Raw genomic sequence first — 57,671 nt, 5'->3', positions numbered from 1 at the left:
TCATTGCATAGTAAGCTGCCATTGTTGGCCCTTTATCATCAATTGCACCGCGTGCAAAAATTTTACCATCGCGAATATCCGCACTATATGCAGGAGTTGTCCAGCCGTCTCCTTCTGGTACAACATCAACATGACATAAAATACCAAGAAGTTCTTCTCCTTGTCCCATCTCTAAATGACCTGCGTATCCTTCTAAATTTTTAGAAAGAAATCCGTCAGCTTCTCCCTTATCTAGCATGAAAGATAATGCCTTTGCTACACCCTCTCCAAATGGTGCGCCTTCTTTTGCCGTCTCTTCTTCCCATACACTTTTAATTTGTAAAAATTGCTGTACATCGTGAATAAGAGTATCTTTTCGTTTCTCTACTTCTTGCATCCAATTTATGTTTGTCATACCTTCACCTTCTTCTCTATTCTCTCTTTCATCATAGCAAACGATTTCTTATTATGCTAGCAAGGAAAGGATTAATACCGAACAATTTAAATATTTCAGATAATTAAAATTGGTTTTTTCTTATTTTTCTCAAAATTTTTTGCAGGAATTTGACGTTTTCCGTAGAAATTTAGTAAGATAGTTGATAAAGAGAAACAAAATGTCAACAACTTTCTTTCTACAAACTCTATTACATGTTAAAATTTTGTAAAATTTGAGCAAGTTAGAGCATGATTTTTTTCATATGGAGTACAATGGAAGTAAAGACCTTCTTTCCTGAATGGGTCAAAAAACTTGTAGAGGAGTGGTTTTTTGATAAAACCTACAACTACTCGTATGCTAACACGCATTAAATCTATCTATATGTACATTAATGAGAAAGGCACCGTAACGACGCAAGACCTTGTAGATGAGTTCGGGATCACACCGCGAACGATACAGCGCGATCTGAATGTGTTGCAATTTAATGAACTCGTGTATAGCCCTTGCCGCGGCAAGTGGACAACAACAGGAAAGAAAGTGAGAATGACCTCGTGACAAATTTAACTTGATTTACAATATATCCCCTTTCTATACAGAGAAAGGGGATTCTTTTTCGTTTTCGGAATCGGTCTCAGGGTAATATATTAATTATCTAAACCCTCTGTTTGAGAATGATATGACTTCAGCATTTCTACTTCTTCATCTGTTAACTCACGATATTGCCCAAGTTCTAATTCCTCATCTAATACTAAAGGCCCCATCTCTGTACGTTTTAAATACACAACCTTTTTTCCAACTGCTTCAAACATGCGCTTTACTTGATGAAACTTACCTTCTGTAATGACAAGTTCAATTTCAGACACATCATCGCTTTGTAAAATCGTAAGCTCTCCTGGCTTCGTTTCATATCCGTCATCTAAAATAACACCTTTTTTGAACGCAGCAATATCCTCTTCTGTAACTTTCCCAGCTACTCTCGCAAAATATTTTTTCGGCACGTGCTTTTTCGGAGAAAGTAATTGATGCGCTAGCTTTCCGTCATTCGTTAATAAAAGAAAACCTTCTGTATCAATATCAAGTCTTCCTACTGGAAATGGATCAAAAATAGCATCTTCTAGTTCTAATAAGTCAACAACCGTTTCATGATTATCATCTTCTGTTGCAGAAATGACGCCTTGAGGTTTATGCATCATTAAATACACAAATTCTTTATACTCCACTACTTCTCCGTGAATCATAACCTCTTGTTCTTCCACATTCACATGATATTTTGCATCTTTCACCGGTACGCCATCTATTTTTACGATGCCGTCTTTTAATAGCTTCTTCACTTCTTTGCGGCTACCATAGCCCATATTTGCTAATAATTTATCTAATCTCATCGTTTCACACCTTCTTTTTATACTCAGAAAAAGAGAGGCGTACGATTACGCCCCTTTAGTTTTCACTTTAATTTTCAATCTACTACCAAGTTTACGCTGAATCTTCTCTAAAAATTCACCGCCAAGTACTCGTTCGATTACGCCTGTACGAAGTGCCAAATAGCCGTATACAGCCGCTCCTCCCATTGCGCAAATGCCTACTGTAACCAATGCTGCAAAACGGCTTGTCTCATATGGAAGCATAAAGGAAAGGATCCATAATAATAGCTTTACAACAATCACCATCGCTGCTGTTAACATTGCAATTTGGAACGTTCGTTTATATACAAGTTCAAATGAGAAATGGGCATGTTTTCGAATTTGTTTATTTGTATACCAAATGGATGCGAAGAACCCTACACCTGTTGCTACGACCGCACCAATTGTTCCAAAATAACGAATGAATAGCACGTTACATAAGAATTTTAAAATAATCCCCATTCCAAGTGCAATGATTGCATACTTTTGTTGATTTATCCCTTGTAAAATGGCTGCTGTTACTGTAAATAGTGCAAATAATAATGCGACTGGTGCATACCACATTAATACTTTTCCGCCAAGTGGATCAGCTTCGTAAAATGCTGTATAAATTGGATAAGCTAAAGCTGAAATTCCAATTACAGCTGGCAATGTTAAAAACATATTCACTTGAAACGTTTGTGTAATTTGCTGGTTTAAATAACGGAACTGCCCTTCTGTAAACGACTTTGTAATCGCTGGTACAAGCGTTAAACTGAACGCCGTTGCAAGCGATACTGGAATCATAATTAACTTATGTGTCCACATCGTAAAAATACCAAGAGCACGCTCTGCAATATCGCCTTGTCCAATTGCTTGCATAATCGAGTTAAATGTTAGCGCGTCAATTTGCTGATAAAGCGGAATCGTTAATCCAACTACAACATAAGGAATCGCATAAGCAAACAGCTCTTTAAATAGGTCAAATGTACGAACTGTTGATTCTGGTACGGTTTGATTGATGATGTATTGATTTAAATGATGCTTTCTCTTCATCCAATACCAAATGAGCACAGCTAGCGCTCCAACTGCGGAAACAAACGCTGCAAATGTCGCCACACCAACTGCTGTTGCGACAGAGCCCTTCAATACTTTTATTACGATAAAACTACCTGCAAGTAAAAATACGATACGAATAATTTGTTCAATAATTTGCGAAACTGTTGTAGGTCCCATTGATTGGTGACCTTGGAAGTAGCCGCGAATTAAACTCGCTGCTGGTACAACAATAAGCGCAAAGCTGACCAGGCGAATAATCATTGTTACATCTTCTAAGCTGCTATGTAAACTCTGTTTCCCTAGCATTGCCTCAGCAAATAATGGTGCTGACATATACAATACTAAAAAGGAAAGAATTCCACTCACGATCATCATGATCATACCTGAGCGAAACATTCTTCGGCTCGTTTTATAATCTCCAAGCGCATTATACTTCGAAACAAACTTTGAAACTGCAAGCGGCACTCCTGCCGTTGCGATACTTAAAAAGATTGTATATGGAATATATCCATATGTATACAGCGTCCCGCCTTCTGTGCCAACTAACGCATGAAACGGAAAGACATAAATCATACCGAGGAACTTTACTAAAAATGTCCCAAGCGTCACAATAAGCGTTCCGCGTAAAAATTTTGAATCGGACATAAAAATCCTCCTCCATTATTCAAAACGCTGAACTCAACTTTTGTATTGTACCACAATTTCTCATGTAAACAGTACCTTCCCTCATTTTTCTTTTCTACAAAAACGTGATATTCTTGAATGCAGCAAAATAAGAAAATGAGGTCGATTTATATGCATTATGATGTAATTGTCATCGGAGGAGGCCCTTCTGGATTAATGGCAGCAATCGGAGCTGCGGAAGAAGGTGCACGTGTCTTACTTCTTGATAAAGGCGATAAATTAGGAAGAAAGCTTGCGATTTCTGGCGGCGGACGCTGCAACGTGACAAACCGTCTCCCGCTTGATGAAATTGTAAAACATATTCCTGGAAATGGTCGTTTCTTATATAGCGCCTTTTCTATTTTTAATAATGAAGATATTATTCAGTTTTTCGAAAATCTTGGTGTGAAATTAAAAGAGGAAGATCACGGCCGCATGTTCCCAGTATCCAATAAAGCACAGTCAGTAGTCGATGCTTTGTTAACACGCTTAAAGGAACTGCGCGTTACGATTCGTACCAATCTTCCTGTTAAAACAGTAGAGTATGAAAATGGACAAACAAAAGCGGTTATTCTGCAAAACGGAGAAGTTCTTGAAACAAATCATGTTGTAATCGCTGTTGGCGGTAAATCTGTACCGCATACCGGCTCAACTGGTGATGGCTATGCTTGGGCTGAAAAAGCAGGACATACAATTACAGAACTATTCCCAACTGAAGTACCGATCCTTTCTAACGAACCATTTATTCGTGACCGTACATTACAAGGCTTAGCACTTCGCGATGTAGAACTAAGCGTATTAAATCCAAAAGGAAAAGCTGTTATCTCTCATAAAATGGACATGCTCTTTACTCACTTCGGTGTGTCTGGGCCAGCTGCCCTACGCTGCAGTCAGTTTGTTGTGAAAACGATGAAAAAGTTCAAAACAAACATAGTAACAATGAGCATTGATGCATTGCCAGATGAACATAGTGAACAACTCTTCCAGCGCATGATGAAGCAAATAAAAGAAGAGCCGAAAAAGGGATTAAAAAATGTACTGAAAGGTTATGTACCTGAACGTTATTTCTTATTCCTATTAGAAAAAAATGAAATTGACGGCAGTCAGCAATGTGGACAAATTTCTCATGAAAAAATCCGGGCTCTTGCTGCAGACTTCAAAGGATTTTCCTTTACCGTAAATGGAACGCAGTCTCTTGAAAAAGCATTTGTAACAGGCGGCGGTGTGTCTGTCAAAGAAATTAATCCGAAAGAAATGTCATCAAAACTCATGAACGGCTTATATTTCTGCGGCGAAGTTCTTGATATTCACGGCTATACAGGCGGATATAATATTACTTCTGCACTTGTTACAGGCCGAATTGCTGGAATGACTGCGGGGCAAAATGCTACCATGTAATAGTAAAAAATGTCGGATAGTATAAAATCACCGATATATCAGTATAAAGAAACAAAGGGGAAAACAGATGAGAAAAAAAGTAATGATATCTTTAATGTTAATGACGTTTCTCTCCGCTGTTGAAGGAACGATTGTTAGCACAGCAGTGCCTCGCATTACAAGCGAACTGTCAGGCGTAGAACTTGTAAGCTGGGTATATGCGATTTATATGTTAGCAACCGCTGTATCAACTCCGATCTACGGAAAGCTAGCAGACTTATTTGGGCGTAAAAAAGTACTATTAATTGGTGCAACCATCTTTTTAATCGGCTCTACATTATGTGGCCTTGCAACGACAATGGAACAATTAATTCTTTTCCGTGCTCTGCAAGGGTTAGGTGCAGGAGCTGTCATGCCAATTACAATGACAATTATTGGCGACTTATACAGCGAGGCAAAAGATAGAGCAAAAGCACAAGGATGGATGAGTGCTGTTTGGGGTGTATCCGGTGTTATTGGACCGTTAGTTGGCGGTTTTTTAGTAGATTCACTATCTTGGCGTTATATCTTTTTCATAAACATTCCATTTGGAATCATTGCTTGTACGATGATCGCCATTTCTTATAAAGAATCCATCACGCCAGCAAAACATCATATCGATTATCCAGGTGCTGTTATTTTCTCACTTAGTACAATTGCTTTACTTTATGCACTATTAACAGGAAGTCAGCATCAAAATTGGGGAGATATCACAATTATTGGCCTGCTGCTATTTGCGATTGTCGCATTTATCATTTTCTTACTCGTAGAAAAAAAATCACCAGAACCACTAATTCCATTAGATCTTTTCTCAAATCGGGCTGTATCTATTGTTAACGCATTAACGTTAATTGCTGGTGGTATGATTATTAGTATTACGATGTACCTCCCAATTTGGACCCAAGGCGTATTAGGAAAAAATGCAACAGAAGCTGGTTTGATTCTTATGCCAATTCCAGTCCTTTGGACAGTTGGGGCCATGCTATCTGGTAACTTAGTTGGCCGGTTACAAACAAAACAAATTATTTTACTTGGCGGCAGCATTTTATCCGTTTCTACATTCCTGTTGTTCACATTGTCTACTCACTCGCATCCAGCTCTCATTTACATCGCAATGGGTATGTTCGGTTTAGGAATGGGACTTGTGACACCAATCTATATGGTCACAATTCAAGCTTCTGTCCCTGCAACTAAACGCGGAACAGCGGTCGGTTTAAATACATTTATTAATACATTCAGCCAAACGCTAGGATCAGCTGTATTTGGAACGATCTTCAATACAATGATTCATAGTGCAGGTGAGGGAAATGTAAACTTAGTAACTTCGGAACACGGAAGTACTGCTACAGGATCGCAAGAAGTCTTGGCTTCTAGTGTTCATATTATCTTTAGCGGCACGTTTATATTAGCTGTGATCAGTTTACTTATTGCATGGTTCTTCTTAAAACAAAACCAAGAGGGTGCAGCAGCCCCCCAGCAAAAGGCTGCAAATAAGTAAAAATTTATATTAGAAAGGCTAGCGAAACGCTAGCCTTTTTTGTTTATCCCCCATTAACGGGCAGTAAGACCCCCACTGATGGAAGTTTCACTTTATTTTCAGAACCTATTCCTGTCGTGTGTTGTCGAACGGTCTTTATATCGTGTCCAGTGGTCAATATATTGGAAAAAGCGCCGATAAATTTAAAAAACAACGAAAAAGGACGACTTCTCGTCATCCTTTTTCGTTGTTTTTATTTAAGACCGATATACAACCATCGCTGAAAAACAATAAATTTGACTCTCTTCATCATTATTTGAAACCGACACTTGGTATTTAATATCTACAATTTGCTCTTCATCCATCTTCTTTAAAAAGACATTGATAGCCTCTTCTAAATCCTTTTCATGACTTTCATCAAATATCTTCACTCGAATCACATTAACACCATCCTAAGTCACAACCTTCTACGGCTGAACTATTATCTCGGCGCGTATCAATGATGCGATAAAACTTACCATCTTCATACAAATAACCATCTTCTAATACATACTGCTTCTCTTCAGTATAGACATAAAATTTACCAATCATAAATTTATTAGAGTATAATTCCAAATAATCTGTCTTGAATTTCGCCACTACCTTGTCTGTTATATCAATTTTAATTGTGCGGCTCATCTCCCACCCCTCCTTTCGAAAAAGAACGGATTTGGTTTATTGTATTAAGGATTTTTTATTTTATGAATGAAATTTAAGGGGATATGCTAAGTAGAAAAGAAGAAGCTCGAGGTAAACCTAAAAACTATGAACAAAATAATCGTTCTCCGTTTTACTAACAATAAAATTTATAAATTTTATTGTTAGTAAAATCTCTGCTCCGTTAATGAGCTTGCATCTTTAATCGCGAGAGCGCAATCCCTCTGTATTCATGAGTACAATTCTCCATCCATCAGGATCTTCTATTGTAATTCCTTTTTCTTTCCAATAAGGATTTTCTGGCTCAACTTCATAATATCCCATTGTATTTAGTCTATGATGTATTTTTTCGATTTCACTTTTATCAGGAAAATAAAATACAAGTAAGTTATCTTTTGTTGGAGCAGGACATGGACTTCCATTTATATGCCTTGTAAATTCTAAATGATATTCTACACCAGGTAATCCAAACATTACCCCATCATAGTCTTCATGATTGTGAAACTCGCCTATGCGTTTTAACCCCAATCCTTCTTCGTAAAACTTAATTACTTCTTCAAGTTTGTCTGTTGGTCTTGCTATTCTAAACTGAACCCATTTTTTCATATGAATTCCTCCCTCTATGAATTCAAGAGCACTTACATCTCCTACTATAAAATAGCGATATGCTTCTTAAAATCCCCCATTAGAGTTAGAACGAGGTACGAAAATAGGAGTATAAAACAATCTTTAAGAAATCAGCCTTCTTTTCAAAACGATATACACACTTAACAGCAACATATATCCAAAACTAGTAATCATAATGATAACTGGTATAGGGTAAAATTTAGCTGCATATATAAAAAAATCGATTTGCAAAATGTCATTGGAATCTGAAACAGGCCCTTTGAAATAATTCGTAAACTTAGCGGAGTACTTCCAGTCAAATGAATCCTCGATTAAATTACTTCCTTCGTACCAACTGATAATAGCTGAAACGATGAAGAATATAAGAGCTGCCCCGAATTGAACCATGTATCTTATTTTCACAGAACTCTCCTCTTTCTATGTATCCCGCATTAACGGGCAGTAAGTCCCCCAGAAGCGAAGAAGATAGGTGGGGGTAAACTGCCCGTAAAAGCCCGATTGGTTCAACTAACCATCAGTGGGGATGAAGCCCTCCCACTGATGGAAGTTTCACTTTATTGAAACGATAAGTGTTGTGACAATGTAAATAACAGTACCTGTAGTTTTGTAAAAAAGTTAGATCAATCTTTACTTGTAATTCTACTAATTTCTTTAGCAATTGAAGCCTTTTTTCCCCTTCCTTTTTTGTAATTTGTTAATTGAATATGAAAGTAGTTAATATACTCAATTATAGCAAATGCATAAATGAATAATGTTAGGAAAAATACAGAAAATGACATCCGTTCCATCATAGTTATATCAATAAGAAATATGATAGGTGCTATACATATGAGTATAAGATTTATTTTTTTTAGTATGCTAAGTAACTTGTGGAAATTAGGAAGAAGAGGTCTTTTTGTTTTTAATCGTTTCCACTTTACAAACCAGTAAAAACTCCCTTGTAGTAAGACGAAATTTAATATAAAGAATACATATATTAGAGCATAACTACCGTTAGGGTTTAAAGAATAAAAAAAGTACAGAAAAATAAAGGTAATCACTGCGAAGAGTTCCCCTGTAAATAAATACACAAGTCTCTTTTTAAAACTCTTATTCATTCCGTAAATTCCCCCTATCCCATCGAACCTTGTTATAAATTCCCAACCCTTATTTTAACGTATTTTCAAAAGAAGTCCCCATAAAGAACCTGCTCATTGAATAAGGAATATAATACCATCACAAGGAAAAGAAGCTAACAATTTATTGTTAGCTTCTCAGCTTATGGAAAAAATAGTACCTTTCCCTATCTTCTACTATTTAGATTGTGATTTAACGCTTGTAAGATGAGCATCAAACATATCAATTATTTCAAGGAATCTATCAGCTTCACGGAAAACATGGTCTGCTAATAGCGGGTGAATGATACTCTTTATTTTACATTGCTCAATTAAATCACGTGCCGTTTTCTTAAAATCCCGAAGAGCTGTGACTGACACACGATTTTGATCCAGGAATTGATCTAAAAGAGGAACTGTTTGAGATTGTGGTTTCATAGATTCTAAGTCAATTGCTTGATACATCAATTGATCAAAATCATTGCTGAAATTCCGAGCCATATCTACAAGCTTTCTTTCCGATGGATCAAGAAGATGACCAATAAATTTAGCATGGTCTGCCATAATCCTTAAAAAGAAAACATTTTCTTTAATAATAGCATCAGGAAGAGCATCCAATTTACCTTCATTTAATTCAATTAAACGATTTCTAAAATAATTAGCTTCCCTACTTGTATGATCAACTAACAGTGGAAAATTATTTTGCCCTGGCAATTTACATGTGAGAATTAATCCTAGAATTTTTCGTTTAAATGCGAAAATATTAGTTGCAGCTTGTTGTACTTCTGAATTAAATCTTTTTATTTGCTCAGGATCTGTTTGATTTGTATAGGAATGTGCAATTTGTTCGATATGTTCAAACAATCGGTAAAATTGATTAGCCTCTTGGATTAGTTGAGCATCCTCACATCTAAACCCCAATCGCAGAAATAAAGAATGCTCTTTCATAATTCTAGACCAAAAACGAATTTCATTTAATGATCGTTCAACAAACATTACAGATGTAACACCCGTATCAGGATGTATCCTATTCATTTTCAATCCCTCCAGTAAATACTATGCTAGTTCTATTCTTATGAATGGATATATATATACCATCAATAAAAGGTCAGTCTGGCTATAAAAATAATCTTATTTTTTTCTATTCATCACAACATAAATAATAATTCTAATTTATTTACCAAACAGACGACTCCAAAGTGATTTCTTCTGTTCTGAAGCTGCTATTAGGCGCTTGCGTTTTAATTATTAAAAACAAACATAAGACAAAAAAACTACTATTTAACAGCAAGAGGGGTTTTCGTATTAACTTTATTTATCACCCGGGGCGGGCTGATCTACGCCCTTAACACGATGTTTATGCCCATCATCTTCCGTCGTATAAAAATCGTAATAATGAACATGCATCCCATTTCCAACTGGAATTGCTGGTCCTGAGTACGCCTTGTAATAGTGTGTATGTCCATCTTCGAACAAAACATATCCTTCTGTATAATGTATATGCCCACCCTCTTGTGTCTTAATGGGCGGGGATGTTACATCTAGACATTGATGTACATGCCCATCATTAACAGATGTATAATCCACTGACCCATGGTTATGATGTGGTACAAATCCAGAAACAAAATCATTTTTTCCTACCTTGTTCATTCTATTCATTATCCCCATTCCCCTTATGCATAAAGATGAATTCTATAAACTAATATGCTTATACTATCAAGATAATTCCTCTCTCCTTTATTTACGTAACCTTATGAGGTGAAACCTCAATCAGTGCAGTTTTTTCATCCCCTACTGATTGAAATTTCTCATCAAGCAATCTCTGAACAGCCATCCTTAAAAAGTAAAAAGGTGTCTCCAAAATCACCACTTAGGAGACACCCTCTTTTCCTATCGATGCTGTAACATCACCAGTAACTTTTCTTGACTATACATCCACACTGTAATAATTAAACAAGCAAGTGCTACTTCTGATAATGCCATAAATCCAATTGCATAGTGGCCTGTAAATTGGAATAATATCGTTAAGATTAATGGCGGGAAGAAACCGCCAAGTCCCCCAAGTGCCGATACAAGACCGTTTACGATACCAGCTTGTTTCGAGAAATACATTGGTACAAGTTTAAAGATCGTTCCATTTCCAATACCAGCGCAAAATGCAACTAATAAACAGCCAAATGTATATACGTGCATGCTTGGCATAAAGGATAAAATAATGCCTGATAATGTTAATCCAATAAACACAAAGATTAAAATTTTAAATGGATTAAATTTGTCACCAAGCCAACCCCCAATTGGACGCATGATTGTTGCTAGCACGATAAAACCAGCTGTGCGTAATCCAGCATCTACTTTAGCTAAGCCAAAGTGAGATACAAGAAAGTTCGGTAAATATACTGTAAATGCAACGAATGAACCAAACGTTAAGAAATAGAAAATACATAAGAACCAAAGTTTTTCATTTTTATATACACCTTTAATTTGTTCCATTAATGGTGTGTTCACCTTTTTCTCGTTACGATCCCCTAACAGGAAATTGAGCAGTGCAAATGCAGCAAGTAAAATTAAGTACATTTGTACAGTCGTTCTCCAGCCAAATGAAGTTGCAAGTACTGGTGCAAGAAACGATGTAACCGCTGTTCCTGCATTTCCTACTCCATAAATTCCGTTTACAAAACCATGCTTTTCTTTCGGATAATATTTTGGAAGAGCTGTTACCCCAACAGAGAATACCGCACCGCCAACTCCGGCAAATAAACCGCCAATAATTAAATCTAGCATCGATGTTGCTTTACTAATATAGAAAACAGGGAATAATAGAATAATAAAACTAATAAAGAATAATTTTCTTGCTCCGAAACGATTTGTCCAGTAACCAATTGGAATGCGAAGAATAGATCCTAAAATAACTGGTACTGCTGTGACAAGAGAAATCTGTCCTGCTGTTAACGCAATGTCTGCTTTAATAAATGGCATTAAAGAAGATAAAATAACCCATACCATAAAGCCCATTACAAGATTTGAAGTTTGTAATCCTAACTGAAAATTCGGATTTTTCATCAGTCTCTCCTCCAATTTTGTTCAATATTTCACAATTTCTATTGCTTCCCTCCTGCCTAATCACGATAGAGCGTGATTAGGCAGGAAAGAATCAGCCTCCACTTACCGGTGGAATCAATGCGACAACATCACCATCTTGAATGATATCATCTTCATTCGCATATTCTTCATTAATTGCTACCATTGTGTGCTGTGAAAGGGATACATTGTAGTCTTTCGTCACAAGTTCCTTTAATTCTGATACGGCAAGATTTTGTACATCAATTTGTAATTGATGTGTTCCAGCTTCTTCTTGTAAATGAGAAAATAATAATACTGTAATCATTCCGCATTCTCCTTTCCTGGTTCCCCTTTTGGATACGATGTTTTCTCTAATTGATCGCCAATCCATTTCTCACCGTCTTCCCAAAACTCTTTCTTCCAAATTGGAACAATTTGTTTAATACGCTCCATAATGTACTCATTTGCCTCGTATGCCGCTTTTCGGTGCGGCGTCGATACAGCAACAACTACGGCAATATCAGAAATTTGCAGTGTGCCGATGCGGTGCGTAATTGCCACATGTGTTCCTGGCCATTTTTCTTTCGTTTCCTCACCAATTTTGGCAAGCATCTTTTCAGCCATCGAATGATATGCAGCATATTCTAAGTAAAGTGTACGGCGTCCTTTCGTAAACTCGCGCACTGTACCAGTGAATGTCGTCACAGCACCGCATTCACGGCGAATCACTTTCTTTGTCACTTCTTCAATGGAAATTGATGTATCCACTACTTCAAAATACGTATTTGTCATTTTGCATCCCTCATTCTTTGTACGAGCCACTTTATATACTCTGCCTCTTCTGTTATACGAAAAACTTTATAGTTCTCGTGCCATGTTTCCGGAGCCTCATTCCATGTAATGACAGCGATCACATTTTCTACACTTTCTAATAAAGAGGCATCTTCATCTGACCTAAGTAAAACTACTTTCGGGTATTGTTCTTTTTTATATCCTTCAACAATAACAACTTCTGCTTCAAAACACGTATACAAACGAATGATTTTTTCTAAAGACCAGTGGCTCGTAGCAGATAAAGACAATAATCCATCACCTTCCACTGCACTGACAATTGCTCCCGCTTCGCGATGGCGTTCACTATCTTTTTGCAGCGGCAACTCTGGATATCCTCCGTGCCCATGATGCTTAATCGTCCCTACTCGCACGCCCTCATTCGTTAAAGCTCTAATCAGCTTCTCTGCCAATGTCGTTTTTCCGCTATTTTGATACCCTACGACTTGTAAGACTGGAACGGCTCTTTCCATGGCCAATCACTTCCTTGCTCTGCTTCTAATAAAAGGACAGTAACAGTCATACCTGCTTCAAAACCGCGCGTACCACCTGGTAAGACGATAAAAGCATTCGCATCGGCAAGTGAAGACACAGCACTTGATTTATCAAGCCCAACTGGCACTGCTTGCAGTTGTCCGTTTACTATTTCTACTTTCCCTCTAACAAAACGTGTAAATGGATTCGCTTTCGGAAACCCCTTCGTTAAAATGGCATCACCGCGGTACATATGAGGCTGCTTCCGATGTAGAAATGTCTGAACAATAGGACGTACAAACAATTCAAATCCAACATAGCAAGCAGACGGATTACCTGATAATCCAAATAATAATTTTCCGTTTACTTCTGCTACCGTCGTTACACTTCCTGGCCGCATCGCTACTTTATTGAACAGTACATGCGCTCCAAGCTTTTCGTAAATAGCCGGTAAGTAATCATAATCTCCAACTGACACACCGCCTGTTGTAATGAGAATATCGACTTCTTCCATTGTCTTTTTTACCATTTCATAGCAAGTATCGAAGTCATCTGCAAATTGTCCATAATACCGAACCGTGCCGCCCGCTCGCATAATTTGCGCAGCAATCATATAAGAGTTACTGTTACGAATTTTTCCTGGTTCAAGCGGTTCATGCACCTCTAGCAATTCACTTCCCGTAGTTACAATTCCAATAACAGGACGCTTTGCGACAGCTACTTCACTATAACCAAACGTTGCAAGAAGCGCTGCCACTCCTGGATTAATCACTGTTCCCTTTTCCACAAGTACATCATGTTGCTTTACATCTTCACCTTTAAATGAAATATTATCGCCTGATTGAAACGGACGCTTCAGTTTCATATATGTCTTCCCGTTTTTTTGGAAGCCTTCTGTAAGCTCTAGCATGACAACCGCGTCACAACCTGTTGGAATCGCTGCACCTGTCATAATCCGCACCGCTTGAAATGCCTTCACTTCTTCTGTAAAAACAAAACCAGCACCAATTTCTCCAACGACTTCAAATTCAACTGGCTGCTCCTGACTTGCTTTTTTTGTATCTTCTGCACGTATCGCAAAACCATCGTACGGAGAGCGATCGAAATGAGGAACATCATGATCCGCTACTACGTCTTCCCCAAGAATTCGTCCATAACTTTCTGTAAGCGGTACTCGCTCTGCGTCGCCATGTTTTGCATATTTCATCACATGTGCCACTGCATCGCTAACTGCAATTGGTATTCGTTTTTCTAGCATCATTTTCACCCCACATTTGCAAAATATCACATCTTCATTACAATTTTTGTTGTACAATGCTAATCATAATAGCAATTACTTCAAGGAGGAATTCCATGTCTTCATTTACTCATTTTAACGAACAAGGCCGTGCCAAAATGGTCGATATTAGCGATAAGAAGATTACCGTGCGAACAGCTATCGCTCGTTCTAGCATCATCGTGACGAAAGAAATTTATGATAAAATTACCCATAATGAAATCGGAAAAGGCGATGTCCTAGCGGTTGCACAAATCGCTGGTATTATGGCAGCAAAGCGTACTTCTGATATCATTCCGATGTGTCATCCACTCCTTCTAAAAGGTGTTGATATTTCCTTTGACTGGAATATTGCAGATGAACAATATCGTTTACTTATTGAAGTAAAAGTGAAAACAGAGGGCAGCACCGGCGTTGAAATGGAAGCTTTAACTGCAGCTTCCGCTACCGCTCTTACCGTATATGACATGTGCAAAGCTGTCGATAAAGGCATGATCATCGGTGAAACATACTTACTTGAAAAAACAGGTGGCAAAAGCGGCGATTATACAAGAAATCAATCTTAAACTCCTTCATCGAATCCAAGGGGGGCGTCCCCCTGGATTCACCCTATATAACGAGCGTATAATCGCTTTGCCACTTGTATATCATTTGTACCATGAACAAAGGCTCGCCCATCTTGGAATAAAACAAAGCGATATTCATCTACATGAAATGATAATAAGTACGGTGTCCTCTGCATCGTTACGCTCTTTTGTAAGCGCTTTTCTATTTCTTCTAAGTTAAGAAGCTGATTTTTGCCTGGGCGAATCTGAACTGTATTTCGACCGCACAGCACTTCTGTTTTCATTTGTGCCTCAAATGCTAGGCTTGGATATGTACGCAATTTACCGCAAGACAGGCAATTCTCTTTTTTCTGCCTGTTTACTTTAAATGCCATATACTGATTGTTCCAAAGATCGAATGTTACCATCGTTTCTCGTAATGCTTCAAAATCTCCAACTAGTATTTTTAAAGCTTCTGCAACTTGATAAGCAACGACCATTTGCACAGCTGGTTGAATAATCCCCGCTGTATCACACGTTGCTCCGCTCGTTGGATGCTCCATTAAACATCGAAAACATGGTGTTTTCCCTGGAATAATCGTATACGTTACACCATAACTGCCTACACAACCACCGTATATCCACGGAACGTTATACTTCTGTGAAATATCGTTAATAAGAAGACGCGTATCGAAATTATCTGTTGCATCTATTATTACATCCACGTTCTTAACAAGCTGTTCCATTTCTTGCACCGTTACATCTGTTACAACTGGCTCGATATCTACTTCAGAGTTAATTCGCCTTAAATGCTGCGCCGCTGCAACTGCTTTCGGTACATAACGATTCGCATCTTCTTCTGTATATAATTGCTGCCTTTGTAAGTTGCTCCACTCGACGTAATCACGATCCGCAATCGTCAGCTTGCCAATCCCTGCCCGGACAAGCGCCTCAGCATTTGCCGCACCAAGTGCACCAGCGCCAATGATTAATACGTGTTTTTCACCTAAATCTCGCTGGCCAGTTTCACCAATCTCTGAGAATAGTATTTGCCGTGAGTACCGCTCTTGCATCTTGACCCCTTCTCTCTTATCCGCCAATATATGACATTTCAATTTTCGGGCGGTTATTTGCACTTTCTTCCGTTCGTTCATCTGAATAACGATCGCTACGCCTAGTCCACACATCTTGTACGACTCGGAATAATTCCTCATCATCTATCCCCTCGCGAAGCAGCGTTCGTAAATCCGTTCCTGCTGTTGCAAATAAACATGTATACAACTTACCTTCTGCTGAAATGCGTGCTCTCGTACAAGAAGAACAAAACGATTCAGAAACAGATGTGATAAAGCCGACTTCTGCCTCAGTTTCAACATATCGATACCGCTTTGCCACTTCACCAAAATAATGCGGATCTACCGGCTCAATTGGATACACACGTCCAATCATATCGATTAATTCTTTCTTCGTAATCACTTGTTCAAAATTCCAGCCGTTCGTACTCCCAACATCCATAAATTCAATAAAGCGAAGAGGGATGCACTGCTCTTTACAATAAGCGGCCATCTTCAAGATTTGGTTATCGTTCATTCCTTTTTTTACGACCATGTTGATTTTCACTTCTAATCCGGCTGCCCTTGCTGCTTCAATTCCTCGTAATATAGGCTTCGTGCTTACATTGCGGCCGTTAATGCTTCGAAATACATCATCATCTAGTGCATCTAAACTGACGTTTACTCGTTGTAAACCAGCTTCTTTTAAAGCTTTCGCTTGCTTCGTTAAATGAATACCGTTCGTCGTTAGCCCAATATCTGTTAGACCTTCTAATTTCACAAGACGTTCTATGAGCTTTGGTAAATCTTTACGCAGTAACGGTTCGCCGCCAGTTAATCGAATTTTCTTGACGCCCATGCGAACAAAAAGTTTAGCTAATCTCTCAATCTCATCAAATGTAAGCAAAAACTCATCTTTTAAAAACGCATAATCTGGACCAAACACTTCAGCCGGCATACAATATGTGCATCGAAAATTACAACGATCAATAACAGAAATGCGTAAATCTTGAAGCGGACGCTGCCATGCATCTAAAATCTTCTCAGTCATCTTCACCCCTCCTTCTTGCTGTCTCTATATACCTTCATTCTATTATAATATATTTTTAAACTAGGGTGTTTTTGCTCTTGCGCTTTATCTTTTTTTTGGCTGTCTTTCATTTGTCTTCATCATAAAAAAGAACAACAATCTATGTTGTGATATTTCTCACATCGATTTTCTCATTCAAAAATTCTTCACAATTCTGTTCAAAAACTGTTCACAATTAGCCACGGGAAAAAAACTGCTTGCATTTGCACTATATTTACATTCAAAATAAGAAATAGACTGTTCTGAAAAGAAAGGTGATTGCTGTGGCAAACAGTACGGCATTATCAAATGATTTAAAAGAATTGCTCGCATCTGTGGAATATAAAATGAAAGTGGGCAAAGCTAATTATATTTTCCAAGAAGGTATGGTGGCAAAAGAACTATACATTATTCACTCTGGAAAAGTTCAAATTAGTAAAATTAGTGCCGATGGTCAAGAATTGACACTGCGCATTTGTTCGCAGCATGATATTATCGGAGAACTCACATTATTTACAGAGGATGCCAAATATTTGTTAAATGCAAAAGTGCTTGAACATGCAGAAATCGGCGTCATTAAACGAGATGCATTAGAAAAAGCATTGCTGGAAAAACCAGCTCTTGCGTTTGAATTTATGAAGTGGGTTAGTGAGCATTTACGAAGAATGCAAACGAAGTTTCGTGATTTAGTATTGCATGGCAAAAAGGGAGCTCTCTATTCGACTCTCATTCGCATGACGAATAGTTACGGGATTTTAAAAGAAGAGGGTATTCTCATTGATCTTCCATTAACGAATCAAGATCTTGCAAACTTCTGTGCAACCTCTCGGGAAAGTGTCAATCGCATGTTAAATGATTTAAAAAAACAAGGCATTATTTCCATTCATAAAGGAAAGATTACCATTCATAATTTACACTTTTTAAAATGTGCAATCGCTTGTGAAGATTGCCCTACCTCTATTTGTAGTATTGAGTAGCATCTCATTTAGATGCTGCTTTTTTTTATTCTACATCCTAAACATGTTTTGTAATGTGCAAAATGTCACACCTTCTCTATTTTTTCCTTACACACTCATGAATTTTTGACAATCTGTTGAACTGTGATAGATATCACATCTCTATTTTGCACGCCCTCTTATAGTGAAAGTAAGCAAGAGAGACGCAATAAAGGAGTGAACAGTATGAAAAAGAAACTATCACCATTCATGCAACGTTTAAAATATTTTTCTCCAATAGATCGTTATAACGATAATCATACACAAGAAACATACGAAGACCGCGAATGGGAAAACGCTTATAGAAAGCGATGGCAGCATGATAAAGTAATCCGCTCCACGCATGGCGTAAACTGCACCGGTTCTTGCAGCTGGAACATTTACGTAAAAGATGGAATTGTAACTTGGGAAGGACAAGAGCTAAATTATCCGACTACTGGTCCGGATATGCCAGACTTTGAGCCACGCGGATGCCCGCGCGGAGCAAGCTTTTCTTGGTACATTTATAGTCCGCTTCGTGTGAAATACCCATATGTACGCGGCGTTCTTTGGAATATGTGGCAAGAGGAACTACAAAAACATGAATCACCGTTAGACGCTTGGAAAAGCATTGTTGAAAATCCAGAAAAAGCACGTACATATAAGCAAGCACGCGGAAAAGGCGGCTTTATTCGTGCAAATTGGGATGAGGTATTACAGCTTGTTGCTGCTTCCTTATTATATACAGTAATCAAATACGGTCCAGATCGAAATGTTGGCTTCTCGCCAATTCCTGCGATGTCAATGTTAAGCCACGCAGCTGGAAGCCGCTTTATGCAGCTTATGGGCGGGCCGATGCTCAGCTTCTACGATTGGTACGCTGACTTACCGCCAGCTTCACCGCAAATTTGGGGTGATCAAACAGATGTGCCAGAAAGTAGTGATTGGTACAACGCTGGCTACATTATGACATGGGGCTCCAACGTACCGCTAACACGGACACCAGATGCCCACTTCTTAGCGGAAGTGCGCTATAAAGGAACAAAAGTCGTTTCTGTTAGCCCTGATTTTGCCGAATCAACAAAATTTGCTGATGACTGGATCAGTGTAAAACAAGGAACAGACGGTGCACTTGCAATGGCAATGGGGCACGTCATTTTACAAGAATTTTACGTGGACAAACAAGTGGACTACTTCATAAATTATGCAAAACAATATACAGATTTCCCATTCCTTGTCACGTTAAAGCAGCAAGGAGATCAATTTGTTGCAGACCGCTTCTTAAATGCGGCTGATATTGGTCGTGAAACGAAGCTTGGCGAATGGAAGCCCGTTCTTTGGAACGATAACTGTCATGATTTCGCAACGCCGCACGGTACAATGGGATCACGCTGGGATAACGAGAAGAAGTGGAACTTACGTTTAGAAGATGAACAAACAGGTGAAAAAATTGAGCCGCGTCTTTCTTTACTTGGTATGGAGGATGCAATTGGAACTGTACAAATTCCGTACTTTTCTGATGACGGAAATGAAGTATTAGAACGTACCATTCCAGTGAAAAAGATTACAACACCAAACGGAGATCTTTTCGTAACAACTGTCTATGATTTAACATTAGCAAACTACGGCGTAGACCGCGGTCTTGGCGGCCAAGAACCGAAGAGCTTTGATGAAGATGTTCCGTTTACGCCAGCATGGCAAGAAAAAATGACAGGTGTAAAACGAGAACTTATTATTCAAATCGCTCGTGAATTTGCTCAAAATGCAGTTGATACAAATGGACGCTCGATGATTATTGTCGGCGCTGGTATTAACCATTGGTTTAACTCTGATACGATTTACCGCGCTGTGTTAAACCTTGTTCTTCTTGTTGGTGCACAAGGTGTAAACGGCGGCGGCTGGGCTCATTATGTCGGTCAAGAAAAGTTACGCCCAGCAGAAGGTTGGCAAACCATCGCAACAGCAAAAGATTGGCAAGGTCCGCCGAAACTGCAAAACGGTACATCCTTCTTCTATTTCGTTACAGATCAGTGGCGCTATGAAGATACACCTGTTGGACATTTAGCATCGCCAGTTGTCGGCAACTCACGTTATCAGCATCATGGTGATTACAATGTGTTGGCCGCTCGCCTTGGCTGGCTACCTTCTTATCCAACTTTCGAAAAGAATGGCATTGAACTATATAAAGAAGCGGTCGCTAGTGGCGCAACAACCCAAGAGGAAATCGGGAAATATGTTGCGCAGAAACTAAAAGACAAAGAGCTCAAATTTGCGATTGAAGACCCGGATAACAAAAATAACTTCCCGCGCAACTTATTCGTATGGCGCGCGAATTTAATCTCAAGTTCTGGTAAAGGACACGAGTATTTCTTAAAACATTTATTAGGTACAACAAACGGATTAATGAACGATGATCATGATTCATTACGACCAGAAGAAATTACGTGGCATGAAGAGGCACCGGAAGGAAAACTTGATCTACTAATCAATTTAGATTTCCGTATGGCTGGAACAGCACTATACTCTGACATCGTTCTTCCTGCTTCCACGTGGTATGAAAAGCATGATTTAAGCAGTACAGATATGCATCCGTTCGTGCATCCATTTAACCCAGCAATCGGTTCACCGTGGGAAGCACGCTCTGACTGGGATATTTTCTGCTCCCTTTCAAAAGCAGTCTCTGATCTAGCACAAAAGTTAGACCTTGAGCCAATGAAAGAAGTTGTTGCAACGCCGCTTCTTCACGATACACCGCAAGAATTAGCGCAGCCGCTCGGACAAATTAAAGATTGGAGCAAAGGGGAATGTGAGCCAATCCCAGGCAAAACAATGCCGCAAATTCATGTCGTAGAACGTGACTATAAAACGCTGTATGACAAAATGACTGCACTCGGACCAAACGTTGGAAAACAGCCAATTGGTACAAAAGGCATCTCTTGGTCTGCGGAAAAAGAATACGAACAATTAAAGAGTAAATTAGGTGTAATTCGCGCTGATTCGATCGCGAAAGGGTGCCCTGACATAACAGAAGCAATTAATGCTGCTGAGACAGTGTTAACCCTTTCTTCTACAACAAACGGTCATATGGCAGTAAAAGCATGGGAAGCGCTTGAAAAACAAACAGATTTACAACTGCGTGATTTAGCAGAAGAACGTGAAGAAGAATGCTTCACATTCGAACAAATTACGGCACAACCAAAAACAGTTATTACCTCCCCCGCTTTTAGTGGCTCAGAAAAAGGAGGACGCCGTTACTCACCTTTTACAACAAACGTAGAACGTCTTATTCCTTGGAGAACAATAACAGGGCGTCAATCTTTCTACTTAGATCACGACATGATGAAAGAATTTGGCGAAACAATGGCAACGTTCAAACCAATTTTACAGCATAAACCGTTCCGTAAATCTCGCCCTGAAGTAGAAGGAAAAGAAATTACGCTGAACTATTTAACACCGCATAACAAGTGGTCCATTCATAGTATGTACTTTGATTCACTGCCGATGTTAACACTGTTCCGCGGCGGACCAACAGTATGGATGAATAAAGATGACGCTGCTGAAGCCGGTGTTGCTGATAATGACTGGATTGAATGCTTTAACCGAAACGGTGTCGTTGTTGCACGTGCTGTCGTAACACACCGCATGCCGCGAGGAATGGCCTTTATGCATCATGCACAAGATCGCCACATTAACGTGCCTGGTACGAATTTAACAAGTAACCGAGGAGGAACACATAATAGCCCGACGCGTATTCACGTAAAACCAACACATATGATTGGCGGATACGGTCAATTAAGCTACGGCTTTAACTACTATGGCCCAACTGGCAACCAACGCGACTTAAACGTCGTCATCCGCAAACTGAAGGAGGTAGATTGGCTTGAAGATTAAAGCACAAGTCGGAATGGTAATGAACCTAGATAAATGCATCGGCTGCCACACTTGTAGCGTAACATGCAAAAACACCTGGACGAATCGTCCAGGTGCTGAATACATGTACTTTAACAACGTAGAAACAAAACCGGGCATTGGCTATCCAAAACAATGGGAAGATCAAGAAAAATATAAAGGCGGCTGGGAGCTGAAGAACGGAGACCTTCAGTTGAAATCCGGTTCAAAAATGAAACGTCTCATGAACATTTTTCATAACCCAGATCAACCAACAATTGATGATTACTTTGAGCCTTGGAACTACGACTATGAAACATTAACAAACAGCCCGCAGCGAAAGCACCAACCGGTTGCTCGTCCAAAGTCAGCCATTACAGGTGAATTTATCGATAAAATTGAATGGGGACCAAACTGGGAAGATGATTTAGCCGGCGGGCATGTAACAGGCTTACAAGATCCAAACGTCAAGAAAATGGAAGAAGAAATTAAAACGGATTTTGAAAATGTGTTCATGATGTACTTACCGCGTATTTGCGAACATTGCATCAATCCGCCGTGCGTATCTTCTTGTCCATCTGGCTCTATGTATAAGCGCGATGAAGATGGAATTGTCCTTGTTGATCAAAACGCATGCCGCGCTTGGAGATTCTGTGTCTCTTCTTGTCCATACAAAAAAGTGTATTTCAACTGGCAAACGAATAAAGCTGAAAAATGTACGATGTGTTTCCCACGTATTGAAGCTGGTATGCCGACAATTTGTTCTGAAACATGCGTTGGACGCATTCGTTACATCGGAGTTATGTTATATGACGCTGATAAAGTAAAAGAAGCTGCATCTGTAGAAGATGGAAAAGACTTATACCATTCTCAACTTAACGTATTCCTAGATCCAAACGATCCAGAAATAGCCGCTGAAGCAAAGAAACAAGGTATTCCAGAAGAATGGATCAAAGCTGCTCAGCAATCACCTATTTATAAAATGATTATCGATTGGAAAATTGCGCTTCCACTTCATCCAGAGTATCGTACGTTGCCAATGGTTTGGTACATCCCGCCTTTAAGCCCGATTATGAACATGGTCGAAGGAAAAGGAAGCAACCGGCAAGCAGAAGAGATTTTCCCTGCTATTGATAATATGCGTATTCCGATTCAATATTTAGCAAACTTATTAACTGCGGGCGATGAATCTCATATTCGTCTTACATTGAAAAAAATGGCTGTCATGCGTACTCATATGAGAGCATTGCAAATAAATAAAGAACCAAATGAAGCTGTATTAACAGAACTGGGCTTAACAAAAGAAGACGTTGAAGATATGTACCGTCTTCTTGCGATTGCGAAATATAAGGATCGTTTCGTCATTCCAACTTCTCACCGCGAGCAAGTGGCAGACCTTTATAACGAGCAAGGAAGCTGCGGTCTTTCCTTTGCTGGCGGCCCCGGCTCTTGTATGACAATCTCTTAAAATAAAGGAGGTAACAACTATGAAACAAAGTTTACAAACTGCTTTTTCTTGTTCTTCCTTTCTTCTCTCCTATCCTGAACAGGGATGGAGAGAAGCACTTCCTCATTTACAAAGTGATATTCAAAGCATCGAACATGAGGAAATTCGCACTACCCTTACAACATTTATCGAACAAGCAAAGCAAAAAACAAACGATGAATTAATTGAATCATATGTATATACATTTGATTTTGGCAAAAAAACAAATATGTATCTCACTTACATGAATACTGGTGAACAACGAGAACGAGGAATTGAACTACTAGAATTAAAACAACACTATCAAAAAGCAGGCTTCGCTGTAACTGATAAAGAACTGCCTGATTATTTACCACTTATGTTAGAGTTTTTCGCAAATGCAGAGGAAGAAGATAGTGAGCCGATTATGAAAAAATACACAAGCAATATCGAGGCATTGCATCAACAATTAAAAGACGCAAACAATATGTACGAACCAATTGCCCGATGCATCCTTACTGCTATTGGTGCATGGCAGTATGAAATAGAATAGAAAGGAGTACGGCAAAGATGATAGATCAATTTTTATGGGTACTCTTTCCATATATCATTTTAGTCATTTTCATTGGTGGGCATATTTTTAGATACAACTACGATCAATTTGGTTGGACATCAAAATCTAGTGAACTATTAGAGAAGAAAATGCTCCGAATCGGAAGTTTATTGTTTCATTTTGGTATTATGTTCGTAATTGGCGGGCATGTCATGGGAATTTTAATCCCCGAATCCGTCTATAGTTCCCTCGGCATTTCTGAGCATACGTATCATATAATGGCAATCGGTTTCGGCCTTCCGGCAGGTATTGCTTCTATAATCGGATTATTCATTTTAACGTATCGCCGCTTTACCGTAAAACGTATTATCGCAACAAGTACAAAGGGAGACTACATTGCCCTGATCTTGTTGCTCATCGTAATGCTCGCAGGACTTTCTTCTACATTTTTAAATATTGATTCAAATGGTTTTGATTATCGAACAACGGTTGGCCCATGGTTCCGCAGCCTCTTTATTTTCCAGCCTAAAGCCGAATATATGGCAGAGGTGCCAATTTGGTTTAAAATTCACATCGTTGCAGCTATGGGACTGTTTGCAGCATGGCCATTTACAAGACTCGTTCATGTATTTAGCGTTCCCGTGAAATATTTACGACGCAGCTATGTTATTTATCGAAAAAGAAAACCGATAGAGTCTAACGAAATGAAACTTTAATTAGGGAATTTTTCACGAAATAAATATTTTATAAAAATAGAAAAGCATTCCTTTCATCGGAATGCTTTTTTCTTATTCTACTATACAATCTGTACGCTCCACATTCGGAGCTCCCTGTGAAGCACCTGTCATCCCACTGCCATTCTGAGCTCCCGGTAAAGCACTTGTCATCCCGCAGCTATTCTGAGCTCCCGGTAAAGCACTTGTCATCCCGCAGCTATTCTGAGCTGTCTGTGAAGCATTGGTCATCCCGCAGCTATTCTGAGCTGTCTGTGAAGCATTGGTCATCCCACTGCTATTCTGAGCTCCCTGTGAAGCATTTGTCATCCCACTGCTATTCTGAGCTCCCGGTAAAGTATCTGTCATCTCGCTACTACTTGCAGCATTTACCAAGGTGCTACCTCGTGTAATAGTTGTTGTAATTGTGTCTCCAGGTTTCAGACAAACTTCATTTGTATTTCCGATAACGACTACAACATCCATACATGTTGGTCCTGTTGATCCGGTAAATGTTTTTGTTGCAACAAACGAAGTATCCCGCAAATTATCTCCTGTGAAAATATTCCCAGAATTATTTATAATAACAAACTCCTTAATACAAGCTCCCATTTTTATACAACCTTTCTATTACCCTCCTGATGTTATACTTATTTCCGCCGGAGTAAATTCAGTATTACCTCGTGGTACGCTCGGTGGCATTAACTTCCCATTTAACAATCTAGCAGAGCTTGATCCACCAGACCCACTAAATATCTTCGTCGCAATAAACGGAGAAAGATCATAACAATTTCCCATATTGATTGGTCCTCTATTGTTTATGATTTTAATTTTTCGAATAAGTGGATTCACCCGTAAACCACCTTCCTTAACAATATCTCTTCCTTTCTACACTGTATGCAAAAGAAAAAAACTTGAAACGGACGCGTTTCAAGTTTTAAAAAGAATTATTTCTAGCAGGGATATCCCCGCTGATGATTAGTGAACTTTATTTAATTTCACCTTCGTATTGCATCATGCCGCCAACCATGTTTACTGTTTTATAACCTAGTTCATTTAAATAATGACAAACATTTTCACTGCGCACACCTGATCTACAAATAAAAATGTATTCATTTTCTTTATCAAAGAAGTCTACTTTATGCGGAATGTCATTCATTTTAATATGAACTGCTTCTGGAATTTTCCCGTATTCTACTTCTTCATCTTCACGCACATCTACTAAAAATAACGTTTCCCCTTTTTCTAAACGCTCTTGTACTTCTTGTGGCATAATTGTTTTAATTTCAGACATGGAACTGCCTCCTTCTTTCGATTCATTCTCAATTTTAGCATGCAATAGCTAGAAAACAAGCTATGTGCCCAAGTCTCATTAGAGAACATTTGAAGTTCGCTGATTTATGAATTGATGTACTTTGCTAGCAAACAAATGTGTCTCTAACACCCCTGCCATATGTCCATGTATACTTTCAATCTCATACACTTCTGCAAATTTTCTATTCTTCCTCAATAACTCAACCATTTCATAATTATAACGAGAAGGCTGTAGTATATCTTGCTTACAAGGAATCATAAGGACGCTTGCTTCTACTTGTCGAAGCGCTTCTTCTAATGAAGAAAAACCGCGGGCAATGTCATGTAATAACGTTGCTTTTGCTGTATACATCCATGAATTTGCATCGACAAATGCAATATTCTGTAATGTTACTTCATGAATTTCTTCTTCAAATGAAGTTAAAGTAAAGAAATCTTGATAAGGTGCAGATTCTGTATGGCTCCGCGAAAATGTCGTTTCATAATAATGCGCATCAAATGCGTTTATAAACATCATTTTAGCGGCCATATGCAGTCCTTTCACCGGCTGCTTCTCTCCGTAATTTCCATTATTCCAAGCCGGATCTAATTGAATGGCATCTATTGTATTTTGCAAAACATTAACAGCCGTCACTATTGGATTTTGCGGATTTGTAATGACGCCAATCACTCGCTCCATCATATGCGGGTAATGAACCGCCCATTGCTGAGCAATCATCCCACCAGCAGATGGCCCAATCACAGTATGTAACCTCGCAATCCCCATATGTCGTATTAATTCGTATTGAATACGAGCCATATCAAGAAACGTAAAGACGGGAAAAGTCATCCCATACTCTGCACCTGTTTCTGAATTTATCATCTTTGGCCCGGTTGTCACAACATAAGGATTTTTCACTTGAACGTTACACAAATTGTCCGTGCAAATAACAAAATATTTATTTGTATCGATTGCTTTTCCTGGTCCAATTAATTCATCCCACCATCCAGGAAGAGGATCATGCTCTGTATACTGTCCTGCCGCATGACTCGTTGCACTAAAATAATGACATACTAAAATTGCATTGGACTTCTCACGGTTTAATGCACCGTATGTTTCATAACCAATTTGAATTGGGATTGACGCACCGTTTTCAAATGTGAATTTCTTTAATCGAAATTCTTGTTTTTCTACATATAACACCATTTCGTCCTCCTTACGTAACACTTTTCCTCATTTCTACTAGTACAAACAAAGTGTGATACTGAAGACAAAGCGAAAAAAGCCGCTGCGAATATAGCCTTTGTTACAAGAATGCGCATACACCATAATCAATTATATTTATTCGTACGATAGGACATGATTTCCTTCTACCATAACCAAGCCATCTGTTCTACTTTTTCAAATACAAATATGTGCATAATATATAAAAATTCCCACAGACTAAAGTTATCTTATTTGGATAAAGAGGGAATACATATGTTTTTTAAATGGTTTAGTAGAAAAAAAAACAGTACAGATGCAACAAAGAAGGAACAAATGAAAGGCACGCAACAAACTAAGCAAACGGAGCAACAACCAGAACAACAAACTCAAACAAACAAGCAACTGCAAAAACAACAACAACAACAACAACAAGCTGAAGCAAACAAGCAACTGCAAAAACAACAACAGGCTGAAGCAAACAAGCAACTGCAAAAACAACAACAAGCTGAAGCAAATAAGCAACTGCAAAAACAACGACAAGCTCAAGCAATCAAGCAGCTGCAAAAACAACAACAAGCTGAAGCAAACAAGCAACTGCAAAAACAACAACAAGCTGAAGCAAACAAGCAACTGCAAAAACAACGACAAGCTCAAGCAATCAAGCAGCTGCAAAAACAACGACAAGCTCAAGCAATCAAGCAGCTGCAAAAACAACAACAAGCTGAAGCAAACAAGCAACAGCCGGAACAGCAACAAGCTCAAGCAAGTAAGCAACAGCCAGAACAGCAACAAGCTCAAGCAAGTAAGCAACAGCCGGAACAGCAACAAGCTCAAACAAATAAACAACAACCGGAACAGCAACAAGCTCAAGCAAGTAAGCAACAGCCGGAACAGCAACAAGCTCAAGCAAATAAGCAACAGCCAAAACAACAACAAGCTCAAACAAACAAGCAACAATCAAACAAACAATATTCCAAACAAAGTAAAAACGGTATTTTCGATTTTAGTAAGCCAGAACATGAAGCAGCTCATTCACTACAAGAACTTTTTCAGAAATTAAAAGAATCAAGCGATTTTGTTCATTCTCATACTTCTGAAGACCCAGCTAAGCCTTATTGGATTTCGTATTTCCGTACGTCAATGGATGGTATGAGATTACAAAATTATTTAATGCCTGCTTTATTACATCACACTGCACCAACACTAGAAGAAATAAAAGAAATGATTCCAATAAGCGGCCTTATCATTACGAGTGACGTAAAAAAAATTGAAGAAATGGTTCTAAAAGGTCACGCCATTATTCAACTGCAAGAGCATGATACGAAATGCCTACTTGCAAATATCGCAATTGAGAAATACAGATTACCGAGTATACCATTAAACGAATCAACCGTAACTGGACCGCAAGAAGGATTTGTAGAGGATATCGATACAAATATTAACCTTGTCCGTAAACGGTTGCCAGTTCTAGAATTAAAAACAAAAGAATTACTAATTGGAGAATTTTCAAAAACGAAAGTCGTTATGATGTATTTGAGTAATTTAGCAGAAAAAGAAACCATCGCATATTTAGAAGGCCTCCTGAACAAAATTCAATATGACCAAATTAATGATAGCAATTATATTGCGCATCTAATGGGCGATACTTCTATTTTTCCAACTTTTATTACTACAGAACGTGCTGATCGTGTGAGCAGCGGACTCGTTGACGGAAAAATTGCTATATTTGTCGATGGTGCACCAAATATTTTATTAGCACCTGTATCTCTACTGGATTTCTTCGTCTCGCCTGAGGATTACAGTGTGTCATGGTTTTATGCAACCTTTTCTCGCTTATTACGTTTTATAGCAATTATTTTTTCAATTGCTGCAACACCTCTATATGTAGCGGTACTTAGTTATCACTACGAATTGATTCCAAGTGATTTGCTGGAGACATTAATTTTATCGCGGGCACAGGTGCCATTTCCGCCTTTAATAGAGGCTATTTTTCTAGAGTTAGCCATTGACCTTCTCCGTGAAGCAGGAGCACGTTTACCAATGAAGGTCGGGCAAACACTCGGTATTGTAGGCGGTATCGTTATTGGACAAGCATCTGTACAAGCAGGATTAACAAGTAATATTTTGTTAATTATCGTCGCCTTATCAGCACTAGCATCATTTATTACACCGATTTATAAAATGGGCAATGCCGTTCGTGTACTTCGTTTTCCATTTCTATTACTTGCAGAGCTATGGGGACTATTAGGAATTTCGCTAGGATTTATCTTTCTTCTAACGCGACTTTTTCGATTATCGTCCCTACGAAAGCCATATGGTTTTTTTTATCCATTTCGGAAACAGTCAATTAAAGACTCACTTATACAACTACCCTTATCTAAAATGGATACACGCAATATTCAATCAAGACCGCAACATGTCGGTCGTTATGTAAAAGAAGTGTTTCAAAAACGCATGACAGATTTTGATGAGTAAGAAACGAGGAGAGCATATGAGTACGGTTAAAACAAATTATAAAGTATCTCCCATTTTTGTTTTTTTCTTAATCCATGCTGCTCAATTCGGTGTTGGGGTTCTCGGATTTGCACGTATTATTGCAAAAGCTGCCGGATATGATGCATGGATGGGTGTAATTATAGCGGGGATAGGCGTTCACATTCTTATGTGGATGATGTATCGTCTATTAGGAAACGCAAATGGAAACTTGCTTACAGTGCATCAAAATATATTTGGAAAATGGCTAGGCAATGCATTTAATCTAATCTTTATTACATATTTCTTTCTAGACAGCGTATCCGTTATACGCACATATGTAGAAATTATTCAAGTTTGGATGTTTCCAACAGCATCTACATGGAAATTAACAATCTTTCTATGCATACTTAGTTATTATGTTATTTCATCTGGCTTTCGGGTTATGACTGGTATTTGTGTTATCTCCGTTGTTGCTACATGCGGATATATCATGATGCTGCTTATAACCATTAAATACGCTAATTTTGGAAACCTACTACCTATATTCTCTCATTCTTTTGGGGATATTTTAAAAGCAACTCAAGCGTCGACTTATACCATGATTGGCTTCGAACTCATTTTGATGATATATCCGTTTATCAAAACCCCGGAGAAATCTCATAAATTTGCACAATATGGTGTTTTATTTTCTAACTTTTTATTTTTACTAAGTACCATTCTTGCCTTTGCGTTCTTTAGCGAAAAACAATTATCAAAAACAATTTGGTCACAGCTATCCATTTCACAAGTAATTCGTCTTCCTTTCATTGAGCGTCTAGAATATATTGTTATCTCCGGCTACGCAATCATTGCAATTACAAGTTTTATCTTACCATTATGGGGTGCGACAAGAGGATTTTATGAACTATTTCGCATAAAGCAGAAATACATATTAATTTCCTTATTATTTTTAACCGTCATTATTTCACAATTCCTAACGGAACGGCACCATATTAATAACTTTGTTACTCATGTCTCAAAGGTAGATTTTTGGATTGTTTATGTGTACATCCCAGTTTTATTCCTTATAATGTGGGTGAAAAACAAATGGAAAACATCAAAAAGCAAGTAGTATTCCTTTTTAGTTTGTGCTTATTTTTTACAACAGCATGTGTGCCCAAAAGCATCGTTGATGATCTCAGTCTTATTCAAGGTTCTGTTTTTGATGTCGCTTCAGATACAGGCTCAAAGAAGGAAAAAGTAAAAGTGACTTACGTTTGTCCTATTCGAAAAAAAGGGAAAACAGTACAAGTACTTCAAGGATATGGAAATACAGTCAAACAAGTTAAAGTAACAACTGCTTTAGAATCTGGAGAACCTCTTGCCAGCGGACAAATACGCGTTACTCTTTTTACAGAAAAATTAGCTAAAAAAGGACTCTCCAGCTTATTTGATACACTTATTCGTGATGTAAATATCGGAAACTTAGTATATGTTGGTCTAGTTGAAGGCGGAGGAAATGGAGAAGGGCAAAAACTACTATCAGGCCAATATCAAACTGCTTCTAACGTAGCAATCTACATGACAAAAATACTAGAACATAATATGAAAACAGGTGTATTACCAAAAGATAATTTACACCTTCAAGCTTTTCGATATTATCGCGATGGGCAAGATACATATATGCCTATTTTAAAAAAGAAAAAGAAAAGTATTAAAATTACGAGTATAGCTCTTTTCAAACAAGATAAATATGTAGGGAAAGTAGAAGAAAAAGATATGTTTCTTTTTAAAACACTGCTCGAAAAAAGCGAATTGGATTCACATGAATTTAAAACAAGATTAGGCTATACGATCATTAACAATATTCGTTCTTCTCCTTCTTATCGTGTATATGTAAGCAACGGCAAGCCTTCCTTTTTTATTCATGTAAAAATGGCAGCTCGCATTCAAGAGATTTCGAAACATACTAACCTAGAAAATAAAAAAAATGTAGAAAAAATCAAAAAAGACATTGAAAAAGGCTTAAATAAAGATGGAGTAAAATTAATTAAAAAATTTCAATCTCTTGGTACAGACCCGCTCGCTTTAGGTGCCAGATTTAAACAGCACTACAGACCTTTTAAATTAAAGGAATGGAGAAAAATGTACAAAGATGTTCCTGTAAAAATAAAATATGAAGTTGATATTACAAATTCAGGCGTTATTGAGTAAAATAATTGATCCTCTTTCCTAAAATTAAATTGGAAAGAGGATCTTTTTTGGTAAAAACAGAATTTAAGCCTCTCTACCATAAATCGTGTTACAATAAAAATCGGCAAAGAACGAGAAAGGATGAAACAACATGACAAACGAAAAAGGTTTAGATAAAGGATATGAACTTGTTGCGAAAATGCATGAAGTATTTGGTCACCCTGTTGCAGATGCTCCAACAAAATTAACAGAAGAACGTGCAAAAATTCGTGCAAGCTTTATGCAAGAAGAACTAGAAGAGTTTTTAGAAGCAAACACAGTAGAAGATCAATATGATGCATTAATTGACTTAATTTACTTTGCATTTGGAACGTTTGCCGAAATGGGTGTACGTCCTGATAAAGGTTTTGAGATCGTAAACAATGCAAACATGGCAAAATTATTCCCAGACGGTAAACCACGCTTCCGCGAGGGTGACGGCAAGATTTTAAAACCTGAAGGATGGGAAGCACCAGAACCACAGCTTCGTGCGGAAATTGAGCGTCAGCGTCAAGAAGCAAAAAAATAATATATGATTTCCATTTGAAAAGGAGCCATCTGTTAAATGGCTCCTTTTCTCTATTTCTTCTTCGAATCTCCCATCTGAGGTTGCTTTCCTTTCGAAGCATTTGCATCGAAATTAGGCTGTCTTTGGCCAGTATTGTTACTTCTACCTTTACCCATATGTATACACCCCCTTCTTCTTTATTATTCCCAAATAAAAAATCTCCTTGCATTGAAGGAGATTTTCTTTAAGGCACTAACGCCCTATTCCATAGTTGTTTAATCTTACATGCCTTGATACGGCGTGACAGAAGGATGGCCGTGATGATAACCATGGTGATGAGGATGATAAATAACATGTTGATAGCCATGATGATGATATGGATAATGTGGATGATACCCCACATGATGATATGGATAATGTGGATGATATCCCACATGATGATAGCCATAAGGATATCCTCCATGTGGATATCCTACTTGTGTTGTAGGGAATCCCCCCATACCATATGGACTAGGCATTTGTCGTTGTTCATTATAATTCATTTCGTTCACCTCTTCCTCACAATTTAATGTGTCGATGTTATCATATTGCAAAAAGAGAATTAGGTGTTTGTCTGTTCCAAAATTGAGCTCTTTCATCCCGTTCAAAACATAAAAAGAGCACCTAAATAGGTGCTCTTTTCCATTAATTCGCTACGATATTCACAAGTTTTCCAGGAACAACAATTACTTTACGAACTGTTTTCCCTTCAATTTGCTCTTTAATTGCCTCAATTGCAAGTTGTTCCATTTCTTCTTTTGATGCATCTTTTTTCATCGTTAGCTTCGCACGTACTTTACCCATGACTTGAACAACGATTTCAACTTCATCTTCTACAAGTTTAGACTCATCAAATGTTGGCCAGCTTACATATGTGATTGTTTCGTTATGTCCAAGCTTGCTCCAAAGCTCTTCCGCTACGTGCGGTGCAACTGGTGCTAACAATTTCACAAAACCTTCTACATATTCTTTTGGAAGTGTTTCTGCTTTATATGCATCATTTACAAACATCATCATTTGAGAAATCGCAGTGTTAAAGCGAAGTTCTGCATAGTCTTCTGTTACTTTCTTCACTGTTTGATGATATGCTTTTTCAAGATTTTTATTTGCTGCATCTGTAATTTTCTCACTTAGTTCGCCATTATCTTGAACAAATAGACGCCATACGCGATCTAAGAAACGACGAGCTCCGTCAAGACCATTTTCAGACCAAGCAATAGAAGCATCTAATGGTCCCATAAACATTTCGTATAGACGAAGTGTATCTGCACCGTGGCTTGCTACGATATCATCAGGGTTTACAACGTTACCTTTTGATTTACTCATTTTCTCGTTGTTTTCACCTAGAATCATACCTTGGTTAAATAGTTGTTGGAATGGCTCTTTCGTTGGAACCACACCTACATCGTATAATACTTTATGCCAGAAGCGTGCATATAGTAAGTGAAGTACCGCATGCTCTGCACCGCCGATGTAAATATCGACTGGAAGCCATTGTTTAATTTTTTCTGGATCAGCAAGTGCTTCACTGTTTTTCGGATCGATATAACGCAGGTAATACCAGCAGCTGCCTGCCCATTGCGGCATTGTGTTTGTCTCGCGGCGACCTTTCTTACCAGTCACTGGATCAACAACATTTACCCACTCATCAATGTTTGCAAGTGGTGATTCACCTGTACCAGATGGACGGATGTTCTCTGTTTTCGGAAGAACTAATGGTAGCTCTTCTTCTTTTACAGCTGACATTGTGCCATCTTCCCAGTGGATAATTGGAATCGGCTCACCCCAGTAACGTTGACGGCTAAATAACCAGTCACGAAGACGGTATGTTACTTTTTGATTTCCTGCACTTGTTATTTCAAGCCATTCAATCATTTTCGCAATTGCTTCTTCTTTATTTAAGCCATCTAGGAATGCAGAGTTAACGTGTGCTCCATCGCCTGTATGTGCTTCTTTCGTAATGTCTCCGCCTTCTACAACTTCTTTCATTGGAAGCTCGAATGTTTGCGCAAACTCGTAATCACGCTCATCGTGTGCTGGAACCGCCATTACTGCACCTGTTCCGTAGCTAGCAAGCACATAGTCAGCGATCCAGATTGGTAATTTCTCACCATTTACTGGGTTAATTGCATAAGCACCTGTGAATACGCCTGTTTTTTCTTTCGCAAGCTCTGTACGCTCTAAATCACTTTTCGCTTTTACAGAATCAATGTACGCTTCCACTGCTTCTTTTTGATCCGCAGTTGTAATTTCTGCAACAAGCGCATGCTCTGGAGCAAGTACACAGTAAGTTGCACCAAATAGTGTATCAGGACGCGTTGTAAACACTGTAAACTTCTCATCTGTACCGTCGATGTTGAAGTGAACTTCTGCACCTTCAGAACGACCGATCCAGTTGCGCTGCATATCTTTTAAGCTTTCTGGCCAATCAAGTTCATCTAAGTCTTCAAGTAAACGATCTGCATAAGCTGTAATCCTAAGCATCCATTGTCTCATCGGACGACGTTCAACAGGATGTCCGCCGCGCTCACTCACACCATCAATTACTTCTTCGTTCGCAAGTACAGTACCAAGTGCCGGGCACCAGTTTACTGGTACTTCATCCACGTAAGCTAAGCCTTTTTCAAATAATTTTAGGAAGATCCATTGTGTCCATTTGTAATAGCCTGGATCTGTCGTATTTACTTCACGATCCCAATCATAAGAGAAACCTAATGATTTAATTTGATTGCGGAACGTGTTAATGTTTTTCTCTGTAAATTCAGCTGGGCTGTTTCCAGTATCAAGTGCATATTGCTCTGCTGGAAGACCGAACGCATCCCATCCCATTGGATGAAGTACGTTATAGCCTTGCATACGTTTCATACGAGATAAAATGTCCGTTGCTGTATATCCTTCTGGATGTCCTACGTGCAGTCCTGCACCTGATGGATATGGAAACATATCTAGTGCGTAAAATTTCGGTTTATCTGTTTCATCTGGCGTACGGAATGTTTTATTCTCTTCCCAATACGCTTGCCACTTCTTCTCAATTTCTTGATGATTGAAGCTCATTAAACACCCTCCATTCAAATTCTATATATTTTCACCGCCAAAAATACAAAAAACCCCTCATCCCAGAAAGGGACGAGAGGTTATATTCCCGCGGTACCACCCTAAATTAATGTCATAAAGGATGTTCAAAACGTCCGGTAAAGATAGCTATCGCATTTCTTCGTTACGTCGCCAGTCCGGTACTCATGTAGTCACTCTACACTCCGTGTCCTCCTGGCTTCCGCGCCTCGAACTGCTCTGCTCTCTTTATCCTCCTTTTTGAACAAGCACTAATATACATTCGCTTAGATCCGTAACGTGGATAGACGGCAAATCGCTACTTTCTTTCACGACCGCAACTCCAAGGCGAGTTCATAACGAAACGTGGATTGACTTGCACCGACCGTCAACTCTCTAAACCAGCTTCTATTACTACTACTCCTTATCACTGTTATTACATATGAGTTATTTAAAATATATTCTAAAACAAGTTACATGTTCCGTCAAACTAAACTGCAATTTTTTCTTCTACTGTTTCTTCAACCCGTACTCTCTTATCATAAATACTCGTTGCGATAAGTGCTACTACAAGCATTACCATTATCGCTATGAACAATACTTCCATATTATATATATCAACGATTGCTCCGCCGACAACTGGTCCAAACATTTTACCAACAGTTGCTGCGCTATTTACAACACCTTGATAAAAACCGAGCTTATCATTTGGTGCAAGGATATTCGCAATCGTTGGAACAGCTGGCCATACAAATAATTCACCGATTGTTAAAGTCACCATCGCCACAAGGAACATTGTAAATTGCTGCGCTTGACTCAGTATAATGAAGGATACTGCGAAAATACCAATCCCGATCATAATCTGTTGTTTTAAAGAACGCTTCATCGCACGAATAATCATACTTATTAATGGCTGAGCACAAACAATCATCGTTCCATTTATCGTCCATAATAAACTATAATGACGAAGGCTAATATTCAACTCCTGTATATACGTTGCAATCGCGCCTTGCCACTGTACATATGTAACCCAGCATAAAGCATATGCTACACATACAATAAGAAGCGCCTTAAATCCCGGTGTAAGTGACCAACCTTTTTTCGTTTTTTCTTTTCCTTCTACACTCTTATCTTTCTTATCTTCCATACCACGGAATCCAAGAAATGCAATTAAGAAGAAAATAAAGTATAAAATAAAGTTTGCTAAGAAAATATAATCAAAACGATAAGAAGCAACTAAACCACCGCACGCTGTTCCAATAGCGATTCCAACGTTTTGTCCTACATACATCGCATTAAATGCTCTCCGTCCGCCTTCTGGCCAAACCGTCCCGACCATTGCATACATCGACGGAAAGACCATTCCAGAACCAAATCCAATTAACGCAAGCCACACAACATAAAATGGCCAACCATGGAAGAATACCAGTCCTAAAATCGCTAATAGTGTAATAACAATACCAACTAAAATGGACTTATATCCGCCCCATTTATCAAATAAAACACCGCCGAGTAAATTACCAATTACTCCTGTTAACGAGTTAATCATTAATACCATTCCAGCTACAGATAATGACTTCCCTAAATGATCATGTAAATAAATCGTATTAAAAGGCCATAAAAAAGAAGCACCCGTGACGTTAATAATCATCCCAGCTACTAATAGCCATACTTTCCTTGGCATACCCCTTCCCTCCTATTCTATTATTTTTTCGATCTTCAATAACAGTAAAATTGTAGTCGTTTTTAGGTAGGAAGGCAAATGATTAATAGTTGGTGAAATTCTGATAATGAGATATAAAATAAAACCCACCTCTACATAAAGAGATGGATTTCCTTTCACACTTTACAGCATTTGGAGAATACATTGAAGTTTCATCCCCTTATAAATCACGTGATTTAAATGTACGAATCGCTATAAAAATAGCTGCTAACACATATAAAACAGCATAAACAATCATCATGTTACTCGGTGTTGAAACACTCCCAAATACTCCTTGTGAAGCTATTGATAAAGGATTGTCTGCTGAATCAAATAAATAGATTGTCATTTTACGATACATCGTATCGATTGGGAATAAAAGGCTGGCGATTATGCCCATGTTTACAAGTGCTGTTTTTTCCGCCAATGTACCGATTTGTTCAACAAATCCACCAATAAACCCAGTTCCGTATAAAATAATTAACACAATGCCAGCATTTAATGTCGCCATACGTGTGCTTAGTAATATCGCGATGCTAATTAAAATAACGGGCTGTATTAAAAAAAGAGCCAATGCTTTTATAATCTGCGTCGCCGTGAAATCTAAATGAAACGTATTCCCTCCCATTGTTTGATGAATAAGCACGATACTTATAAATAGAAAGGCTGCGTACGCAATCAGTAAGCAACATAAGCCGATCCATTTTCCCATTAAAAAGGAAAAGCGCGAAATCGGTCTCGTCAACCATGTATCAATTTGATGACTTTCAATTTCATTGGCAATGCTGCCAACACTACTTAAAATAGCTAACAACGCAGTAATAAACGAAGAAAAGTATAACCCCACCCCAAGAAGTTGTGTAGAAAAGAAACTCTTGCTCATAACATCTTGAGCTGTCGAAAGACCACTAGATTCTCCCGGAATGATTTCACTGACGGCGTAATGAATGGCCACTCCATAAAATATTAAAAAGGCAAAAGTCATACATAATGTAATGGTAAAAATACGCTTTAAAAGGATTTCTTTAAATGATAACTTGGCGATTGTCCACATGCTGCGTCCCCTCTTTCTTATTCACCCAGTACATAAACACATCTTCCAAATGCGGGTGAACCGGATTTAGCTGATACACAGGAATATGTAGTGATACAAATGCTTCTAACAATCTAGGAATGTCGTCTTCTTGTTGCAGCGTGATAATCCAACGTTTACGATTTTGCTGTTCTTCTATCTTCCTTACGTTTTTAATAAACGCAGGCAGTTGTTTAAAAAACAATTCGCTCTTTTCACCAAGTGTTACTTCAACTTCCGTTTGAATCATCATTAATGAGCGCCAATCTCCTTGTACAATTAGCTCTCCCTTATTAATAATCGCCACGTGATCACATAGATGTTCAATTTCATTTAATAGATGGCTATTTAAAAATACTGTCTTCCCTTGGTCCCGAAGCTCTTCCATTAAATGACGCACTTCTTTTCGCCCGATTGGATCAAGCGCGGATGTTGGCTCATCTAAAAAAATCAATTCCGGATCAGAAAGCAGGGCACAGGCCAGTCCAATACGCTGCTGCATTCCTTTTGAATAACCGCGAATTTTTTCTTTCTCCCTTCCCTTTAGACCTACTTTTTCAATAACCTCATTCATTTTTGCTTTCCGCTCCCGAAAAGGCAGATCGCATAATTTCGCATGCGTTTCAAGTAACTGCCAACCAGTCAGCCAATCAGGATAGCGAAACAGTTCAGGTAAATAGCCAATGCGCCGTTTTGATTCAATTGTCCCAATCGGCTGTCCTAGCATTTGCGCTGTTCCAGAATCCGCATGAATCAATCCCAGCATCGTTCGCACAAACGTACTTTTCCCTGCACCGTTAGGACCTATAAACCCGAATACAGTACCGCGCGGAACGTCTAATGAAATGTTGCGGATACCGCCTTTTCCGTTATATTGTTTTGTTAAATTCTTTGTTTGTATAATCCAGTCTTCGTTCATGTTTTACCTCCGCCCTATACAGGAACAGAGCCGCCCCTTTTCGCGGAGCCGCTCTTGTTCAATCATTATTTTAATTCATTTGCAAGTTTAATAAGATCACTTGCATTCATATCTTTCCCCTGCTCTTTATGTTGCTCGATCATGTTCATTTTCCCGTCTTTCTCCCAAATCAGCACATTTTCATATTCTGTATTATATAAAACGGCCTTTACTCCTTGAACATTTGTCTCTGATACTTTTGCATCTTTTGCTACATAAGGAATCGGCAATGTATGTGTCCAATCTTGAATACCTGCAAGTTGCGTTTTCACATTCCCAGGAATAATCGGAAGCTCTAAAACTGTTTTTTGTAATTTCGCAACATCTACACCTTCTGGAACAGAAATTTTTGGTGCATCAATCACATTATAAGAAAAAGCGCTTGATGTTCGATTGCCCTCAACTTCTATTTGAGTACGTACTGATTCCGGAACTGTGATTGAAAATTGCTTACCATTCAAAGCACTTTCAAATTGCGTATTACTTTGTAATTGTTTCAATAATTTATTAGCTTTTTCTGTATCGAGCTCAAATTGCATAATAAATGACGGATTCACATCCACATTCGTTACACGATATCCATTTGGCACTTTTGGGACAGCATATCCAGCTTCTCTTGCTTGCTGTTCTGACTGAAAATGAGCATCTTTTTTACTTCCGTTATCTTTGATTTCTATTTTCCCAATTCCTTTAATGGACTTTTCTCCTTCTTCCGTTTTAGAGATCCATCCTTCAATATCACGTAAGTCCGAATCGGTAAGTTGAACGAACTGTACATCCTTTACTCGAAAAATCGATAACAAGTTACTTGCTCCTGCTCGTACTTCTGGAACTGTTAAAGACACACACACAACTGCCGCCGCTGCTGCTGCAGTAATCCAACGTTTAGATGATTTCTTCATATTATGCCATCTTCCCTTCTTTTTACTTTCTTCACTATTTCTTTCTTCTGTTTTATGATTTTTGATATTCTGTTCAAAGGTTTTCCAAGCTTGATCAACATCGATATCAATTTCTTGACTAACGTTTGTATATTCATCATCCAATACAACTTCTCCCCATTGATTAAGCTTGCTCACTTCTTCTAACGTCTTTTGACATTCTTTACATTGGTCAAGATGCTGAATATATTGTTTTCTGTCATCGCGGTTTAATTCTCCATCTAAATACGCCTGAATAAATCCAATATCTTGGCACTTCATTTGTCACCCCTCCTTCATCCCTCTATACATCTTCCGAAATTTCGCTTTCGCTCGTGCTAGCAATGTTCCAACCGAGGATACTTCCATATGAGTAACCTCCGCGATTTCTTTGTATTGGAACCCAGAAAACTTCATTAATAAGAGGGTACGTTCCCGCTCATCCATTTCTTTTAATGTACTTTGTACACGAGTAATTTCTTCTTTTTGAATACATTGTTCTTCCGATGACGGACAGCTAATTGACTGTTTATTATTGGCTTCTTTTTCGATTCTTGCTTGATGCCTTTTTTCAGATCGCAAATAGTTATATGCCGCATAAATGGATGCTTTTGCAAGCCATGCTGATAAACTTTCAATCTGTTTCCATTCTGTATGATATAATTGCAAAAATACTTCTTGCGCTAAATCTTCAGCAATTACTTGATCTCGCACAATCCGCATAATTTGTCTCACAACGTGAGCATAATATTGTTTAAATACATCTTGAAACTGTATATGTGAAACTGAATCTTGTTCATATATATTTAGCAATGAAGCTTTCACCTCCACTCGTTTCTTCCTCCTTATTAGCCGCTTTCACTATAAAGAAACCATAAATTAACTATTTGTGACAGAAAAATAAAAAATATTTTCTTGTAATCGTTTAATCTTGTATTGAAACCAGCTTTAATCCCTTACCCTCTAAGAGATTTTATTGGGAGGCAAGTACAAAGCATAAATCTATAAAGTGAAAATTTCATCAGTATTTTTTCATTACCACTAATAGAAAGTCCGCTTTTGGTAGTTAGGCGAGAGCACCTAGCCACACATGGAATTTATCCATAAAATGGTATACAATACATATAACCATTTTTAAGGGAGAAGCAAATGGATACAAAAAAAGCACAAAAAGAAATTAAGAAAACGAAAAGAAAAGTAGTAATTGTATTATTTTCTATGTTTATCATTGGAGCAAGTTCTGTATATTGGAAGTTTTTTAGTTTACAAGGTGTTCCAAAAGGTGAATTGATTCAGGAGGTGAAATCTCCAAATGGTACATATACGTTAAATGCCTATATTACAAATGGTGGAGCAACTACAAGCTTTGCCGTGAGAGGTGAACTTATTTTTAACAAACGTAAGATATTTAAAACAAAAAATATTTATTGGAATTACAGAGAAGACCAAGCCAATATTGAATGGAAAGGTGAAGATACTGTTATTATCAATGGCCATACGTTACACGTACCAGATGAAACATATGACTTTAGAAAAGATTAGAAATATACTTCATTTTTACCTTTGATAGCTATAAAGATGAATGCGTGGACAAAAGCGTCCAGTAAAGGGGAAATGACTATATTTACAAAAGGGGATCGAACTGTGAGTGTCATACATCCTCCTGGTGAAAATGCTTTTTATCTTTACGAAGTCAAATAGTAACTGTACTATGAAAAAAGCTAAGGTAACATTCATGCATTTTATTGAATGCTCCCTAGCTTTTTATAGAACCACTTCATATAACTTTGTTATTAACAAAGTTATAACACTATATCCCCTTCTACAATCTTTAAAAATCGGTTATTCCAAATGTTCTCATGATGTTTAATAATGGTTTGCGCTTCTAATACTGTACTCGTTATCGTACTGTGTGTATTTTTATAAAGAATGTTATTTTGATAACCTAAGCTATACGCAGCTCGAATTGTAGTATCTAAACAAAATTCAGTTTGCGCTCCCGCAAAAATAATTTGTTCAATTTCTTTCTCTTTTAAGTAGTTTAATAGTTCTGTTTGATAGAATGAATCCCATTTCGTTTTTTGAATAACTTTATCTGAAGAAGTTTTCACTAGCCCCTTATGTAATTGCCAGCCATCTTTCCCTTCAAACATTTCATTTGTTTCCTCTGTGCTCGTATGTTGAATGAAGATAACCGGGATATTTTTCTCATGAGCTTTTGTGATTAATTCGTTTATATTTGCAACTACATGTTCCTTGTCGTACAAAAAATTTTGCGGTTCATTAAAAAAGATTTCTTGCATGTCAATAACAACTAAAGCTTGCTTCATTATCGTTTCACATCCTATTGGTTTCTTTTTCATTATAGCACGGCATTATCAAGCTAAGTTTCGACAGCTAAAAACCGTTGCTCCTTTTACCCATTCTGTATATCAAATCATTATTTTTTCCATACCAAATAATCTCTTGTAATTATGTTTGAAAAAGTAAACTATCTGTCCCCGACTGAGTATCGAGAACAGATAGCCTTTTTGTTTTTCATGAATGTATTTCTTTTAAAATTTTAGATATATTAGTCGTGAACAATATGTAATTTTGTTTTTTCGTTTTAATTAAAATCCGATTCGTTGTACCATATGGTGCACCTATTCGAATTGCATCAGCTTTTTCGCCACCGTAAGTATCATCTTCGGTAATTTCAATAATTTCTTCCAATGGAATATTGACCGTTGCAAGCTGCCACTTAATAATTAATTCTTTTTCTGTTTTTTTCACATCAATCCCTACCGTAAACATATTATCAGAACCTTCCTATAATTTCTTTTCAATTTCATTATAAAGAGAATTCCTTTATTTATTATTACATGTTTTTATTTCCAATAGTTGTACAATGGAAAAATCCAATTACCTTTAACATGGAAATTGCTCATACAGAATTAATAATTAGAATAATAGAAATGAATACAGGAGCAGCATTTATGCGTTATAACATAAAAAATACCGAGCATCCTGTGCTCGGTATTTTCCAAATCCTATTCTTCTTTCGGCAAAACAATCCCTTTATACAATTGAACGGTAATGAAATAATAAATCGCGTAAATGACTACGAAAATGACAATTGGAAGCCAAATCCGGAAGTACGGATCAAGTAAAATAAAACCGAACATTTTCATCCCAATTAACACGTGTACAATTCCTACAATTGCCGGGAATAAGAACACTAAGAATAACTCTTTATAAATGGACTTCGTTAATAACTCACGGCGCACACCGATTTTACGAAGCATGTTATAACGTGTAATATCTTTTGATGCACCAGAAAGAATCTTAAACATTAAGCAACTTGCCATCATTGCTAAGAACGCAATTCCTAGGAAGAAGCCCATAAATACAGTTCCGCTCGCAATACTGTAAAACCCTGTATACATCGCATATTTCGTTGCTAAATCATCAGCTTTTACATCTTTATATTTCGCTAACTCTAACTCATCAAGTTTTTTCCATTCATCTTTATGTGCTATAAAATTATCTGTTTTTCCAATGAAGGCAATTCCTTCGTTTCCTTGTACTTCATTGTACATCTTTTGATCAACAATTTTTATAGTGTGGTCGCGATATAAGTAGAATGGCTGGATACTTCCTAAAGCCTCTGCCCATTTTTCGGGAATTACCGCTGTATTCTCCGTTTTTTCTTGACCATGACTAGAAATAGCACCTACAGGAAGCTCTCCTGAAACGCGTTTAAATTTACCAAAGCTTTCTTTCCCTTTACCTTCATGTACTAACGGAGGATTTTTTTCTAAATCCTCTTTTAAATAGTAAACAAATTTATCATCAACTTTATAACGATATTCGTTTTTCTCATTGAATGTAATACTGTCTAAAATTTTCTTCTCTTCTGCTGTTGGATTATGAATGGCTGTATCATATATTGCAAAGCCATCAACTGTCAGCGTGACATTATTTTTAAAAGCCATACCGCCAGAAATGGCACCTGCACCAAGAGCAACTAACATCGCTACTGTTGCTAGTACTCTCGTTAAGCTGTTAATACGGAAGTTTAGCTGTGCAAATGTAAAGGCGTTAAGCCCTTTTTCGCTTCGTTTTTTATTACTTTTCAGCTTTTTAATAATAAGCGGAAGAACAGAAGCAAATAACATATACGTTCCTGATGTTATTGTAATGAGCGCAATGATGATACCAAATTGTTGTAACTTGTCCATATAAATCATAGAAGCATAGCCGATTGCTAATAAAATAATCGCAAGAAATGCTACGATACCAGTCATTTTTCCTTTTACAGCAACGCGCTCTGTTTGCGCATCTGCATGCACAAGCTGTAATACTGAAATACGTGATAGTTTAATACTATTCATAATTGCGGATAACACAAATAATGCAAAGAAGAAAATACACGTAACAGTCATCGATGGAACATAAAATGCTTGATAACCACCTGCAGTAAATTCAATCTGTTTCATAAGTAGCTGTCCAATTCCTTGCGCCAGTCCTACACCGACTGCAATCCCAATCACAAGAGACGCCACTCCTATTACAATTGTTTCTATAAACATAAGCAATGTAATCTTATGTCTTTTCGCTCCTAACATCATATACATTCCAAACTCTTTTTGACGAAGGGATAGTAAGAATGAGTTCGCATATAAAATATAGAAGAATGTAATAATAGCTAATAAAAATGAACCTGCTTGAAAGACAAATGCAATTGATGCAATAACAGAATTTGATTCAAGAAACGCTTTATTTGTCGCTAACGTTTGGAACATATAAAAAATAGAAATCGACATAACAAGACCAACGAGTAAGACGATATAGTCTTTTAACTTACTTTTCAGCCCCGACATGGAAAGCTTAAATAACATGATTGAACCTCCTTTCTTACGCTTTTTGTGTGCCTAAATCAGCAAGCACATTTAAAATTTCTTTATAGAATTCTTCACGAGCACCCTTGCGGTGAATTTCTTTATATAACTCTCCGTCTTGAATAAATAAAATACGTTGGCAATAACTTGCACTATACGGATCATGTGTAACCATCATGATAGACACACCTTGTTCTTCATTTAAGCTTGTCATCGCATCTAAAAGACTTGTTGCGTTTTTCGAATCAAGTGCTCCTGTTGGCTCATCCCCTAAAATAATTGCCGGTTCATGTACAAGCGCACGCGCTGCTGCTGAACGCTGTTTTTGCCCGCCTGAAACTTCTGAAGGGTATTTTTGAAGAATTGCTGAAATCCCTAACATTTCCGCTACCTTCTCTACTTTTGGGCCAATCTTTTTAGAAGAAACGCCTTGCAGAGAAAGAGGCAATGCAATATTTTCATAGATTGATAGATTCTCTAGTAAATTAAAGTCTTGGAAAATGAATCCTAGTTTTTGTGAACGGAAATCAGATAGTTCTCCTTGCTTCATTTTCGTAATATCCGTGCCAGCAATTTCAACAACGCCATCCGTCGCTTTATCTAATGTTGAAATGACATTTAATAAAGTAGTTTTACCAGAACCAGATGGTCCCATAATCCCAACAAATTCACCCTCTTGAATAGAGAATGATACGCCCTTTAATGCATGTGATTGGCTCCCACCTTTTTTACCGTATACTTTTTGAACATTTTTTACGTCTACAACTGGTGTTTTCATATATACCCTCCTGCACTTTGTTTTCCTGTTCCTATTTTGCTCTTTTCAAGCATGATCTGCCATTGATTAAACTTACATTTATCTTACATTTTTGTCATATACAAAAACGGCTCCATATGTTACGTGTAAACACGTAACATATGGAGCCGCTTGTTATTTTAACGTATTTCCGAAAGAAGTCCCCATCTTCAAGCGCGTAACAGGCAATAGCTTAGCGGTAAGGTGGGGATGAATTTCGGTTAGGCACAGTCTAACTCACTTGTAAAAACAACCAATTGTTATTATGGTGGATACATTCTATATCCGATATCTTCACTTGTTTATAAGATTTAGACGGATTTTGTATATAGTGTCCATCGATATCTTGAATGTACACCATTTTTCCTGTAAATCCCGTCACGAATCCTATTTGTCCAAATCCTTTCACCTTATTACCTAAATAGATTCCATCTACATGTGATGTATTTTTCTTATTTCGATTTGCCTTTGTATTTTTCGTTTTTCTTCCTTTTCTTGCAGTTGCTTCATGGAGAGAACGCTTTTTCTTTCTAAATTGCTTGATGCGAAATTCACCACTTTGATCATATTCTTGTAACCGTTTTGGATTTGTAATTGCAATGGCATCATTTACATGTGTTTTTGGTAAACGCAACTCTTTTCGTATCGGTGTTGTGTAACTGCCATACGTAATCTCACAATCTAAGCGTTTCATAATTTGCAAACGTAGTATATTCATAAAGGCCGTTTCTTTATATTGTTTTGGTTTCTTGAAACTGTGTTTGATTTTCCCTTTATGGAATTTTTGATGACATTCTTCATGTACAGTTACAAGGTTATCTGCCATATCGGAACCACCCTTATGGCGCTCAATGATGTGATGGGTATGCAAGATCCCACCTTTTTTCTTACAAATTTGACAGGTATATTGATCTCGCGCAAACACGTAATACCTTATATTCCAAAAGCCAAAGGCATCCCCTTGTTGATATTCTATTCCTTGTATGTCAGGGTTTTTTAGTTTTTGCGCATCAAATTTTCCTACTTCGACAATGACTTTTGGGGAAGGTAAGAGAGATTTGAATTTCTCTATCCAATGAATAACATTGTCGATTCGACTTTGAATGGAGGGCGGGAGCCAGCCTTCTTTCTTTTTTCGGTTCAGAAAACGTGCCTTTCGGTAGCGGGTTTTACGTTGTCTTCGACTTCTACGTAGTGTAGCTCTGAGGGTTAGGTTTTCTTTGACATCTTGACGTAACGCAATGGTTCCTTTTGTAAGTACTCTTTCTTCTGTGGTAATTGCAATGCCTACATACTTTGCGCCACTGTCAACGCCGATTGTAACAGGTTGTACCGTTTCTCCAGTAGCGTATTGGAGCTGAATGGTAAATGGTGTGTATCCCACAATTTTTGCTTTTCCTTGTTTGAGAAGAAGGCGAGCCTTACGAGGACTGCAAGGCATAAGCAGTTCTCCTCTTAAATTCTTGACAAATACACGCATGTTTTGTCCCTCCTAAGAGTTTGTTTCCCTTCGCCAATGTTTGTAGGTGTTGGCAACTTCTTGGATAAGAAGGCTTGTGGTTGACCGTTCCTTCCCAATCAGAACTGTTACAGAGCCACCATAGAGCCAAGAACTAGGGAATCATTCTTGGGTATGCAACTTACGAACGGAGTCTATAAAAGACTAAGGCTAGACAACCAGGGCTTTTTACAAGCCCCCACTTCAAAACGCATTAGCGTTTAAGTGGTGGGTAGTTGACGATATATGTTTTCATTTCACGCAATAAAGTTACATTACAACCGTGTTATCTTTCCAACTCTCGCACTTGGATCTACATGTAATGTACCGCTACATTTAACTTCATCCACATTGCAGTCTGGACCGATTTTTATATGACGACCAGACACAATTGATACATCTGTTTTACTTAAAGTGATGTCGTTTCCTTTTATCGTTTTACAAGAAATTCTTTTCTTTATGCCTGGGATAAAACTTGTAAGAGATATAAATTTACGAGATGGCGCTAACGTGATTATATCCCCTTCAACATGTTGCAATTCACTAGGTGCTATAAATCCTATTTCAATCTTTTTTGCTTGTAGATTTCCATTTACTCGAACAGCCCCTTGCACTGTAAGTGTTTCGGTACACACATCTTCCTTTATCGATAAAGTACCCGATGAGTGTATATGTTTTGCCTGTATTTTTCCTAATTTACAACTACCGGTGTTTTTTATTTCGTTAATTTGAGATACCCCTTCAATCTTGCATGCACCAGAATTGCTAAAACTTTCAGCAATTAAACTTCCCCGAATTGTGCAGTCCCCGATTATACTAAATTCATTAGCCTGTACATCCTTTTGAAAAGATGCAACACCTTTCACACGGACACTTTCGGTAATAACTGGTTGTGAAAAAGATTTACTTCCAAATACATTGAGTTTCTCCTGTACATGATTAGCTCTTGTCTCCATAGTATTTTTCATCTCTATTTCCTTCCCTTTATTTTTTCCCATCGTGTTGTATCCCGCATTAACGGGCAATAAGACCCCCACCTCGAGATTGAGAAAGAAGCAAAGAAGATAGGTGGGTGATAACTGCCCGTAAAAGCCCGATTGGTTCAACTAACCATCAGTGGGGGATGAAGCCCCCACTGATGGAAGTTTCACTTTATAAAAAACTCAAGCATGTCAATATTTCTCTCTATATCAAATATACCACATATTACCATATTGAATATAAAAAAAGCTGAGCTCATGTAAGCTCAGCTTTTTCATTTTATCCTTTTAAAATAAAAACCACTCTAACAATAATATGCTCCTCTTACGAGGGCTTTGTTTTTTCTGTGTATGAGCTGCCTTTTTGTTCAAATTCATCTTATTTGTTAGCATTAATTTCTTGTTGTAATTTCTGATTAGAATTTTGTAATTGTTGATCAAATTTTTCTAATGCAGCATTAATAGCTGTTTTGTCTTTCTTTTGAACAGCTGCTTTCAATTCTTTTTGAATACCACGTTCGCCTTGTTCTTTACCTTTATCATGATCTTTATCTTCGTGTTTTCCAAATATCACTTCTAATTGCTTATGCGCTTGTTCTTTTGTTAATTTCCCATCTTTTACTTGTTGTTTAATAGAATCAATTTCTTGTTTATGAGCTTCGTAAAAAGCTTTTCGTTGTGCCTTCTCTTGTGCCTCTTGTTTTTGGAAACCAGCTGTTTTGTGCAATTGTTGCTCTAAATTTTTATGTGTTGCTAAATCTTGTGTAAGTTTAGTTTTCAAATCAGAAGAAGCGTATTGATTAATGACATTCGTAAGCTCCTTCTCATGGTTACCTTTATGGTGATGTTCTGCTGTTTCATGTGTAGCTGATTTGTTAGATGTATTGGAATGATTCATCACTGCACTTCCAGATGCTGGAGTCAATATTGTTGCTGCTAAAATAGGTGCAATCAAACTTGATCTTAGTTTCATTTGAAGTTCCTCCTAAAATACGTAATGGCGTTACAAGTGGAATTATCGGACATGTTCCTTAACTTTTCCTTAACTTAAAAAAATACATGATAAAGTGAAACTTCCATCAATGTTTTTTCGTTCCCCACTGATGGTTAGTTGAACCAATCGGGCGCGTGCCAGCAGTAAGATCCCCACCTATCTTCTTCGGATTCCTCACAATCTTGAGGTGGGGATCTTACTGCCCGCGAATAGCGGGATAAAAAATTTCAGCCAAATGATACTGAAAATAGTTTAAAGTACACAAATCTCACATTTCTGTAAGGGCAAAAAATAAAACCAGGTCATACTTCGACCTGGTTTACTCTGATTGCTTTGATTTTTGTGGTTGCCCTTTTTTACGATTTCTTTGCTTCGCTTGCACCACTGGATCTAATTCATTTGAAAACTCGGCATTATGTCCGTTTTGTGTTTTTTGCTCTGGGTTATTTTGATCAGAACGTTTTGCCATTTATCTTTCACTCCTTATTAGTGCGGTGTAGTGACCATTTGATGCCGCAACTGTTGAACCGCAAGACGAGCACGATATAACTGATCGCGCTGCTCAGCAGTTGCAAAGTGCTCCATTGTTTCAATTTCTGTATAAGCTTTTTCCAGTTGGAGCTGTGCATCTGAATAATTCATCTTATTGTAATGTTCTTGTCTCATGCCACATTCTAGTTGTTGTTTTGCGTATTCCATCGCTTGTTCTGCTTCATTGATGCATCGTTCAATTGCGTGACGCTCTGCCATCATGTTTCCTCCTTGCCTTTCATTTCTCCATTAGTCTATCCCTTCCATCTGAACCTTATGAGTATGTTATAATGATTTTTGCTCATATCATTGAGGAGGCATAATATGAAAGTCCAAAATCCTTTCCCATATTCAAATGACAATAAACGTTATCATACATGGAACTATCACCTGCGCGGACATTTTGGCGAGAAAATCTTTAAAGTTTCCTTAGACGCTGGCTTCGATTGTCCAAACCGTGACGGCACAGTGGCATACGGCGGTTGTACATTTTGCAGTGCGGCTGGTTCTGGCGACTTTGCTGGTGACCGCCGTGATGATGTTGTTACGCAATATCATGAAATGAAAGAAAAAATGCATACGAAATGGAAAGATGGCAAATGTATTGCGTATTTCCAAGCTTATACAAATACACATGCTCCTGTTGAAGTGCTAAAAGAAAAATTCGAACCTCTTTTAAAAGAAGAAGGTGTTGTCGGTTTATCAATTGCTACCCGACCAGACTGCTTACCAGATGATGTCGTCGAATATTTAGCTGACCTAAATAAGCGTACGTACCTTTGGGTAGAACTTGGCTTACAAACAGTTCATGAACGTACAGCACTTCTTATTAACCGTGCTCATGATTATCCATCTTACGTAGAAGGTGTAAATAAACTTCGTAAGCATAACATTAACGTATGTTCACATATTATTAACGGCCTCCCTCTTGAGGACTATGACATGATGATGGAAACAGCACACGAAGTGGCAAAGCTTGATATTCAAGGTATTAAAATTCATTTGCTTCACTTATTAAAAGGAACGCCGATGGTGAAACAATATGAAAAAGGACAATTAGAATTCCTTTCTCTTGAGGATTACGTAAACCTTGTTGTTGATCAGCTTGAAATCATTCCATCAGACGTCATCGTACACCGCATCACAGGCGACGGTCCGCCTGACTTAATGATCGGTCCGATGTGGAGCTTGAACAAGTGGGAAGTATTAAATGCAATCGATGCTGAATTTGTACGCCGCAGCAGCTGGCAAGGCAAATATGCAAATGAGGTGACGGAAGTATGAAATTAGAACGCATCTTACCTTTTGCACGCACACTGCTAGAGCGAGCAGTGAAAGAAGGAGATTATGCCGTTGATGCAACGCTTGGCAACGGTCATGATACATGTTTTTTAGCAGAACTTGTTGGAGAAAACGGAAAAGTATTTGGCTTCGATATTCAAGAAGAGGCAATCACAAATTCAGCTGCGCGTCTACAAGAAAAAGGACTGGCTGAGCGCGCCGTTCTTATTCATGATAGCCACGATACATTAACAGACGTATTACCAGAGGATGCAAAAGGAAAAGTAACAGGGGCTATCTTTAACTTAGGTTATCTTCCTGGCGGTGACAAAAGCATTGTCACAAAACCGAATTCAACACTCTCTGCCATACAGCAGTTATTAGAAGTCATGGCACCGGAAGGAATCATCGTTCTCGTCATTTATCACGGACATCCGGAAGGACAAGTCGAACGCGATGCTGTTGTAAAATTTGCAGGGGAGCTGGATCAAAAAGAAGCTCACGTACTGCGTTACGAATTTATGAACCAACAAAATAACCCGCCGTTTATTATTGCGATTGAAAAACGATAAGGCACCTCGTCAATATATCGGCGCTTTTTGAAATATATCGACCGCTTCTCGTCATATATCGGCGCTTTTTAAAATATATCGGCGCTTCGACACAATATAAAGACCGTTCTACAAAATTCGACGTGAGTACCAAAAAAAAAATACGTGCATATTGCACGTATTTTTTATCACTGCGCCATTTTCTTTCGATACATCTTCCCATTCCAATAGAAAAAGCGCGAAGTAAGACCCCCATATTTCACAATACGCCGTGCCATCTGCTGCATTTCTTTTTGCTGCGACACTTTTTGGTCTGATAAATATATACCAAGTAGCCCGCGGCTGATGAGGCGATGAAACTTCATATGCGGCAGTTGTTCCAAACTTTTTTCCGCTTCTAGCACAAAATGTTTCAATCTCTCAAGTGTTGCTTCTTTATTCTCATAATAACTACAAAAATTTAAATCTCCGCCAATGCGGTCTTCTTCTTGGTCAATGAAATAATCAAGTAAAATATGCAATCCTTGTACATACGGAAAATATCCTTGCTTAATTTTCATAATATCTTCGTCTGTTAATTCATCGTGGAACGCATACGCTACAAGACAGAAAATACCGAGCGTTGAGCCTGCGCATGCGGAAAATTCAAACCAGCTCATTGGCGGTACATTTTCACGATGCACTGCAAACCACGTTTTTAAGCGCTCTTCTCTCTCTTCTAGCTTTACATGTTTATGAATTTGCAAATCACAATAATAACAAGCAAGCTCATGAAGAATTGGTGCAATCTTGTTATAATGCTTCGTTTTTGTAAGCACGTCCTGACACGTTTCTACAAGTTCATCTAAATAACCGCCATCATCTTGATCATCACGGTATCGATAATAATTGCTTCCTTCACTTCCTGGCGTTAGCGCCGCAAGCATCGATTCATGAAGCGCCGCAAAATCATTCGGATCAAGCGATGTGCTGCGATCACATAAATTATCCAAGTAATCACTAATCGTTTGATACGCTACAATAAATCGAATACATTCCTCACGATGTTCATGGGCAAGCAGTGCTAAAATCCCACCGCCTTCACAGTGAAACGTTTTATGTTCAATACTCGCTAACGCTTGATTATGAAGTTCATCATTCGGAATATGATAGGCGCGTTCTTTCCACTTTGCGAGCTCATGGTGTACGACCGGAAACACATCTCGGTATACTTTCGCCATGAGCGTTATGGGGTTACTCGGTACTTTCACTTCTTTCTTCATCTCCTCTAATGAATATGGTCAAACATGTTCTAAATGTATTACGAATTTCATCTGTTTATTTGTCTTTCTGAATTAAATGTGTTTCTACAAATGATTTTGCATATGCGAAAACGTCATCTTTTTCATACTCATTAAATAGCTCATGATAACAATTTGGCCATTCCTTGTATGCTTTGTCACTAATTTTCAGATTATCAAACCATTTGCGGACACGTGTTTTATCTACAAGTTTATCCTCACATGCCTGCATTAGCAAGAGTGGTACATCTGGAAATTCATCGCGTTTTTCATGGGCGACTTCTACAGCTTTAATTAACTCACTATACCAACGAACTGATACTTTGCGCAAGAACAATGAATCATTTTCCATCGCATCACGAATTTCATGATTACGCGTTGCCATTTCAACTGTAATAGTTGACTGAAACTGCATTTTCGGCGCAATAACATTCAGCACTTTTACAATGGTACGAAGCGGTACTTTAGGCGTCGATACAACCCCTAAACACGGTGAAGTTAAAATTACTCCTTGCACATCCATTTTCGTTTCTTGCAGCACACGAATGACCGTTAAGCCCCCCATACTATGTCCATATAGGAAAATAGGCAAGTAATATTTTCTCGCTTCTTTAATCCATGCCTTTACTTCTTCTATGTATTCATCAAATGAAGTAATATGTCCTCTATTTCTTGAAGTTGTTCCGTGCGCTGGTAAATCACCCATCACAACATGAAAACCAATATAGCGCCACATTTCTGCAAGTGCCTCGTAACGACCATGATGCTCCATCGCACCGTGTACCATAACGATAACAGCTTTCGCCTCTTCTGCTTCATAATTCCACATAAAACTCCTCCGTTTCACTTTGCTTCACAATTTGCTACACTAATATTAGTTTCTAGGAGAGGAAGATTACTTATATGATTTATCCCTACAAAGACAAAAATCCGAAAATTTCTAATAGCGCGTTTATCGCTGACTATGTCACAATTACAGGCGATGTAACAATTGGTGAAGAATCAAGCATTTGGTTTAACACTGTCATTCGTGGAGATGTTTCTCCAACTATTATCGGAGACCGAGTTAATGTACAAGATCAATGTACACTTCATCAAAGCCCGGAATATCCGCTTATTTTAGAAGACGATGTAACAATTGGACATCAAGTCATTTTACATAGCTGTACAGTGAAAAAGGATGCTTTAATCGGCATGGGGTCCATTATTTTAGACGGAGCTGAAATTGGTGAAGGTGCATTTATTGGTGCCGGCAGTTTAGTACCACAAGGAAAAAAAATCCCGCCAAATACACTTGCATTCGGCCGCCCTGCTAAAGTTATTCGTGAGTTAACGGATGAAGACCGTAAAGATATGGCTCGCATCCGTCGTCAATACGTCGAAAAAGGACAATATTATAAAGGTTTACAAATAAGATAATTTTTTTAGCTGCCACTATACAGGCAGCTTTTTCTTTGCAAAACTCTACGTTTTCTTTACACAATCTTATTATTCCCTCAATAAAATCTTATTAAAATAAAAGTAAATCTTCAAATATATATAGTGAGGAGGAGAATTTTGATGAAAACTAGATCCATCAGCTCCTTATATGAAATAGAGTGCTACATCTTCAAAGGAATTAATCGCTATTTTGAACGCAAATCATTAAACATCTTTTTTCGCACCATTACACATATGGGCGGTGCTACCGTTACGATTTCCCTCGTTGTATTCTTACTTTTTTTCACAAGCGGATCTTTACACGATGCATCAATTGCAAGTGCTATTTCCCTTGCGATTAGCCATATACCTGTGCAAATTCTAAAAAAATTTTATCCAAGAAAACGGCCTTATTTAACAATTCTTAATGCAAAGTATCCAACAAATCCATTAGTAGACCATTCTTTTCCATCAGGACACACGACTGCTATTTTTTCTGTTATTACTCCTTTTTTATTATATGAACCAAGTATGACATTCTTGCTACTTCCAATAGCGATTAGCGTGGGCATTTCACGCATTTATCTCGGCTTGCACTATCCATCTGATGTACTTGTTGGCATGTGCCTCGGAACAATGTCCGGCATTATTTCTTATTATCAATTCAGTCCACTTTTCATATAAAGTGAAACCTCTGAACCTTGAGGCGGGGGTCTTACTGCCTGTTAATAGCGGGATAGAAGAAGGAGGGGATTTGATGAAAATTGCCATCTTTACAGATACGTTTACACCGCAAGTGAACGGCGTTGCGAAAACACTCGATCGCTTTACACAGTATTTGCAAAAGCAAAATATCTCTTACTCAGTATTTGCACCGCAGCATACAGCGGAAGATAATTTTGTTACCAACGTCAATAAAATAAAAAGTATTCCACTTAAACTCTTGTATCCAGAGTGCCGATTCGCATTTCCAAATCCACGTTTCATCAAAAAAGAACTATTTCAATTTCAACCAGATATAATACATGTCGCAACACCGTTTAATATGGGACTTTGCGGCATGTATTACGCCAAAAAACTAAACATCCCTCTTGTCGGTTCGTATCACACAGATTTTGATGCGTATTTGCAATATTATAAAATTGAATTTTTCTCCAATATGTTATGGAACTATTTAAAATGGTTTCATAGCTCCCTACAGAAAACGTTTGTTCCTTCGTTTGAAACGATGCATCAATTACAGAAAAAAGGCTTCCAAGACTTATACTTATGGAGCCGCGGGGTAGATTGCAATCTATTCCATCCTCATTATAATCAGAACGTATTTCGAAAAAAATATAACATTACATCGCCATATATCCTCTCTTACGTTGGACGTTTAGCTCCTGAAAAAGATATCGAAACATTGCTGGCATTAATCCAAAAAACAACGAAAGAACGAAAAAACGATGTTCATTGGCTGATTGTGGGTGATGGCCCTCTCGCTGACGAAGTAAAAGACACAATTACAGAAAATGTAACATTTACTGGGTATTTAAAAGGAGAAGAGTTAGCTGAAGCATATGCTTGTTCAGATGTTATGGTATTCCCTTCTGCAACAGAAACGTTCGGAAATGTCGTCTTAGAATCCCTCGCATGCGGCACACCAGTGATCGGCGCAAATGCAGGCGGTGTGAAAAGCATTATTACGCATGAAACAACAGGGTTTCTTTGTAAGCCGAAACAAACGGACTCATTTTTATCTTCTATTTATACATTGCTTGATCAGAAAGAGAAACGTGAATACATGGGGCAACAAGGTAGAAGCTATGCTTTAACAAAAAGTTGGGATGAAATTTTTAATGATCTACTTATGCATTATGATGATGTCATTCAAAATCGAAAAGCAGAAATGCTGGCTTAAAATGAAACTTCTATATTGTACAAAGTATAGGAAGAGAGGTCATACTTCATACTAGGACCTCTCTTTGTCTTGCACTTTATATAGTAGCTACATAGATTTCACAATTATAGATGACATTCGAGCTTATTTGTCTTTACCTTTTGTTTGAGTCGCATCGAACGTCCAGTTCAATTTCAATGTATCTCCTTGGAATACATTTTGATCTTCTCCATTATCTACAAATGTAAATTTCACATAGAAAGTGTCATCACTTCCTGGAGCAAGTCCGTTTCCTTCCCAGTTTACGACACCTTTTTGTACAAGATCAGGAATGTTACCATCAGCAGTAGCTTGTTTCAATTCAGACAAAGTAGTTTCCCATACAGGAACTGTGTTCTTGTCTATGTTCCATAAGAACTCCACTTTAATGTGATCGCCGAAATCAGCATTTCCGTTATCACCTTTTGCATCTGTTACAGTGTAGTCTGTAAGAAGATGAACGTCCTTAATTTTCAAAGTGCCGTTGTTGATTAAGTGGAAATCGCGTTCCACTTGGTCACCTGGTTTGATTTTGTCAACATCGATGATAACTTGTGGATCAATGCTCAAATCTAATGTACCAGCCGCAAACGTGTTTTGTGATACTTCTTTATCACTGAAGTACGCAAACGTTCCGCCTCCAATTAAAGATAAACCAAGAACTGCAGATGCAACACCCATACCAAGCTTTTTCTTAAGACTCATTTTAATAATCCCCCTATTTTTAGAATGTTTAAACTTTTTAAAAGCCAATAAGTTCATATGAGATAAAACAAAATCAAATAGCTCGTTCTCTTCAAGTTCTTAATAAAGAACTTTCGATTTTATTCAAGAGCGACTATCGATATTTAAAGAAGATGAAATTTCTCCTCTTTTATCAACAGCCGCTCCTAAGACATCTTCTTTTTATCCCGCATTAACGGGCAGTAAGACCCCCACCTCAAGATTGAGAGAAAGCGAAGAAGATAGGCGGGGGGTAACTACCCGTAAAAGCCCGATTGGTTCAACTAACCATCAGTGGCGGATAAAGCCCCCCACTGATGGAAGTTTCACTTTATTTCTTCGGCTCTAGACCGATAAGGCTCAGGAAGTATTTCAGATCTTTTTTACCGATTGTTTCTTTTGGCTTGACCACCTCTGGAACGCCAACTTCTTTTTGTAAGAAGTTTTCCTCAACGAAGCGGACATCTGTCTCGTCTACGACACCGTCTTGATTAATGTCTTGCGGCAAGATAGATGCATCTTTCTTACCGTATACATCGACTACACTTTGCATATCACGAATATCAATCAATCTATCATCATTCACGTCTCCTGCAAGACCTTTTAGGGCAGCAAATCTAAAGTTTTGCCCACGCTGTTCACCGTTTACCAA

Annotated in this window: 58 protein-coding genes, 1 pseudogene and 1 other annotated feature (2 of these 60 cut by a window edge); of the genes and pseudogenes, 19 read left to right on the top strand and 40 right to left on the bottom strand. The window is 38.1% G+C overall.

Annotation, left to right across the window (positions count from 1 at the left end):
* Positions 1 to 394: the 5' portion of a dipeptidase PepV gene (pepV, locus tag CN326_RS04765; RefSeq protein ID WP_098306728.1), read on the bottom strand. The gene continues 1,013 nt to the left of window position 1, outside the view; only the first 394 of its 1,407 coding nucleotides appear in the window; its start codon is at positions 392 to 394; its stop codon lies beyond the left edge, outside the window.
* Positions 395 to 748: 354 nt separating this feature from the next.
* Between pepV and CN326_RS04760 the strand changes: the two genes are divergently transcribed.
* Positions 749 to 970: a DeoR family transcriptional regulator gene (locus CN326_RS04760; RefSeq protein WP_035436379.1), complete on the top strand. Its 222-nt coding sequence runs from the start codon at positions 749 to 751 to the stop codon at positions 968 to 970.
* Between the two features lie 89 nt (positions 971 to 1,059).
* On the opposite strand, the gene CN326_RS04755 is transcribed toward CN326_RS04760, so the two are convergent.
* A complete protein-coding gene (locus CN326_RS04755) occupies positions 1,060 to 1,797 on the bottom strand; it encodes a pseudouridine synthase (protein WP_098306727.1) in 738 nt (245 codons plus the stop codon).
* Positions 1,798 to 1,842: 45 nt separating this feature from the next.
* The gene (locus tag CN326_RS04750; protein WP_098306725.1) at positions 1,843 to 3,498 is read right to left on the bottom strand and encodes a putative polysaccharide biosynthesis protein; all 1,656 of its coding nucleotides are present in this window, start codon (positions 3,496 to 3,498) and stop codon (positions 1,843 to 1,845) included.
* 150 nt (positions 3,499 to 3,648) lie between these two features.
* Between CN326_RS04750 and CN326_RS04745 the strand changes: the two genes are divergently transcribed.
* Together CN326_RS04745 and CN326_RS04740 are read left to right on the top strand one after the other, a co-directional pair.
* Complete coding sequence (locus CN326_RS04745) at positions 3,649 to 4,914, top strand: BaiN/RdsA family NAD(P)/FAD-dependent oxidoreductase (protein WP_098306723.1); 1,266 nt, start codon at positions 3,649 to 3,651, stop codon at positions 4,912 to 4,914.
* Positions 4,915 to 4,981: 67 nt separating this feature from the next.
* Positions 4,982 to 6,430 (top strand): MDR family MFS transporter, encoded by a 1,449-nt coding sequence (locus tag CN326_RS04740; protein WP_098306721.1) that lies wholly within the window; start codon positions 4,982 to 4,984, stop codon positions 6,428 to 6,430.
* 236 nt (positions 6,431 to 6,666) lie between these two features.
* Here the strand turns inward: CN326_RS04740 and CN326_RS04735 are convergent, their stop codons facing one another.
* The 11 genes from CN326_RS04735 to CN326_RS04680 all read right to left on the bottom strand — a co-directional run bounded on the left by CN326_RS04735 (position 6,667) and on the right by CN326_RS04680 (position 14,449).
* A complete protein-coding gene (locus CN326_RS04735) occupies positions 6,667 to 6,849 on the bottom strand; it encodes a sporulation protein Cse60 (protein ID WP_020060291.1) in 183 nt (60 codons plus the stop codon).
* A gap of 1 nt (position 6,850) precedes the next feature.
* Positions 6,851 to 7,087, bottom strand: coding sequence for a DUF2553 family protein (locus CN326_RS04730; protein ID WP_098306719.1), 237 nt, complete (start codon positions 7,085 to 7,087; stop codon positions 6,851 to 6,853).
* A 219-nt stretch (positions 7,088 to 7,306) separates the two neighbouring features.
* Positions 7,307 to 7,711: a VOC family protein gene (locus CN326_RS04725; protein WP_098306717.1), complete on the bottom strand. Its 405-nt coding sequence runs from the start codon at positions 7,709 to 7,711 to the stop codon at positions 7,307 to 7,309.
* A gap of 123 nt (positions 7,712 to 7,834) precedes the next feature.
* Positions 7,835 to 8,134 carry a YjdJ family protein gene (locus CN326_RS04720; RefSeq protein ID WP_255258094.1) on the bottom strand — a complete coding sequence of 100 codons (300 nt, stop codon included), beginning with the start codon at positions 8,132 to 8,134 and terminating at the stop codon, positions 7,835 to 7,837.
* A gap of 890 nt (positions 8,135 to 9,024) precedes the next feature.
* A complete protein-coding gene (locus tag CN326_RS04710; protein WP_098306713.1) occupies positions 9,025 to 9,861 on the bottom strand; it encodes a DUF2935 domain-containing protein in 837 nt (278 codons plus the stop codon).
* Between the two features lie 276 nt (positions 9,862 to 10,137).
* Complete coding sequence (locus tag CN326_RS04705; RefSeq protein WP_098306822.1) at positions 10,138 to 10,476, bottom strand: YmaF family protein; 339 nt, start codon at positions 10,474 to 10,476, stop codon at positions 10,138 to 10,140.
* Positions 10,477 to 10,716: 240 nt separating this feature from the next.
* Positions 10,717 to 11,886: a nitrate/nitrite transporter gene (locus CN326_RS04700; protein ID WP_098306711.1), complete on the bottom strand. Its 1,170-nt coding sequence runs from the start codon at positions 11,884 to 11,886 to the stop codon at positions 10,717 to 10,719.
* 91 nt (positions 11,887 to 11,977) lie between these two features.
* A complete protein-coding gene (gene moaD, locus CN326_RS04695) occupies positions 11,978 to 12,211 on the bottom strand; it encodes a molybdopterin converting factor subunit 1 (protein WP_098306709.1) in 234 nt (77 codons plus the stop codon).
* The gene (locus tag CN326_RS04690) at positions 12,208 to 12,678 is read right to left on the bottom strand and encodes a molybdenum cofactor biosynthesis protein MoaE (protein WP_098306707.1); all 471 of its coding nucleotides are present in this window, start codon (positions 12,676 to 12,678) and stop codon (positions 12,208 to 12,210) included. Before CN326_RS04690 ends, moaD begins: the two co-directional genes overlap by 4 nt.
* Positions 12,675 to 13,190, bottom strand: coding sequence for a molybdopterin-guanine dinucleotide biosynthesis protein B (gene mobB / locus CN326_RS04685; RefSeq protein WP_253630629.1), 516 nt, complete (start codon positions 13,188 to 13,190; stop codon positions 12,675 to 12,677). The genes CN326_RS04690 and mobB overlap by 4 nt, the downstream gene beginning before the upstream one ends.
* Entirely contained in the window at positions 13,157 to 14,449 is a 1,293-nt protein-coding gene (locus tag CN326_RS04680) for a molybdopterin molybdotransferase MoeA (RefSeq protein ID WP_098306703.1), read from the bottom strand. Before CN326_RS04680 ends, mobB begins: the two co-directional genes overlap by 34 nt.
* 95 nt (positions 14,450 to 14,544) lie before the next feature.
* Between CN326_RS04680 and moaC the strand changes: the two genes are divergently transcribed.
* Complete coding sequence (gene moaC, locus CN326_RS04675; protein ID WP_098306701.1) at positions 14,545 to 15,033, top strand: cyclic pyranopterin monophosphate synthase MoaC; 489 nt, start codon at positions 14,545 to 14,547, stop codon at positions 15,031 to 15,033.
* Between the two features lie 38 nt (positions 15,034 to 15,071).
* Here moaC and CN326_RS04670 read toward each other — a convergent pair whose 3' ends face one another.
* Together CN326_RS04670 and moaA are read right to left on the bottom strand one after the other, a co-directional pair.
* Entirely contained in the window at positions 15,072 to 16,085 is a 1,014-nt protein-coding gene (locus CN326_RS04670; RefSeq protein WP_098306699.1) for a molybdopterin-synthase adenylyltransferase MoeB, read from the bottom strand.
* A gap of 16 nt (positions 16,086 to 16,101) precedes the next feature.
* Complete coding sequence (gene moaA, locus CN326_RS04665) at positions 16,102 to 17,115, bottom strand: GTP 3',8-cyclase MoaA (RefSeq protein WP_141524966.1); 1,014 nt, start codon at positions 17,113 to 17,115, stop codon at positions 16,102 to 16,104.
* A 302-nt stretch (positions 17,116 to 17,417) separates the two neighbouring features.
* Between moaA and CN326_RS04660 the strand changes: the two genes are divergently transcribed.
* The 5 genes from CN326_RS04660 to narI all read left to right on the top strand — a co-directional run bounded on the left by CN326_RS04660 (position 17,418) and on the right by narI (position 24,729).
* Positions 17,418 to 18,110, top strand: a complete 693-nt coding sequence (locus CN326_RS04660; protein WP_098306695.1) for a Crp/Fnr family transcriptional regulator — start codon at positions 17,418 to 17,420, stop codon at positions 18,108 to 18,110.
* Between the two features lie 204 nt (positions 18,111 to 18,314).
* Positions 18,315 to 21,998 carry a nitrate reductase subunit alpha gene (locus CN326_RS04655; protein WP_098306693.1) on the top strand — a complete coding sequence of 1,228 codons (3,684 nt, stop codon included), beginning with the start codon at positions 18,315 to 18,317 and terminating at the stop codon, positions 21,996 to 21,998.
* Entirely contained in the window at positions 21,988 to 23,463 is a 1,476-nt protein-coding gene (narH, locus tag CN326_RS04650; RefSeq protein WP_098306691.1) for a nitrate reductase subunit beta, read from the top strand. The genes CN326_RS04655 and narH overlap by 11 nt, the downstream gene beginning before the upstream one ends.
* A gap of 19 nt (positions 23,464 to 23,482) precedes the next feature.
* A complete protein-coding gene (narJ, locus tag CN326_RS04645) occupies positions 23,483 to 24,013 on the top strand; it encodes a nitrate reductase molybdenum cofactor assembly chaperone (RefSeq protein WP_098306689.1) in 531 nt (176 codons plus the stop codon).
* 17 nt (positions 24,014 to 24,030) lie between these two features.
* Positions 24,031 to 24,729 carry a respiratory nitrate reductase subunit gamma gene (gene narI / locus CN326_RS04640; protein WP_098306687.1) on the top strand — a complete coding sequence of 233 codons (699 nt, stop codon included), beginning with the start codon at positions 24,031 to 24,033 and terminating at the stop codon, positions 24,727 to 24,729.
* Positions 24,730 to 25,026: 297 nt separating this feature from the next.
* Here the strand turns inward: narI and CN326_RS04635 are convergent.
* The 4 genes and pseudogenes from CN326_RS04635 to CN326_RS04620 form a co-directional block, all read right to left on the bottom strand.
* A pseudogene (locus CN326_RS04635) lies at positions 25,027 to 25,338 on the bottom strand (hypothetical protein); the annotation flags it as partial.
* Positions 25,339 to 25,356: 18 nt separating this feature from the next.
* Positions 25,357 to 25,524: a spore germination protein gene (locus tag CN326_RS04630; protein WP_483295633.1), complete on the bottom strand. Its 168-nt coding sequence runs from the start codon at positions 25,522 to 25,524 to the stop codon at positions 25,357 to 25,359.
* Positions 25,525 to 25,714: 190 nt separating this feature from the next.
* Positions 25,715 to 26,020, bottom strand: coding sequence for a rhodanese-like domain-containing protein (locus CN326_RS04625; RefSeq protein ID WP_098306683.1), 306 nt, complete (start codon positions 26,018 to 26,020; stop codon positions 25,715 to 25,717).
* A 78-nt stretch (positions 26,021 to 26,098) separates the two neighbouring features.
* A complete protein-coding gene (locus tag CN326_RS04620; RefSeq protein ID WP_483295632.1) occupies positions 26,099 to 27,226 on the bottom strand; it encodes an alpha/beta fold hydrolase in 1,128 nt (375 codons plus the stop codon).
* Positions 27,227 to 27,499: 273 nt separating this feature from the next.
* Here CN326_RS04620 and CN326_RS04615 point away from each other — a divergent pair, with 273 nt between their 5' ends.
* The 4 genes from CN326_RS04615 (at position 27,500) to CN326_RS04600 (ending at position 32,441) form a co-directional block, all read left to right on the top strand.
* Positions 27,500 to 29,701: a spore germination protein gene (locus CN326_RS04615; RefSeq protein ID WP_098306681.1), complete on the top strand. Its 2,202-nt coding sequence runs from the start codon at positions 27,500 to 27,502 to the stop codon at positions 29,699 to 29,701.
* Positions 29,702 to 29,717: 16 nt separating this feature from the next.
* Positions 29,718 to 30,812 carry a GerAB/ArcD/ProY family transporter gene (locus CN326_RS04610; RefSeq protein WP_098306679.1) on the top strand — a complete coding sequence of 365 codons (1,095 nt, stop codon included), beginning with the start codon at positions 29,718 to 29,720 and terminating at the stop codon, positions 30,810 to 30,812.
* Positions 30,788 to 31,894, top strand: coding sequence for a Ger(x)C family spore germination protein (locus CN326_RS04605; RefSeq protein WP_098306677.1), 1,107 nt, complete (start codon positions 30,788 to 30,790; stop codon positions 31,892 to 31,894). The genes CN326_RS04610 and CN326_RS04605 overlap by 25 nt, the downstream gene beginning before the upstream one ends.
* Before the next feature lie 130 nt (positions 31,895 to 32,024).
* Complete coding sequence (locus CN326_RS04600; protein ID WP_035436070.1) at positions 32,025 to 32,441, top strand: pyrophosphohydrolase domain-containing protein; 417 nt, start codon at positions 32,025 to 32,027, stop codon at positions 32,439 to 32,441.
* Between the two features lie 260 nt (positions 32,442 to 32,701).
* Here the strand turns inward: CN326_RS04600 and CN326_RS04595 are convergent, their stop codons facing one another.
* The 7 genes from CN326_RS04595 to CN326_RS04565 form a co-directional block, all read right to left on the bottom strand.
* On the bottom strand, positions 32,702 to 32,962 hold the full coding sequence (locus CN326_RS04595) for a hypothetical protein (protein WP_176524530.1): 261 nt from the start codon (positions 32,960 to 32,962) through the stop codon (positions 32,702 to 32,704).
* Positions 32,963 to 33,104: 142 nt separating this feature from the next.
* Positions 33,105 to 35,513, bottom strand: coding sequence for a leucine--tRNA ligase (gene leuS, locus CN326_RS04590; RefSeq protein WP_098306675.1), 2,409 nt, complete (start codon positions 35,511 to 35,513; stop codon positions 33,105 to 33,107).
* 65 nt (positions 35,514 to 35,578) lie between these two features.
* Positions 35,579 to 35,950: a binding site (T-box leader), on the bottom strand.
* A 50-nt stretch (positions 35,951 to 36,000) separates the two neighbouring features.
* On the bottom strand, positions 36,001 to 37,194 hold the full coding sequence (locus CN326_RS04585) for an MDR family MFS transporter (protein WP_098306673.1): 1,194 nt from the start codon (positions 37,192 to 37,194) through the stop codon (positions 36,001 to 36,003).
* Positions 37,195 to 37,393: 199 nt separating this feature from the next.
* On the bottom strand, positions 37,394 to 38,266 hold the full coding sequence (locus CN326_RS04580; RefSeq protein ID WP_098306671.1) for an ABC transporter permease subunit: 873 nt from the start codon (positions 38,264 to 38,266) through the stop codon (positions 37,394 to 37,396).
* On the bottom strand, positions 38,238 to 39,203 hold the full coding sequence (locus CN326_RS04575; RefSeq protein ID WP_098306669.1) for an ABC transporter ATP-binding protein: 966 nt from the start codon (positions 39,201 to 39,203) through the stop codon (positions 38,238 to 38,240). The genes CN326_RS04580 and CN326_RS04575 overlap by 29 nt, the downstream gene beginning before the upstream one ends.
* 65 nt (positions 39,204 to 39,268) lie before the next feature.
* Complete coding sequence (locus tag CN326_RS04570; protein WP_098306667.1) at positions 39,269 to 40,444, bottom strand: anti-sigma factor family protein; 1,176 nt, start codon at positions 40,442 to 40,444, stop codon at positions 39,269 to 39,271.
* A 3-nt stretch (positions 40,445 to 40,447) separates the two neighbouring features.
* Positions 40,448 to 40,993 carry an RNA polymerase sigma factor SigX gene (locus CN326_RS04565; RefSeq protein ID WP_098306665.1) on the bottom strand — a complete coding sequence of 182 codons (546 nt, stop codon included), beginning with the start codon at positions 40,991 to 40,993 and terminating at the stop codon, positions 40,448 to 40,450.
* A gap of 318 nt (positions 40,994 to 41,311) precedes the next feature.
* Between CN326_RS04565 and CN326_RS04560 the strand changes: the two genes are divergently transcribed.
* Positions 41,312 to 41,704, top strand: a complete 393-nt coding sequence (locus CN326_RS04560; RefSeq protein WP_098306663.1) for a DUF5412 domain-containing protein — start codon at positions 41,312 to 41,314, stop codon at positions 41,702 to 41,704.
* Positions 41,705 to 41,964: 260 nt separating this feature from the next.
* On the opposite strand, the gene CN326_RS04555 is transcribed toward CN326_RS04560, so the two are convergent.
* The 9 genes from CN326_RS04555 to CN326_RS04515 all read right to left on the bottom strand — a co-directional run bounded on the left by CN326_RS04555 (position 41,965) and on the right by CN326_RS04515 (position 50,063).
* Complete coding sequence (locus CN326_RS04555; RefSeq protein ID WP_098306661.1) at positions 41,965 to 42,492, bottom strand: isochorismatase family protein; 528 nt, start codon at positions 42,490 to 42,492, stop codon at positions 41,965 to 41,967.
* A 208-nt stretch (positions 42,493 to 42,700) separates the two neighbouring features.
* On the bottom strand, positions 42,701 to 42,958 hold the full coding sequence (locus CN326_RS04550) for a SunI/YnzG family protein (protein WP_098306659.1): 258 nt from the start codon (positions 42,956 to 42,958) through the stop codon (positions 42,701 to 42,703).
* A gap of 236 nt (positions 42,959 to 43,194) precedes the next feature.
* A complete protein-coding gene (locus tag CN326_RS04545) occupies positions 43,195 to 45,045 on the bottom strand; it encodes an FtsX-like permease family protein (protein ID WP_098306657.1) in 1,851 nt (616 codons plus the stop codon).
* Between the two features lie 16 nt (positions 45,046 to 45,061).
* Complete coding sequence (locus tag CN326_RS04540) at positions 45,062 to 45,823, bottom strand: ABC transporter ATP-binding protein (RefSeq protein WP_098306655.1); 762 nt, start codon at positions 45,821 to 45,823, stop codon at positions 45,062 to 45,064.
* A 250-nt stretch (positions 45,824 to 46,073) separates the two neighbouring features.
* A complete protein-coding gene (gene iscB / locus CN326_RS04535) occupies positions 46,074 to 47,321 on the bottom strand; it encodes an RNA-guided endonuclease IscB (RefSeq protein WP_098306653.1) in 1,248 nt (415 codons plus the stop codon).
* Positions 47,322 to 47,614: 293 nt separating this feature from the next.
* Entirely contained in the window at positions 47,615 to 48,337 is a 723-nt protein-coding gene (locus CN326_RS04530) for a hypothetical protein (protein ID WP_141524965.1), read from the bottom strand.
* A 361-nt stretch (positions 48,338 to 48,698) separates the two neighbouring features.
* Positions 48,699 to 49,292 (bottom strand): hypothetical protein, encoded by a 594-nt coding sequence (locus CN326_RS04525; protein ID WP_098306649.1) that lies wholly within the window; start codon positions 49,290 to 49,292, stop codon positions 48,699 to 48,701.
* A gap of 340 nt (positions 49,293 to 49,632) precedes the next feature.
* Positions 49,633 to 49,782 carry a hypothetical protein gene (locus tag CN326_RS04520; protein ID WP_003208774.1) on the bottom strand — a complete coding sequence of 50 codons (150 nt, stop codon included), beginning with the start codon at positions 49,780 to 49,782 and terminating at the stop codon, positions 49,633 to 49,635.
* A gap of 17 nt (positions 49,783 to 49,799) precedes the next feature.
* Positions 49,800 to 50,063, bottom strand: a complete 264-nt coding sequence (locus CN326_RS04515; RefSeq protein ID WP_098306647.1) for a YtzC family protein — start codon at positions 50,061 to 50,063, stop codon at positions 49,800 to 49,802.
* A 105-nt stretch (positions 50,064 to 50,168) separates the two neighbouring features.
* On the opposite strand from CN326_RS04515, the gene mnmL reads away from it, so the two are divergent.
* Entirely contained in the window at positions 50,169 to 51,128 is a 960-nt protein-coding gene (mnmL, locus tag CN326_RS04510; RefSeq protein WP_098306645.1) for a tRNA modification radical SAM protein MnmL/YtqA, read from the top strand.
* Positions 51,125 to 51,697, top strand: coding sequence for a tRNA 5-(aminomethyl)-2-thiouridylate-methyltransferase MnmM (gene mnmM, locus CN326_RS04505; protein ID WP_098306643.1), 573 nt, complete (start codon positions 51,125 to 51,127; stop codon positions 51,695 to 51,697). Before mnmL ends, mnmM begins: the two co-directional genes overlap by 4 nt.
* 167 nt (positions 51,698 to 51,864) lie before the next feature.
* On the opposite strand, the gene CN326_RS04500 is transcribed toward mnmM, so the two are convergent.
* Positions 51,865 to 52,926 (bottom strand): tetraprenyl-beta-curcumene synthase family protein, encoded by a 1,062-nt coding sequence (locus CN326_RS04500; RefSeq protein WP_141524964.1) that lies wholly within the window; start codon positions 52,924 to 52,926, stop codon positions 51,865 to 51,867.
* 67 nt (positions 52,927 to 52,993) lie between these two features.
* Positions 52,994 to 53,785, bottom strand: coding sequence for an alpha/beta hydrolase (locus CN326_RS04495; RefSeq protein WP_098306639.1), 792 nt, complete (start codon positions 53,783 to 53,785; stop codon positions 52,994 to 52,996).
* Positions 53,786 to 53,859: 74 nt separating this feature from the next.
* Here CN326_RS04495 and CN326_RS04490 point away from each other — a divergent pair, with 74 nt between their 5' ends.
* The 3 genes from CN326_RS04490 to CN326_RS04480 all read left to right on the top strand — a co-directional run bounded on the left by CN326_RS04490 (position 53,860) and on the right by CN326_RS04480 (position 56,278).
* On the top strand, positions 53,860 to 54,375 hold the full coding sequence (locus tag CN326_RS04490) for a gamma carbonic anhydrase (RefSeq protein WP_098306637.1): 516 nt from the start codon (positions 53,860 to 53,862) through the stop codon (positions 54,373 to 54,375).
* Between the two features lie 141 nt (positions 54,376 to 54,516).
* On the top strand, positions 54,517 to 55,059 hold the full coding sequence (locus CN326_RS04485; protein ID WP_098306635.1) for a phosphatase PAP2 family protein: 543 nt from the start codon (positions 54,517 to 54,519) through the stop codon (positions 55,057 to 55,059).
* Positions 55,060 to 55,132: 73 nt separating this feature from the next.
* Complete coding sequence (locus CN326_RS04480) at positions 55,133 to 56,278, top strand: glycosyltransferase family 4 protein (protein ID WP_098306633.1); 1,146 nt, start codon at positions 55,133 to 55,135, stop codon at positions 56,276 to 56,278.
* Positions 56,279 to 56,401: 123 nt separating this feature from the next.
* Here the strand turns inward: CN326_RS04480 and CN326_RS04475 are convergent, their stop codons facing one another.
* Together CN326_RS04475 and CN326_RS04465 are read right to left on the bottom strand one after the other, a co-directional pair.
* Complete coding sequence (locus tag CN326_RS04475) at positions 56,402 to 57,001, bottom strand: CalY family protein (RefSeq protein ID WP_098306631.1); 600 nt, start codon at positions 56,999 to 57,001, stop codon at positions 56,402 to 56,404.
* Between the two features lie 349 nt (positions 57,002 to 57,350).
* Positions 57,351 to 57,671: the 3' end of a S8 family serine peptidase gene (locus tag CN326_RS04465; protein ID WP_098306627.1), read on the bottom strand. 3,816 nt of this gene lie beyond the right edge of the window; the window shows 321 of its 4,137 coding nt (coding positions 3,817-4,137); the start codon falls outside the window, past its right edge — the gene reads right to left on this strand; it ends in the stop codon at positions 57,351 to 57,353.

Origin of the sequence: Bacillus sp. AFS018417 (assembly GCF_002560985.1) — a bacterium.
Classification (GTDB): Bacteria; Bacillota; Bacilli; order Bacillales; family Bacillaceae_G; genus Bacillus_A; species Bacillus_A rhizoplanae.
This window is presented reverse-complemented; position numbering and strand designations above follow the sequence as displayed.

Excerpts from the sequence above, each read along its gene's own strand:
- CN326_RS04755 (WP_098306727.1), bottom strand. The coding sequence starts at position 1,797 with ATGAGATTAGATAAATTATTAGCAAATATGGGCTATGGTAGCCGCAAA.
- CN326_RS04750 (WP_098306725.1), bottom strand. The coding sequence starts at position 3,498 with ATGTCCGATTCAAAATTTTTACGCGGAACGCTTATTGTGACGCTTGGG.
- CN326_RS04745 (WP_098306723.1), top strand. The coding sequence starts at position 3,649 with ATGCATTATGATGTAATTGTCATCGGAGGAGGCCCTTCTGGATTAATG.
- CN326_RS04740 (WP_098306721.1), top strand. The coding sequence starts at position 4,982 with ATGAGAAAAAAAGTAATGATATCTTTAATGTTAATGACGTTTCTCTCC.
- CN326_RS04730 (WP_098306719.1), bottom strand. The coding sequence starts at position 7,087 with ATGAGCCGCACAATTAAAATTGATATAACAGACAAGGTAGTGGCGAAA.
- CN326_RS04725 (WP_098306717.1), bottom strand. The coding sequence starts at position 7,711 with ATGAAAAAATGGGTTCAGTTTAGAATAGCAAGACCAACAGACAAACTT.
- CN326_RS04710 (WP_098306713.1), bottom strand. The coding sequence starts at position 9,861 with ATGAATAGGATACATCCTGATACGGGTGTTACATCTGTAATGTTTGTT.
- CN326_RS04705 (WP_098306822.1), bottom strand. The coding sequence starts at position 10,476 with ATGAACAAGGTAGGAAAAAATGATTTTGTTTCTGGATTTGTACCACAT.
- CN326_RS04700 (WP_098306711.1), bottom strand. The coding sequence starts at position 11,886 with ATGAAAAATCCGAATTTTCAGTTAGGATTACAAACTTCAAATCTTGTA.
- moaD (WP_098306709.1), bottom strand. The coding sequence starts at position 12,211 with ATGATTACAGTATTATTATTTTCTCATTTACAAGAAGAAGCTGGAACA.
- CN326_RS04690 (WP_098306707.1), bottom strand. The coding sequence starts at position 12,678 with ATGACAAATACGTATTTTGAAGTAGTGGATACATCAATTTCCATTGAA.
- mobB (WP_253630629.1), bottom strand. The coding sequence starts at position 13,190 with ATGGAAAGAGCCGTTCCAGTCTTACAAGTCGTAGGGTATCAAAATAGC.
- CN326_RS04680 (WP_098306703.1), bottom strand. The coding sequence starts at position 14,449 with ATGCTAGAAAAACGAATACCAATTGCAGTTAGCGATGCAGTGGCACAT.
- moaC (WP_098306701.1), top strand. The coding sequence starts at position 14,545 with ATGTCTTCATTTACTCATTTTAACGAACAAGGCCGTGCCAAAATGGTC.
- CN326_RS04670 (WP_098306699.1), bottom strand. The coding sequence starts at position 16,085 with ATGCAAGAGCGGTACTCACGGCAAATACTATTCTCAGAGATTGGTGAA.
- moaA (WP_141524966.1), bottom strand. The coding sequence starts at position 17,115 with ATGACTGAGAAGATTTTAGATGCATGGCAGCGTCCGCTTCAAGATTTA.
- CN326_RS04655 (WP_098306693.1), top strand. The coding sequence starts at position 18,315 with ATGAAAAAGAAACTATCACCATTCATGCAACGTTTAAAATATTTTTCT.
- narJ (WP_098306689.1), top strand. The coding sequence starts at position 23,483 with ATGAAACAAAGTTTACAAACTGCTTTTTCTTGTTCTTCCTTTCTTCTC.
- narI (WP_098306687.1), top strand. The coding sequence starts at position 24,031 with ATGATAGATCAATTTTTATGGGTACTCTTTCCATATATCATTTTAGTC.
- CN326_RS04630 (WP_483295633.1), bottom strand. The coding sequence starts at position 25,524 with ATGGGAAATTGTTATGATCTTTCTCCGTTTATTGCGACGAAGATATTT.
- CN326_RS04625 (WP_098306683.1), bottom strand. The coding sequence starts at position 26,020 with ATGTCTGAAATTAAAACAATTATGCCACAAGAAGTACAAGAGCGTTTA.
- CN326_RS04620 (WP_483295632.1), bottom strand. The coding sequence starts at position 27,226 with ATGGTGTTATATGTAGAAAAACAAGAATTTCGATTAAAGAAATTCACA.
- CN326_RS04615 (WP_098306681.1), top strand. The coding sequence starts at position 27,500 with ATGTTTTTTAAATGGTTTAGTAGAAAAAAAAACAGTACAGATGCAACA.
- CN326_RS04610 (WP_098306679.1), top strand. The coding sequence starts at position 29,718 with ATGAGTACGGTTAAAACAAATTATAAAGTATCTCCCATTTTTGTTTTT.
- CN326_RS04605 (WP_098306677.1), top strand. The coding sequence starts at position 30,788 with ATGGAAAACATCAAAAAGCAAGTAGTATTCCTTTTTAGTTTGTGCTTA.
- CN326_RS04600 (WP_035436070.1), top strand. The coding sequence starts at position 32,025 with ATGACAAACGAAAAAGGTTTAGATAAAGGATATGAACTTGTTGCGAAA.
- CN326_RS04595 (WP_176524530.1), bottom strand. The coding sequence starts at position 32,962 with ATGAATTATAATGAACAACGACAAATGCCTAGTCCATATGGTATGGGG.
- leuS (WP_098306675.1), bottom strand. The coding sequence starts at position 35,513 with ATGAGCTTCAATCATCAAGAAATTGAGAAGAAGTGGCAAGCGTATTGG.
- CN326_RS04585 (WP_098306673.1), bottom strand. The coding sequence starts at position 37,194 with ATGCCAAGGAAAGTATGGCTATTAGTAGCTGGGATGATTATTAACGTC.
- CN326_RS04580 (WP_098306671.1), bottom strand. The coding sequence starts at position 38,266 with ATGTGGACAATCGCCAAGTTATCATTTAAAGAAATCCTTTTAAAGCGT.
- CN326_RS04575 (WP_098306669.1), bottom strand. The coding sequence starts at position 39,203 with ATGAACGAAGACTGGATTATACAAACAAAGAATTTAACAAAACAATAT.
- CN326_RS04570 (WP_098306667.1), bottom strand. The coding sequence starts at position 40,444 with ATGAAGTGCCAAGATATTGGATTTATTCAGGCGTATTTAGATGGAGAA.
- CN326_RS04560 (WP_098306663.1), top strand. The coding sequence starts at position 41,312 with ATGGATACAAAAAAAGCACAAAAAGAAATTAAGAAAACGAAAAGAAAA.
- CN326_RS04555 (WP_098306661.1), bottom strand. The coding sequence starts at position 42,492 with ATGAAGCAAGCTTTAGTTGTTATTGACATGCAAGAAATCTTTTTTAAT.
- CN326_RS04550 (WP_098306659.1), bottom strand. The coding sequence starts at position 42,958 with ATGTTTACGGTAGGGATTGATGTGAAAAAAACAGAAAAAGAATTAATT.
- CN326_RS04545 (WP_098306657.1), bottom strand. The coding sequence starts at position 45,045 with ATGTTATTTAAGCTTTCCATGTCGGGGCTGAAAAGTAAGTTAAAAGAC.
- CN326_RS04540 (WP_098306655.1), bottom strand. The coding sequence starts at position 45,823 with ATGAAAACACCAGTTGTAGACGTAAAAAATGTTCAAAAAGTATACGGT.
- iscB (WP_098306653.1), bottom strand. The coding sequence starts at position 47,321 with ATGCGTGTATTTGTCAAGAATTTAAGAGGAGAACTGCTTATGCCTTGC.
- CN326_RS04530 (WP_141524965.1), bottom strand. The coding sequence starts at position 48,337 with ATGGGAAAAAATAAAGGGAAGGAAATAGAGATGAAAAATACTATGGAG.
- CN326_RS04525 (WP_098306649.1), bottom strand. The coding sequence starts at position 49,292 with ATGAAACTAAGATCAAGTTTGATTGCACCTATTTTAGCAGCAACAATA.
- CN326_RS04520 (WP_003208774.1), bottom strand. The coding sequence starts at position 49,782 with ATGGCAAAACGTTCTGATCAAAATAACCCAGAGCAAAAAACACAAAAC.
- CN326_RS04515 (WP_098306647.1), bottom strand. The coding sequence starts at position 50,063 with ATGGCAGAGCGTCACGCAATTGAACGATGCATCAATGAAGCAGAACAA.
- mnmL (WP_098306645.1), top strand. The coding sequence starts at position 50,169 with ATGAAAGTCCAAAATCCTTTCCCATATTCAAATGACAATAAACGTTAT.
- mnmM (WP_098306643.1), top strand. The coding sequence starts at position 51,125 with ATGAAATTAGAACGCATCTTACCTTTTGCACGCACACTGCTAGAGCGA.
- CN326_RS04495 (WP_098306639.1), bottom strand. The coding sequence starts at position 53,785 with ATGTGGAATTATGAAGCAGAAGAGGCGAAAGCTGTTATCGTTATGGTA.
- CN326_RS04490 (WP_098306637.1), top strand. The coding sequence starts at position 53,860 with ATGATTTATCCCTACAAAGACAAAAATCCGAAAATTTCTAATAGCGCG.
- CN326_RS04485 (WP_098306635.1), top strand. The coding sequence starts at position 54,517 with ATGAAAACTAGATCCATCAGCTCCTTATATGAAATAGAGTGCTACATC.
- CN326_RS04480 (WP_098306633.1), top strand. The coding sequence starts at position 55,133 with ATGAAAATTGCCATCTTTACAGATACGTTTACACCGCAAGTGAACGGC.
- CN326_RS04475 (WP_098306631.1), bottom strand. The coding sequence starts at position 57,001 with ATGAGTCTTAAGAAAAAGCTTGGTATGGGTGTTGCATCTGCAGTTCTT.